The sequence below is a fragment of the Acidaminococcus fermentans genome (genome assembly GCF_009696675.1).
Classification (GTDB): domain Bacteria; phylum Bacillota; class Negativicutes; order Acidaminococcales; family Acidaminococcaceae; genus Acidaminococcus.
Map to the genome: position 1 here is coordinate 172,480 of NZ_VULN01000001.1, position 57,671 is coordinate 230,150.

Consider the following 57,671-nt stretch of genomic DNA (forward strand, 5'->3'; position numbering starts at 1 on the left):
GTGAAATCCCCGCCGCAGTCCGGCACCAGGTACAGGGGGCAGTAGCAGAACAGGCAGTTGAACCGGTCCGGGTCCGCCCCTTTGTGGCAGGGAAAGAATTCGCACTGCCGGTGGGCAAAGAACTTGTACCGGCAGCTCATGGTTCCAGCAGCTTCCCGTAGGCCTGGGCCAGGCTGCCGAATTCGTCCATGGAAAGGGATTCCCCTCTCCGCTTCCCGTCGATGCCGGCCCCATCCAGCAGTTCCTTCACCTGGTCCGGGGTGATGCCCAGGGTCTTCAGGCAGTTGCTGAGCATTTTCCGCCGCTGGGAAAAGGCCGCCTTCACCACCCGGAAGAACAGCTTCGCCGGAACATCCACCGCCGGGTGCTCCCGTTTGTCGCAGACCACCACCATGGAATCCACCTTGGGGGCGGGCATAAAGTCCCGGGCGGGCACCGGGATGGCCAGCCGGGGCTGGGAATAATACTGGAGAGCCAGGGACAGAGGGCCGTAATCCTTCCCTCCCGGAGCAGCGATCATCCGCTCCGCCACTTCCTTCTGGACCATCACCACCAGCCTCTGGAGGGGCAGATCCTCTTCCAAAAGGGCGAAGATGATGGGGGTGGTGATGTAATAGGGCAGGTTGGCGGCCACCGTAAAGGGCCGGTGCTCCGTCACTTCCCCCAGGTCCACCTTCAGCACGTCCCCGGGGACGATTTCCACATTGTCATACCCTTCCAGGGTTTTGGCCAGGACGGGCAGCAGGGTCCGGTCGATCTCCACGCTTTTCACCTGGGCCCCGGTCTCCGCCAGGGCCTGGGTCAGGGTACCGATTCCCGGGCCGATTTCCAGCACCAGGTCTCCGGGGCCCACCTGGGCTTCCCGGGCGATCCCCCAGACCACCTGTTCATTGATCAAAAAGTTCTGTCCGAACTTCTTCTTGGCCCGGAGGCCAAAAGTATCGAGGATGTACCGGGTCACGTCCCGGCTGGCGATCACTGGATGCAGCATGTCATTTCCCTTCCCCGTCGATTTCCGCCAGAGCGGCCTGGAATTCCTCCCGGGTCACTCCGTAATTGTTCAGCCGATGGACCATCTGCTTGGCATTCCCGTAGCCGATGCCCAGGATGGCTCCCAGTCTGTCCCGCCGGGCCACCGCCTCCGGAGACCCTGACAGCCCGGAAACAAACAAGTCCCGAGAGGAAAATTCCTTTCGGGGCTCCATTTCCTGGAAACGGACCTTGGACAGGGCTTTCCGGATGGCCTCCGGCTGGGCCTGTTCAATGCCCACATCATGATGGGCCAGGGCCTCCGCCTTGGGCACAAAAGCCTGTCCGGCTTTGGGGAAGCGCTCCGTCAAGAATTTCCGGATCCGCTCTCCCGCGCCGTCGGGATCGGTCATGATGATGATCCCCCGTTTCCTGTAGGCTGCTTCGATCAGGGCCAGGGTATGGGGCGCCAGGGTGAATCCCCCGGTCTCGATGGTCTCAGCATCCACTGCCTTCTTCACCGCCACGGTGTCCATCTTGCCTTCTACTACCAGCACTTCTTTCAGCACGATTTTCTCCTGTCTTTTACTCCAAGAAATACACAGTCACATCCCGCCGGCCCCAGGAAATGGCATCGCCATAATCTTCCATGAACAGGTCGATGGTATTGCCGTTGATGGCGCCGCCGCAGTCCGCTGCCACAGCAAAGCCGTAGCCGGGGATGTACATTCGAGTGCCGTAGGGGATCACGTCCGGATCCACGGCCACCACCCCATGATAGGGGACTACGCCGGTGGAGGTGAGCCCTGTGCCGCTGCCTTCTGCCATGGTGTAGGCGGATGCTTCCACCGTCCGGGCAGAGCGGTAACGGACGAAACCACGGGAGGTTTCGATCATATTCAGGTTGTTCCCCGTACCCACTTCCACGATTTCAGGGACCGGTTCCGAGAGCACTTCCCGGTTCAGCTCCTGTCTTACGGTTTCGCTGCCCACCTTGATTTCCCGGTAGGTGACCTTTTCCTGCCCGTTTTGGCCGGGGGAGATCACATTCTGCCGGCCCCGGGGCAGGTTGTCATTGTTCCGCATCTCCACTTCATAGGGGATGTCCCGGGTTTCGGTGGTCAGTTTATTGGTGGGAGAAATAATGTGGATGGTCATGTCCGGGGTCACTTCCGTGTCCAGTCCCGGATAGACCTGGAATCCTTTGTAATCCACTCCCACGGCATTCAATACGTCTCGCACGGTTTTGCGTCCGATGGTGTATTCGGTGGTTCTTCCTGCTTTCCAAACTTTCACGGGCATGGCCCGGGTCACTTCGATGGTAGCTCCATCATTGAGTTTTTCCTCTTCGCCGACCAGTTCATATCCGTCGGCTTTCTGAAGAACAACACCGGCTTCTTCCAGGGCTCCCTGAACGGTCAGGGCTCTGGTCTGCAGGGTTATGGTCTGTCCGTCCACTTTGATGCTCACGGTTTTGGGCTGGGCCGCAAAGCCCACCAGGTTCACGCTGGCAGCCAGCAGCAGGCAGACAACAATCCACTTGTAGGGACGCTTAAAAGGTTGTGATTTTCGCAAAGTTTCGCCTCCTTAAAGTGCTTGCATCATACCATAAGGAGGCGATTCCTGTCAAAATTAAATTAGTACCAGGTACTAAAATTATACACTCTGACAGGTGTAATTTGTGACGTTTTTGTAGACTGTACAGCTGTTTTACTGGTTTGTGAGACGGAAAAACAGCTTTTTCGCATTATTTGTTGAACTTTCCATGATTTTTTCCGGTGTGGTCCCCCGGAGTTCCGCCGCCCGCTCTGCCACAATGGCGGTGTACAGAGGGTTGTTCCGCTTTCCCCGGTAGGGCACAGGGGCCATGTAGGGGGAATCGGTCTCGAACAGGATCCGGTCTTCCGGCACCCGGGCCAGGATGGATCTTACCCCCCGGTCGTTCTTGAAGGTGCTGGTGCCCCCGAACCCCAGGTACCAGCCCAGGGCCAGGGCCTCTTCCGCCATGGCCCAGTCCCCGGAAAAGCAGTGGAGCACCCCCCGGACGCCTTTGCCTTCTTCCCGGATGATCCGGAGCACGTCCTCATGGGAATCCCGGTCGTGGATGATCACCGGCAGGCCGGTTTTCCGGGCCAGGTCCAGCTGGCGGATCAGAAATTCCTGCTGCAGGCCGTGGGGGGAATGTTCATCGTTGTAGTAATCCAGACCGATCTCCCCGATGGCCACCACCCGGGGATCGGCGCACCAGGCTTCGATCTGTTTCAGGTCCTCCAGGCTGCTGTGGCTGATCTCTTCCGGATGGATCCCCACTGCCGCCCACACAAAGGGGTACTGGTGGGCCAGGGCAAGGGCCGTTTGGGAGCTGGGAATGTCACAGCCGGGATCAATGATCCCGGCCATGGTCTCTCCGATGGAACGGAGCAGCTCTTCCCTGTCTTCGTCAAAATCCTCCACGTCCACATGGGCGTGGGTATCGAACAAAGGAAGCTTATGCATGTTATTTCACCTTGCTGCCGGAGGCGATCCCCGGCACTTCCGCCAGTTTCAGGTTCCCCTGGCCGTCAGACGCGGCCAGCAGCATCCCCCGGGATTCCACGCCACGGAGTTTGGCCGGCTTCAGGTTGGCGATGACGATCACGTTCTTGCCCGTCAGTTCTTCTTCCTTGTAATAGGGAGCGATGCCGGAAACGATGGTCCGGACTTCGTCCCCCACCTTCACTGCGATCTTCAGCAGCTTGTCCGCGTTGGGCATTTTTTCCGCTTTCTGGATGGTGCCCACCCGCAGGTCCAGTTTGCCGAAGTCTTCGATGGTGCACTGGTCCGGGGTCACGACCCCTTCAGCCTTTTTCTCCGCCTTCTTGTCCTTTTTGGCCGGTTTGGCTTCCTTTTTGGGTTCCGGAGCCTTGTCTTCTTCCTCTTCTTCGATCCGGGGGAAGATGGGCTGGCCCTTGGCCACCTTGGTGCCGTCAGGGAAGTTGCCCCAGGCCACGTCGTTCAGGTCGAACTGTTCTGGAGTCTCCAGGCCCAGCTGGGCGAAGATCTTGGGTGCGGTGAAGGGCATCATGGAGGAGATCAGGATGGCGATGTTCCGGACCGCGTCTGCCAGGTTGTACATCACCGCTTCCAGCCGTTTGGCCTGGGCGGGATCCTTGGCCAGGATCCAGGGGGTGGTTTCGTCGATGTACTTGTTGGCGGCCCCCACATAGGCCCAGATGGCCTTGATCCCGTCGTTGAGGGCGTATCTGTCCATGGCGGCCCGGTAGTTCTTCAGGGTTTCGGCGGCCAGGCTGCGGAACTTCTCATCGGTTTCGCTGTCCACCACGGTCTTGTGGACGATGCCCCCGTGGTATTTGTCAATCATGGAAACGGTCCGGTACTGGAGGTTCCCCAGGTCGTTGGCCAGGTCGGAGTTGAACCGTTTGATCAGGCCCTTCCGGGAATAGTTCCCGTCGCTGCCCAAGTTGATTTCCCGGAGCAGGAAATACCGGACGGCGTCAGCGCCGAATTCTTTGATGGGCTGCACCGGATCCACCACATTGCCCTTGGACTTGGACATTTTGTCCCCGTCTACCACCAGCCAGCCGTGGCCGTACACTTCCTTGGGCAGGTCGAAGCCCATGGCCATCAGCATGGCCGGCCAGATAATGGTATGGAACCGGACGATTTCCTTCCCCACCAGGTGGAGGTCCGCCGGCCAGAACCGGTTGAATTTGTCCATGTCCTGACCGAAACCGATGCCGGTGAAGTAGGCCAGCAGGGCGTCGAACCACACGTACACCACATGTTTGGGGTCAAAGGGCACCTGGATGCCCCAGTCGAAGCTGCTCCGGCTGATGCACAGGTCTTCCAGTCCCTGTTTGATGAAGTTGATCATTTCGTTCCGGCGGGAAACAGGCTGGATGAAATCCGGATGGGTCTCGATGTATTCCAGGATCCGGTCCGCATATTTGGACATCCGGAAGAAATAGCTGGATTCCTTCATCTTTTCCACAGGACGGCCGCAGTCCGGGCACACGCCCCCGGCTTCCTCCACCTGGTGTTCGGTCCAGAAAGATTCGCAGGGCACGCAGTACAGGCCTTCGTAGTCTTTTTTGTAGATGTCCCCCTGTTCCCACACCTTCTGGAGCAGGGTCTGGACGGTCTTTTCGTGTTCCGGGCTGGAAGTGCGGACGAAGGAGGTGTAGCTGACCCCCAGCATCTCCCACAGCTTCTTGAAGTCCGCCACGATCTTGTCGGTGTATTCAATGGGCTTTACCCCGAAGGATTCCGCCTTCCGCTGGATCTTCAGCCCGTGTTCGTCACTGCCGGTGATGAACTGGACATCAAAGCCGTTGGCCCGTTTGTACCGGGCGATGGTGTCGGCAATGGTGGTGCAGTAGGCATGTCCAATGTGCAGGTCGGCGCTGGGATAGTAAATGGGCGTCGTAATATAAAAAGCAGGTTTCGTCATGGTCATTCCCCTTTGTCAAATAAAAATAATGCTCTAGTATATTATCATATCACAAATGGGCGGGAGATGCACGGAAAAGGGGCTGTTGCAAGAGCAACAGCCCCTTTTTGTCAGCGGTCAATGGTCAGCGGCCGGTGGAAGCCAAACGCGGCCGGGACGGGCTCGCCTCCGGCAAGCCCCTACGCCGTTGGGGTCAAGGGATCTCCACAGAGACAAGGAAACGGGGTTGTCGGGGAATTCCGTTTCCCTGACCGTTGTTGTCGACTCCCGATTCCAACGCTGTAGGGGCGTGCCGAAGGCCCGCCCTTCCGTGGCCTCCAGTTTTATACGTTCAAAACCATTTGCCCCCGGCAAATGGTCTCCTTCGGCTGCTGACCGTTGACCGGCCCTTATCCCCTCACTTCCCGGAGCAGCTCCCGGATGTTCTCCTGCTGGTTTTCTTCGGTCACTTCTTCGGAGAAGGGAATCACGTTGGCGGCGGGGCGGATCTCTTTGACCGGCAGCTGGCAGTTGTAGAAGCTTTCCAGCTGCTGTTCTCCGTGGGTAAGGCCGTAGAGGATCTCCAGGCCCCGTACCGCCACTTCCACCGGCTGTCCCTTTTCTTCATAGGGCACCGGGCTGAGAGACAGCAGGTATTTGTAGCTCATTTCCGGCATCAGTTCCTGGAGGACTTTTTTCCGGTAGCTGTACTTGGCGTCCAGGATCAGGTAGTTCTCCCGGTTCCCCTGCTTCCACCGGAGCAGGTAATCCGGGGTGTAATAATGGCCCTCTTCCAGGGGCTTGAAGGCGTAGGTGGTGTTCCGGTACAGGTGGATGGCCCCCGGGCCCTGTTCCGGCTGGTCCGTGAGCACCGGCTGGAAGAACAGGGTCAGTTCCTCGTCCCCCCGCTCCAGCCGGTACACGTTCTGGTACCCGGAATGGTCGTACAGGTTCCGGCTGCCCAGGGTGTACACCTTCCGGCGGCATTCCTCCAGTACAAACCCTTCCTGCCGGAGCCCCTGGAGCAGCCGGGCCAGGCAGTAGATCTCGAACACGAAGGTGTTTTCGTACAAATTGAGGAGCATCCGCTCCCGGGGAAAGTGGCGGCAGGTGTTCTGGTACCACTGGTGGATGCACAGATAGATCCGGTAATACTGGGGCACCCGGAAAAAGGGCTCCGTAGGTTCCGGCATCTGGCTGGCGTCCAGCAGGGTCACCGGCAAAATCTGCCGGTAGGACACGAACATTTCCTGGAGCCGCTCCTCCACCTCATCGCACCGTTCCAGGAAGCCCTTCAGCATGTGGGCGGCGTTGGCGTAGAGCACCTGGGAGGACAGCTGGTACCCCTCCCGGTCGGCTTCCGGCAGGTCCAGCCCCTGGACCAGGGCCCGGATTTCCTTTCCCTCCTCCCCGATGTCGTAGAGCATCCGCTGGAGGAAGCTGAGGACCACCTGGTTCTCGTACACGTCCCGGCTCATTTTGTCCTGGGTCATCAGGAGTTTTTCCGGCAGGTAGTGCTTGTCCCCCACCTGGATCCCGAAAGGGGCCTCCCGGAGGTATTCCGGGTGCCGGACCAGGTACTGGAGGGTGTGGGGGCTGACAGTCTGGACCTTTTCCGTCCAGTCCACCACTTCGGCGGTTTCCAGGGTATGCCGGCAGTTGGCCTTGAAATACCCGTAGCTTTCCTCATACACCTGGAGGATCTCCTCTGCCAGGGTCAGCTGGGACAGGAAATCCTGGAACCCGTTCCGGCTGTCCGGGCCGGTGCCCTCCGGGGCTTTATCCCGCAAAAGCGGCGCCTGGTGGGCGTAGATGTATTCCACCATGGCCTTCAGGTTTTCCTGCTGCTGGGAAGGCTGGATCAGTACCGGCAGCAGATCCGTGTACCAGATCTCTCCCGGCTCCTCCCCTTTCTGGAGGGTGATTTCCAGTTCCACCAGCCCCATATGGTAGGCAAAGATATTGTAGGGAAACAGGATCATGTGCCGGCGGCTGTCCCAGAGACTGTTGAGAGGCTTCCCGTTAAGGGAGACCCCGGCCCCTGTGCAGTCCCAGTCTCCCGGCAGTTCCAGGTCGTAGTGGAGGTTTTCCCGCACCCCCTGGTGACCGGCGGCGGCCAGCACCCGTTCCGCCGAATGGGGACGGGGCTCCCGGGTCACCGGCAGGGTCAGGACTTCTCCGTTCTGTTCCCGGAGACGGATGAATTGTTCCATGGCCATCTTAGTGGAAGAACTGGAAGAACTTCATCCGCCGGTTCCCCCACTGGAGGATCTGGTCCAGCAGGGCCGCACTCTGGACCATCCGGTTGCCTTCACAGTCGTCCCGGAACTGGATCAGCCATTTTTCGTATTCCGCCCCGTTGCCGCTGAGTTTGGGCAGGATCTTCTGGGCCACCGCATAGTCCAGGGCGATGATCCCGGGCCGGATGTGGTCTTCCGGTTCCATGAGCCGGGCGGCCACCTTCCAGTACCGGCGGAGGGCCAGCTCGATCCGCATGCTCAGGTAGATGTTCTGTTCTGCCAGCCGGGCTTTGATCCGGTCGTACACGTTCTGTTCCACGCTGGTCAGTTGGCAGCTTTCCCGGGGCGCCACGTCGAACAGGCTCTTCAGCTGGCTCCAGGACAGCAGCTGGATATCCCCCTGGCTGATCCCCTGGGTCATTTCCGGCACCGCGTCAGTCCGGGGCAGGGTGATGATCCAGGCCCGGTCGATGAGCCGGGGAGACAGGGTCTCGGTGGTGTGGTCGTTGTTGATGGTGGCCAGGAAATGGAGGGTTTCCGGCAGCTGGAGCCGGTGGTTGTACCCCAGGCTCAGGGTGTGTTCCCCGTCCCAGTCATCGCACACGTTCATAAAGTCCGCCCAGTAGTATTCCATGGGGGACAGATTGGCCTCATCCAGCAGGATGTAATAGGGGAACTGGCGGATCCCCCGGGTCTTTTCCCAGTCCAGCAGCTTCAGCCCGTCGTACACGTCCCGGTTGCTTTCCTCAAAGGTCCGGGTCAGCGGGTTGTAGTACCCGATCAGGTCCCGTTTGGAGGTCCAGCCCCGTTCCACGGACACCGGGATGTACCGGTTGGCGGTGCTCATGAATTCCTGTTCCCCGATCTTCCGGTCGAACTGGGTGAGCCCCAGCACCTTCCCCAACAGGTTGCAGAAGGAGGTCTTGCCGCTGCCGGGAGCCCCGGAGAATACGGTAAGGAACCCCTGGTGGGTGCAGATCAGCAGGTTCAGGATCAGGTTCCGGCTGTACTGGGGCCGTTCCTTCTGGATGGCAGTGATCAGGTAGTCCAGGGCCTTCCGGTTGTTGGTGCCGGAGGCAGGCAGGCTGTTGATGGCTTCCGCCAGTGCTTCCGGGCTCTGGGGCCGGGGCTTCTGGTTCTTCCGCTGTTCCGCCTGGGCCAGGGCCTTCCGGGTGCGGGCGGGCAGCCCTTTGGCACTGCCCAGGTCCTGCCAGATGTCCGGATACCGTTCCAAAAGGGCGGTGATGAAGTCCTGGCTCCACCGCTTGTTCAGGTTTTCCAGCAGATGCCGGTAGAGAAAGTCCCCCACCTGTTCATACCCTTCCCGGGCAGCGTCGTCCCCTTCCAGGATGGCTTCCAGCCGGGCGATCCGTCCCTGGCGGATGTGGGCCGGGAGACCGCTGAACAGCTGGGTCTTTTCCCGTTCCAGGAAGCTTTTCAGCACCCCGGGCTTCACCAGGTCCCCTTCGTCCACCTGGACGGATTTCACCAGGCTCCGGAGGAGCACTTCGTCCGGCACCCGGTCCACCAGCTGGGAGGGAGACCCGGGCACCCGGTGCCAGAACACCCATTCCGTCTTTTCCTGCCGGCTGGCCCAGGTGCCTTCTGCCGGGTAGAAGGTGACGGGCTGCCAGGCTTCCGGCGGGCAGGCGGTCAACAGGTACTGGTTTTCCGGCACATCGCTCTGGAGGAAGAAGCCGAACCGGATGTTCTTCTGGACCTCATAGGGCCCGGCGATCCACCCGTCCCGGAGCTGGAGCAGGATCTGCTTGCCGGCGAAAAGGCCCGGTTCCTGGAGCCGGAGCACCGTATCCATGGAAAGGGGATCCAGGAGATGGGTCTCCGGCACCTGTTCATAGAGCCCTTCCCCAAAGGGGAACCGGAGACGGCCGTCCTTCAGGGCGTCGATGCAGAACACCCGGTAGGCGGTGGACCGGAGATTCCCCTGGCTGTCCTTGTTTTCCACCAGGGAATGGGGTCCCAGGTCCAGGAAGACGATATCGTTTTCGTGGAAGTGTTCTTCCATGTATTTCTGGTCGCTGTGGAGGCTGTACCACAGGTTGATGTTCTTGTACTGTTCCGCCCGGGGGATCAGGGCATCGATTTCTTCCGGGGTCAGGGCCCGGTAGGTTCCCTGTTCCCATACCCCCATGGGGGTGAAGTTGTAGAAGCTGTCCACAATGTTGATCCGGCCCACATAGGTGGTGAAGGGTTCTTCTTCCGGGGCTTCCGGTTCCGCCGGAGCGGCCGGTTCGTCAGGCGCCGGGGCCGGTTCTGCCGGTGCCGGGGCGGCTTCCGGCTGGGGAGCCGGGGCGTTCCGGGGCTCCGGAGCAGGGGTTTCCGGGGCTTCCGGCCGGGCCGGGGCGGCTGTTTCTTCCGGTGCTGCCTCTTCTGCCGGAGCCGGGGTTTCTTCCGGGGCCGGTTCCGGAGCGGCGTTCTTCTTCCCCCGGCGGTTCCGGGCGGCCTTGTCCCATTTCCGGCTGTTCCGGGTCTTCCGGGAGGCCGGTTCTTCCGTGGCTTCTTCCGGGGAAGCTTCCGGTTCCCGGTTATCTTTGTTATCTTTGTTATCTTTGTTATCTTTGTTATCTTTGTTATCTTTATTTTCTTTGCTGTTCCTGGCTTCCTTGTTCTCTTTGGCCCCTTTCTTCTCTTTGGAGTCCTGGGTTTCCCGGGCCTCCTTTTCCTTCTTCTTCAGCAGGGATTCCGCCTGGTGCTGTTTCCCTTCCGGATAGGGCATTCCGGCCATTTCCAGCACCATCCACAGGGCATTGGGACGGAAGGGCTGCTTTTTATTCTGGCAGATCCGTCCATATTTCAGCAGCAGTTCCGCCATGGCATCCGGGCTGTATTTGCAGATTTTCCTGATATTCTCCGGATCCTTCCCTACAATCTGCTGCAGGTTCCGGCATACCTGGCCCAGGAAGGCCTGGAAGGTATAGGCGGCAATATCCCGGTAGATCCGGTCCCCTTCCTTGTACAGTTCCACCGCAAAGGGGACGATTTTTTCCCGGACCCGGGGGGACCGTTTGTCCAGTTTCCCCAGCTGGATAATGTATTTCCGGTATTTCCGGCTGTTCCCCTTCATGGGCTTCAGCAGCACTTCCACCGGGGTGGTTTCATAGATCAGCTGCAGATACCGGTCGTTGATATTCTCCAGTTCCTCTTCAGAAACGGTCAGGGAGGAGGGTATAACAGGAGATTTTGGCTTTTTCGGCGATTTCATGGTGTGACCTCCAAAAATAAAATATAAGAGTAATTTGACAAATAAAAAGAAAGCCCACGCCTCAAAAAGCGCGGCTTTCTTTATTATACCCGTGGATGTGGGGCCGGGTCAAGGAAGAGGTCTACCCCTTCCGCTCTTCCAAGCCTTTGTGCCTTCTTTCGTGAAGAGCATAATAGGCGGCCTTGTCCTGGTACATTTCCCGGTCAGCCTGGCGGATGGCCTGCCTGATCCGGGCGGAATCCTCCAGCCACAGGGCCCCTACAGCCAGGATGGGTTCCGGGTCTTCAGCCAGTTCCCGGCGGATCTGTTCCACCCGGCGGGAAAATTCCCGTTTCCCCAGGTTCCGGGCCAGCACCAGGAACTCGTCTCCCCCTTCCCGGAACACCTGCTCCCGGGAAAAGTTCCGGACCAAAACCCCGACGGCCCGGCGGATCAGCTCATCCCCGGCCTGGTGGCCCTGTTGGTCGTTGGTGGCTTTCAGACCGTTCACATCGGCGTAGATCACCCCCAGGGGACGATCCTGCCGGGCCAGGCTGTGGAGAGTCTCCCGGAGGGCGTTCCGGTTGTGGACCCCAGTCAGGGCGTCATACCGGCTCATATGCTCCAGCTGTTTCACCAGCTTGTGGTTCCGGATCTTGAAACTGAGGAAATAGGAAATGGTTTCCAGCACTTCCCGAGTGTTGATCAGGTCATTTACCTCGTAATTGTCCGCTCCCAAAAAGCCCACGATCTGTCCCTGCAGGTAAAAGGGTGCGGCGATCAGCCGCTGGATGTTCTGCCGCTTCAGGTTCTCGTAGTCCACCGGATCATCTTCCCGCAGCAGTTCGATGTCTTCAATCAGCACACAGGTGGAACTTTCCAGGAACTGGCTCCAGCCTCCCATGTACAGCTGATAATCCTTGTTCTGCAGGGTCTGGATTTCCGGTTCAATTCCCGGGGCGCACCATTCAAAGGTGTTGGAGACGGTTTTCCCGTCGGTTTCCAGCACATACAGCCGATCCGGGTGGATCATTTCTCCCAGGGCTTCCAGGGCATGGTCCATGGAAGCCTCATACCCTTCCTCTCCATTGAGGATCCGGAAGATCCGGAGGATCACGTCATCGGTCATCATCCCCCGGCGCATGGCGTGGCTCTCTTCCCGTTCCCGGTCCGCGATCATGAATACAAAAGCCACCCACCCTGGATGGTTCTCCAGGGGCTTTACGGCAAAGTCCAGCCAGTGGCCGATGCTCTCCTCATACAGTCTGCTGCGGATTTCCGTCTGTTCCATCACCGCCCGGTGGCAGCAGTCCATCCACAAAGGGTTCCCCTGGGGATACACCTCAAAGAACCGGTGTCCCAAAAGATCCTTGGGGGCGCGGCCAGCAATGGTGCAGTACAGCTGGTTCACATAGACATACCGGGCATCCATGGCTCCAGATCCCCCCTCATTGGGGATCACCTGGAACACCGCATAGGCCGCCGGCACATCCCGGAACAGGTCCAACCCCATCCTGTCTTCGTCCATAGCATACACTCCCTTACAGGCATTGTCATCATCCGCTGCTGGGTAGAATGGTGAGCCAAATTGTCAGTTTACAGTTTTATTATACCATGAAAAGATACGGGTGACTATACAGGAAAGGGGCTGCCGAATGGACAGCCCCTTTGGTCGCGGTCAGCGGCAGGTGGAGGCCAGATGCCCTGGTGCCCCAATAGCTATGGGCGGCCGGGACGGGCTCGCCTGCGGCAAGCCCCTACGTCGTTGGGGTCAAAAGTTCATCACGATGATCCTGGGAACGGGATTGTCGGGGAATCCGTTTCCCTGACCGTTGTGATCAATTCCCCGGTCCCCGCCAGACAACCCTTCGATGAACCCCGTTGTTTCCCTACCCTCCGACCCTGACGCCGTAGGGGCGCGCCGCAGGCACGCCCTTCCGTGGCCTGCGGTTTTCCTGTATTTCCAGGAACCCGCCCTGGGGGTTCCTTCCATAAAAAAGAACCCGCCCCCAAAAGGCGGGTTCTTTCCTTTGGCCGTTGACCGAGTTGCTGCTCTTACTTCTTCACCCACACCCGTTCCTTCACATCCAGTTTCTCGATGGGTTTGGGATCAGCGGTGGGTTCCCCGAAGGGCATCTGGGCCACCAGGGTCCAGCTGTCCGGCACTTCGAAGGCCGCCTTGATGGCATCGTCGATGATCGGGTTGTAGTGCTGGATATTCACCCCCAGCCCCAGGTCCGTGAGAGCCGTCCACAGGGCGAACTGGAGCATCCCGTTCCCCTGGCTGGCCCATACCGGGAAGTTGGCCGCGTACCCCGGGAACTGTTCCTGGAGCTTTTTCACCGTGTCCGTTTCCTCAAAATACAGCAGGGTGCCATAGGCAGCGGCAAACCCCTTCACCTTGGCTTCCGTAGGAGCGAATTTCTCCGCCGGCACGATTTTCCGCAGGGTTTCCATCACAATGTCCCACACCTTGTCATGGTACTTCCCCAGGGCCACGATCACCCGACCGCTCTGCATGTTGAAGGCCGAAGGCACCTCCCGGGTCACCTTTTCCACCGTGTCGATGATGGTGTCCTCGCTCACCGGGATGTTCCGCCCCAGGGCATAATTGGTCCGCCGATGAGCCACCGCCTGATAAAAATTCCGTTCCGTCATGATATTCATCCCCTTAACTGTTATTTTACAAAGTACATTTGATGGGTATAGTATACCATATGGGTGGGGAAAAGGGAAGGGGCGCGCCAAAGGCACGCCCTTCCGTGGCCTGCGGTTTTCCTATGACAGCCCTATTCCATTTTCTCCGCCAGTTCCTTCAGATAGGCCTTGAACGCCGGGCCCAGGTCCTGTCTCCGCAGGGCGAATTCCACGGTGGCTTTCAGGTAGCCCAGCTTGTCACCGGTGTCGTACCGTTTCCCTTCGAAATTGTAGGCATAGACGCTTTCGTTGTGAGCCATCACCCGGAGGGCGTCGGTGAGCTGGATTTCCCCGCCCTTCCCGGGCCGGGTCTGTTCCAGTACATCGAACACATCCGGGGTGATCACGTACCGTCCCAGGGCGGCAAACCGGCTGGGAGCCTCTTCCACGCTGGGTTTTTCCACCATGTCCTTCACCTTCAGCAGGTTGTGGTCGTCGGTTTCCTCCCCGTCGATGATCCCGTAGGCGGACACCTGTTCCGGCTTTACCACCTGGCAGCCGATCACCGTGCCCCCGGTCTTGTCATACTGGTCCATGAGCTGCTTCAGGGCCGGTTCACCGCTGCCGTTGTACACCACATCATCCCCCAGGATCACACCGAAGGGTTCCCCGTCGATGAAATCCTTGGCGCAGAGGATGGCGTCCCCCAGGCCCCGCTGGTATTTCTGCCGCACATAGTGGATCTTGATGCTGGAAATGGCCCGGACCTGCTTCAACAGTTCCATCTTTCCGCTTTCGTACAGGTGCTCTTCCAGTTCCGGAGAGCTGTCGAAATGGTCCTCGATGGCCCGTTTGGCGTGGCCGGAGATGATCAGGATCTGTTCGATGCCGCTGTGGAGGATTTCTTCCACAATATACTGGATGGTGGGTTTGTCCACAATGGGCAGCATTTCCTTGGGCATGGCTTTGGTTTCCGGCAGGAACCGGGTACCGAACCCGGCAGCCGGGATCACGGCTTTACGGACTTTCATCATTGGGCATTCTCCTTTGTTTCTTCATGGGCGGCCTTTTTGGGTGCTTTTTTGTTGAACCGCTGCATCAGTTCTCCCACGTCGGCCCCCTGCATCCAGGCTTCCACCGCATCGGCGGCCTGTTCCAGGGCTTCCTGGATCTTTTCCTTGTCCTCTCCCTGGAAGGGATGGAGCACGTGGCTGATCACCGCCTGTTCCTGGTGGACCGGGTGGCCGATGCCCACCTTGATCCGGGGATAGGCCTGGCTCCCCAGGGCCCGTTCAATGGATTTCAGGCCGTTGTGGCCTCCGGAAGACCCTTTCCGGCGGATCCGCAGGGTCCCCACCGGCAGGTCCATGTCGTCCTGGATCACCAGCACGTCTTCCGGGGGGATGTGGTAAAAGTTGGCAAAATCCACCACTGCCGCCCCGCTGTTGTTCATGTAGGTGGTGGGTTTGATCACCCAGCATTTTTCCGGCATCCGTTTTTCCAGGTAAACGGCATTGTCCGCCTTCCGCCAGGCGTCCGTGTCCCCCCACCTGCTGGCCAGGATGTCCGCGGTCATGAACCCGATATTGTGCCGGGTCCCGGCATATTCCCGCCCGATGTTCCCCAGGGCAACAACTAGTTTCATAAGATTCTCCTATAAACGCAAAAAGGGTGCTGCACCGCAGCACCCTTTTACCCTTTAAATTTCAAACAGCTGGCTGATGGACAGCTGGTTGTAAATCCGCAGGATGGTCTCTGCCAGGATCGGAGCCACAGAAAGCTGGGTAATCTTCGGATGCTTTTTGTTGGGCGGCAGAGGAATCGTGTTGGTCACGATCAGTTCCTTGATTTCGGACTGGGCAATACGGCTCAGTGCCGGATCCGTCAGGATGGGATGGGTTACGCAGGCGTAGATGTCCTTGGCGCCGAATTTCTTCAGAGCCTTGGCCCCTTCGCACAGGGAGCCGGCGGTATCCACAATGTCATCCACCATGATGCAGATCTTGCCTTCCACATTGCCGATCAGGTTCATGACTTCCGCCACACCAGGTTCCGGCCGTCTCTTGTCGATGATGGCCAGGCCGCATTCCAGACGGTTGGCAATGTTCCGGGCACGGCTTACCCCGCCCAGGTCCGGAGAAATCACCACCATGTCTTCCGGTGCAAAGCCTTTTTCCTTCACATAGTCTGCCAGGATCGGGCCCCCGGGCATATGGTCCACAGGAATGTCAAAGAAGCCCTGGATCTGGGCTGCATGGAGATCCACCGTCACCAGACGGGTGATCCCGGAAACGGTCATCAGGTCCGCCATCAGTTTGGCAGTGATGGGTTCCCGGCCCCGGGCCTTTCTGTCCTGACGGGCATAGCCGTAGAAGGGAACCACTGCGGTAATGTGCCGTGCGCTGGCTCTCTTGAAGGCGTCGCACATGATCAGCAGTTCCATCACGTTGTCGTTGACAGCCGGTCCGCAGGTGGGCTGGATCACAAATACATCCTTGCCCCGGACACTTTCATTGATCATGACCTGGACTTCTCCGTTGTTGAACCGGTTGATCACCGCGTCCCCAACCGTAGTTCCCAGATAGGCAGCGATTTCACGTGCCAGATCAGGGTTGGCGTTCCCGGAGAAAATCGCCATGTCTTCGCCTGTTTTATCACCCAACATACAATCAATACCCCCACTGCTTTATAATGTAATTCTATTAAAAAGTATACAACTCATTGAGGTTTGTGGCAAGGGAAAAAAATGAGAGGCAACAGCCTCTCATTTTTGGCCGCGGCCAAAAAAGGGGCCCAAGGCCCCTTTTTTATTTCCTGTTCCGGTACTTTTCCGCCCAGCCGGGGATGTTCACCTGTTTCCCCCGGGCTACCCCCAGGGCGTTTTCCGGCACATCCTTGGTAATGGTGGAGCCGGCGGCGATGTAGCTGCCTTTGCCGATGGTCACCGGGGCCACCAGGTTGCTGTTGCAGCCTACGAAGGCGTCGTCCTCGATCACCGTCCGGTGCTTCACCTTCCCGTCGTAGTTCACGGTAATGGTGCCGCAGCCCATGTTCACCCCGCTGCCGATGTCGCTGTCCCCGATATACTGGAGATGGGGCAGCTTGGTGCCCACTCCCACATTGGAGTTCTTCACTTCCACGAAGTTCCCCATCTTCACCTTGTCCCCGATCACCGTGTTGGGCCGCAGATGGTCGTAGGGTCCCATGTGGACCCCGTTGCCCACCTGGCAGTCATGGGCGTAGGCGAACTGGATATGGGTGTCATTCCCCACTTTCACATTGGTGAACCGGACCTGGGGTCCCACTTCGCAGTCTTCCCCGATCTCCGTTTCCCCTTCCAGCCAGGTGAAGGGATAGAGCACCGTATCCCGGCCCACCTTCACGGATTTTTCCACAAAGGTGCTGGCAGGATCCATCACCGTGACCCCGCTGTCCATCAGTTTCCCCAGGATCCGTTCATTCATCACCTTCTGGGCCACCGCCAGCTGCCGCCGGGAGTTGATCCCCATGACCATGTCGAAATCCCCGGTTTTGATCCCGGCCACCGAACGGCCCCGTTTCAGGCATTCCGCCAGGATGTCCGTCAGGTAGTATTCCCCCTGGGCATTGTCGTTCTTCAGGTTCACCAGAAGGTCGAACAGCAGGGGCAGTTCCACACAGTAGATCCCGGTGTTGATTTCCCGGATCTTCCGCTGTTCCGGGGTGGCGTCCTTTTCTTCCACGATGCCGGTAACCTGGCCGGCATCGTCCCGGAGGATCCGTCCGTAGCCGAAAGGATCCGGAGCTTCCGCCGTAAGCACGCTGACCCCGGCGCCGTTTTTCAGGTGGGTTTCATAGAACTTCTTCAGTTCTTCCCCTTCCAGGAGTGGCGTATCCCCGCAGAGGATCAGCGCCGTCCCTTTTGCATCTCCCAGCAGGTCCCGGGCCTGGAGCACCGCATGGCCGGTGCCCAGCTGTTCTTCCTGGACTGCCACCCGGGCCCGGGTCCCCAAAAATTCCGTCACCTGTTCGGAACCGAAGCCCACGATCACGATCTTGTCGTCCGCCCCTGCTTCGTCCGCTGCGTCCAGCACATGTTCCAGCATGGGCTTGCCGCTCAGTTTATGCAGGACCTTGGGGAGCTTGGATTTCATCCGGGTCCCCTTCCCTGCCGCCAGGATAATTGCCGCCAAATCTGCCATTCTTCCTTGCCTCCTAAAAATTACCGCAGTTCAATTTTGTAGCCCGCCTTGCGCAGGGTATCCGCCACTTCTTTGGAATGCTGCGCGTTCCGGGTCTCCACATCCAGTTCCACCCGGGTCACCCCCAGGGGCACGGACCGGTCTGCCCGGTCGTGGTTGATGTAGAGGATGTTGATTTTCATTTCTTCCAGATAGCTGACGAACTTCAGCAGTTCCCCCGGCCGGTCCACCATCCAGGTGACCATCCGGACCCGCCGGCCGGTGCGCACCAGCCCCCGTTCGATGATCTGGGAAATGGTGTTCACGTCGATGTTCCCGCCGCTGATCACCGCTGCCGCCCGGTCGCTGCCCGGGACGATGTGGTGCAGCAGGGCTGCCAGAGGCGCTGCCCCGGCTCCTTCCACCACCATCTTGCCCCTCTCCAGCATCAGCAGCATGGCGGCACAGATGTCCTCTTCGTTCACCAGCAGCATGTCGTCCACATATTTGTTGATCAGGTCCCAGGTGAGCTTCCCGGGGATCCCTACGGCGATCCCGTCGGCGATGGTCTTGCCCACCCCGTGGGTCACCCATTTGTTTTCCTTTTTGCACAGGTACATGGCCGGAGCCTGTTCCGTCTGGACCCCATACACCTTCACCTTGGGGTTCACCTGCTTCACTGCCGCGGCGATCCCGGCCAGAAGGCCCCCGCCCCCTACCGGCACCACGATGCTTTCGATGTAGGGATTCTGTTCCAGGATCTCCAGGCCGATGGTCCCCTGGCCGGCGATCACCGCCGGGTCGTCATAGGGATGGACAAAATAGGCGCCGGTTTCCTTCTGGATCTCCTGGGCCTTGGCCAGGGATTCGTCGAAGGTCTTCCCGTAAAGCACCACGTCCGCCCCGTAGCCTTTGGTGGCTTCCGCCTTGGCCAGAGGCGCCCCTTCCGGCATCACCACCGTGGATTTGCAGTGGGCCATCCGGCTCCCCAGGGCCACCCCCTGGGCATGGTTCCCGGCAGAAGCAGCGATGATCCCCTTGGCCTTCTGTTCCTCGCTGAGGGTCATGATGCAGTTGGATGCCCCCCGGACCTTGAAGGACCCGGTGCGCTGGAGGTTTTCCAGCTTCAGGAACACGTCCCGCTCACTGATGGTGCTGAAGGTATGGTTGTGTTCCAGCGGGGTTTTGTGGACCAGCTTTTCCAGCCGCTCCTGGGCAGCCCGGATGGTTTCCAGGGTGATGGTTGTGTCTGTCATGGGAATCTCTCCTTTTTTGGGTATTGGGTACGGCAAAATATGATGGATCTGTTACAGCATTTCCGGGACGATGTCGATGGCTTTCGTCTCGTCATCCACCCCTTTCAGGGTCATCAGGGACGCATATTCGCTGACGATCTTCTTTTCCGGCTCCCGGCTGGCAATGAACAGGTAGGTGCCCACCACTTCGGCCCCCACTTCTTCCGCCAGTTCCTGCATGCCCCGGGCGGTGCCCCCCGCCCGCATGAAGTCGTCCACCACCAGTACCCGGCTCTTGGGGGCCAGGGCCTTCCGGGGCAGGCTCATGGTCTGGATCTTCTTGCTGGAGCCGCTCACATAGCTGATGGAAACCGCCGGGCCTTCAGTGATCCGGGCTTCCTTCCGGGCCATCACCATAGGGATGTTGAAGGCACGGGCAGTGGCCAGGGCCAGGGAGATCCCCTTGGCTTCCACAGTCATAATGTAGTCCGGCTGGAGTTCCAGGGTCCGCTGCATGATGATTTCCCCCAGCCGGAAGGAAATCTGGGGATCGAACAGCAGGTCGTTCATGTAGATCATTCCCCCTGGAAGCAGCCGGGCAGGGTCGTTGAGCCGTTTGGCCAGGGTCCAGAGGAATTCGTTGTCTGCTTCAGGAGAATGATAGGGAATGAACCGGACCCCCCCGCTGGCTCCCGCCACGGTTTCGATGATTCCCAGATCGTAGGTGGACAGCCCGTTCCGGACAGTCTGGACATCTTCGCTGAGGGTGCTTTTGGCCACGGCGAATTTTTCACAGAAATAGCTGAAAGGAAACAGCTGAAAAGGATGATCGTTCAGTTCTTTGGTCAGTGCCACAATACGTTCCAGTCGTTTGATCCGTGCCATTATGCATTCCCCTCCTTCTTGTTCCCTGCCTTCTGGTCAGCGTGTTCCTTTTCCTTGGCTTCGATGACCTTCAGCAGGGTCCGTTCCGCGTTTTCCATATGGGTCCGCACCGCCTTCTGGGCCTTGTCCACACTGCGCTGGGCAATGGCGTCATAAATGGCCTGGTGTTCCTTGATCATATCGTCCAGACGGCCGGGGTAAGGCATGGACCGGCCCCGGATGGCGGTGATCTGTTCCCGCAGGTTGCTGATGATGTTCATGCACCGGCGGTTCCGGCTGGCCTTGTAGATCACATCATGGAACGCCGTATCGTTTTCGATGATCCGGGGATAATCTTTGGCCGCCACCAGAGGCTTGTCCGCATCCAGCAGGGTCTTCATCTCCTTGATCTCGTCATCCCCGATCCGTTCCGCCGCCAGTCCCGCTGCCAGAACGTCCAGGGCCGTACGGATCTCGTACACTTCGTTGATGTCCTTGATGGAAATGTCCGCCACATAGGCGCCCCGCCGGGGGATCATCACCACCAGGCCCTCCAGTTCCATTTTCCGGATGGCTTCCCGTACCGGGGTCCGGCTGACCCCCATCTCTTCCGCCAGCTGAAGTTCCATCAGCCGCATCCCTGCCGGGAACTGTCCGCTGATGATGGCCTGGCGGATGTTGTCCACCACCACATCCCGCAGGGGTCTGTAATTGTCCAAAGGAATCTGTTTCAATTGCCGCACCATAATAAACTATGCCTCCTCAACCGTATGTGCCACTTCAAGTTGTATATCCTGCTGTCTCCCTGCCAGGTATTCTGCCGCCCGGGCCGCCGCCTGCCGGTCCGGGAAGATCCCGAACACCGTAGGGCCGCTGCCGCTCATCAGGGCCTTTTCCGCCCCCAGGGCCGTCAGTTCCTGTTTCAGCTCCTGGAGCACCGGATACCGGTTCACCGTCACCCGTTCCAGGTCGTTGCCCATCCTATCCAGGATCCCCTGCCGGTTCCCCTGGCGGATGGCATTTTCCAGTCCCCGGATATCCAGGGGCACCCGGCCGGGGGTCCGGTCCATTTCCCCGTAGACCCAGGCGGTGGATACCCCCAGGTTCCGGGGTTTGGCCAGGACCAGATCCAGCCGGGGCACCGGGGGCAGGACGGTCATTTTTTCCCCCCGTCCCCGGGCCCTCTGGGTGCCTCCGTACAGACAGAAAGGAACGTCGCTGCCGATGCTGGCCGCCAGTTCCTCCAGGGCCTGCCGGTCCAGAGGCTGCCCGCAAAGGTCATTGAGCCCCCGGAGCACCGCCGCTGCGTCCGTACTGCCCCCGGCCAGCCCTGCCGCCAGGAAGATCCTTTTGGTGCAGGCCAGGTGCCAGTTGACGGCCAGACCGGTTTTTGCGCCGAACGCCCGGGCCGCCTTCACCATCAGGTTGCTGCCGTCACAGGGCAGGTCCGGGTTGTCGCAGACAAGAGACAGTCCCTCCCCCGGGGCAAAGGAAACAGTGTCCGCCAGGGAAATGGACTGCATGATCATGTCCACCTGATGATAGCCGTCAGGACGGCGGCCCAGCACGCTGAGCCCCAGATTGATTTTACCGTATGCCTTCCGCTCCATGGTTTGCTCCTTTGTCCATCAGGGGAAGTCCCCCCGCAAAAAATGATTGTGTATTCTGTATTCATTTATTGTACCGTGAAAACCCATTTGCCGCAAGAGTTGACAGGGGTTTTTATGAACATTTTTTCAAAAATTTTTCACGAACGTTCTTTAATTATAATTTTCAGTCACCGGCTGTCGGAAATGTGGGGAAAATGGTACAATGGGGAAGGCGGCCTGGGGGGGCGCCTCTGTCAGCGGTCAGCGGCCGGTGGTGGCCGGATGCCCCCGGCATCCGGCTTTGAATGGATTGGCCCTCTGGGCGGCCGGGAAGGGCTCCCCTGCGGGGAGCCCCTACAACGTTGGGGTCAGAGGATCATCACGGCGATCCGGGGATCCCAGCCAGGCAACCCTTCGATGAACCCCGTTGTCCCCCACCCTCCGACCCTGACGCCGTAGGGGCGCGCCAAAGGCACGCCCTTCCATGGCCGCCGGTTTTCCTATATTTCCAGGAACCCGCCTTGTGGGTTCCTTCCAACTGCAAAACGGCCCTGCCGCTTTTCCCCATACACCGGGGCTGCCCTGCCAGCCCCCAAAGGAGGTCCTGCCATTGAAAAAGAATATCATCCGCTACTGCATCACCGCCCTGGGATGCCTGCTGATGGCCCTTTCCATCAACGCCTTCTTCGTCCAGCACCATTTCCTGTCCGGCGGCATCTCCGGGGTATCCATCATCCTGTACTACCTGACCGGCTGGCCCCCGGGGATCACCAGCCTGATCTTCAACATCCCCCTGTTCTACATAGCCTGGAAATTCATGAGCCGCCAGTTCTTCATCGACAGTGTCATCGGCACCGTGCTGTTCTCCCTGGCCCTGGACGGCACCGCCTTTGTCCAGGCCTACGTGAACATCCCGGACAAGCTCCTGTGCTGCATGGCCGGGGGCGCCCTGGGCGGCCTGGGCGGAGCCCTGGTGTACCGGTCCGAAGCCTCCACCGGCGGGGTGGACATCCTGGGCTTCCTTACCAAAAAATACTACAACATTTCCGTAAGCACCACCAACTTTCTCTTCGACTGCTGCGTCATGCTGGCCGCCGTGGTGTTCCTGGGGCTCACCCCGGTGCTCTACAGCCTGGTGCTGTTCTTCATCACCTTCAAGGCCACCAACCTGTTCATGGTGGGCTTCGACTACAAGAAACAGGTGATCATCGTGTCCACCCACGCGGAAGAGATCAGCCGGCGGATCATGGACGAAGTGAACCGGGGGGTCACCATCCTCCACGGAGAAGGGGGCTACACCCGCCGGCCCCTCCAGGTGATCCTGGTGGTGGTGAAGCTCACCCAGCTGGCCCACCTGGAAACCATCATCAAAGAAGTGGACCCTATGGCCTTCGTAACCATCCAGGACGCCAACAACGTGTTCGGCAGAGGCTTCACCCAGCCCAACCTGGATCTGGAAGAGGAGCGGAGGCTGAGGAAGTAGGGGCTGCTGCGCTGCAGCAGCCCTGTCAGCGGTCAGCGGCCGATGGTGGCCGGATGCCGGGCATCCGGCTTTGAACCTATGGCCCTCTGGGCGGCCGGGATGGGCTCGCCTTCGGCAAGCCCCTACAGCGTTGGGGTCAGGGGATCACTGCGGCGATCCTGGGAACGGGGTTGTCAAAGGATCCGTTTCCCTGACCGTTGAGATCCACCCCGATCCCAGCCAGGCGACCCTTCGATGAAACCCGTTGTTTTCCCCCCTCCGACCCTGACGCCGTAGGGGCGCGCACCAGGCACGCCCTTCCCTGGCCTGCTATTTTCCTATATTCCCAGGAACCCGCCTTGCGGGTTCCTTCCATCGGCTAGAGACTAGAGCCTGGAGACTGGCTCCCGGACTTTTTCCGCACATTCCATGAACTTTTCCACCATGCTCCAGGTGCGGCCCTCTTCTTTCCATCCGAAACAGATGGGATAACTCATTTCCTTCCCCAGGGGCACCTCCACCAGATCCTTCCGCTGGTCCGGCTTCAGGAACCCTTCCACCAGGTAATCCGGAGAAAAACACACCCCTGCCCCGGCCACGCACATTTCCAGCAGCAGCTCCAGGTTGTGGGACTTCACCTTCTGCCGGGGCTGGAACTTCAGGCCCTTCAGGTACCGGGCCACCAGATACCCTGCCAGGTCCGCCTCGTCAGTCCGGAGGAAAGGACAGGCCTGGAGCACCCGGGCATCCCGGGTTTCCTGCAGCTTCCGGATCACCTGGTCCGTCCCTGCCCCATACTGCCGCTCCAGCAGCTTCCGGTCTGCCAGCAGCCGGATTTCCTCCTGCTGGATCACCCGGGTCCGGATCCCGGGGATAGCTTCAGGGAAATAGGCCACCACCAGGTCCGTCCCCCCTTCCTCCAGCTGCCGGAGCAGTTCCGCGTTGCTGTCCTCCCGGATCTCCACTTCCATCAGAGGATACCGGGCCTGGAATTCCCCCAGCACCCTGGGCAGCAGGATATGACCTCGGGTATAGGCGATTCCCACTTTCAGCCGGCCCCGGTCCCGGTGATTGATGTCCTGGAAAGCCTGGCCCAGGGACCGGTATTCCCCCTGGAACCGCCGGGCATACTCCAGGAACACCTCCCCTCCGTAGGTCAGCTGCAGGGGCACCTTCCGGACAAACAGCCGGCACCCCAGCTCCTTTTCCAGCGCCGCGATCTGGCCGCTGAGAGTCTGCTGGGTAATGTACAGCCGGTCCGCCGCCCGGGAAAAACTGGCCTCCTGGGCCGTCATCAGGAAATACCGGATGGTGTTGAAATTCATGGAACTCTCTCCTTTCGTATTATCGTCTTTTACCTGTATTATATACTTTTATTAACAGTTTGTATACGATGATGAAAACTGGTACACTGCAGGTATCCAAGGTTGCGAAAGGAGCCCTTCTTATGGAAAACCGCGTACTGCTGCTGTTCTGTCTCATCCTTCTGGCATTCGTCCTGTTCCAGGGTCCCCTGCTGGGTGCCCTGGTCCTGGGCTTCCTGCTGTTTGCCGGCTACGGCCTCCATCAGGGCCACAGCCTCCCTCAGGTGCTCACCATGGCCTGGGAGGGGGTCCTGGGGGTCCGGACCATTTTCCTGGTGTTCCTGCTCATCGGCCTCCTCACCGGGGTGTGGCGGTCCGCCGGCACCATTGCCTACCTGGTCACCGCCGCCGGCCAGCTGATCCATCCGGCGCTTTTCCTGCTCCTGGCCTTCTGGCTCAACTGCAGCATTTCCTTTTTGCTGGGCACCAGCTTCGGCACCGCCGCCACCATGGGGGTGATCACCATGAAAATCGGCATCAGCCTGGGGATCCCGCCCCTGTTTACCGGGGGAGCCATCCTGTCCGGGGTGTATTTCGGGGACCGGATGAGTCCCGTTTCCACCAGTGCCCTGCTGGTGGCCGTCCTTACCGGCACCGACCTGTACCGGAACCTGCGGAACATGGCCCGTTCCACCCTGGTTCCCTTTGTCCTCTCCAGCCTGTTCTACCTGTCCCTGGGGTTCCTGTCCCGGCACCAGGGACAGACTGCGGCCCCTGCCGCCGCCCTGGCCAGCCTGTACACCTTCACCCCCCTGCTGCTGCTCCCTGCCCTGAGCATCCTGGTGCTGAGCCTGCTGCAGGTGCCGGTCAAGACCAACCTGGCCGTAAGTATCCTGCTGGCTTCCCTGCTCAGCCTGCTGGTCCAGCACATGTCTCCGGCCGCCCTGCTCCAGGTGCTGGTCTGGGGCTACCATGCTCCCGATCCCTCCCTGGCCTCCCTGACCGATGGAGGCGGCATCCTGTCCATGGTCCGGGTGGGGGCCATTGTGTGCCTTTCCTCCTCCTATGCCGGGATCTTCAAAGGCACCGGCCTCCTGGACGGGCTCCAGGAACGCTGCCTGGGCTGGGCCCGGAAATGGGGCTGCCAGACCGCCGCCACCCTCACCGCCCTGTTCACCTCCCTGATTGCCTGCAACCAGTCCTTCACCATCCTCCTGACCCACCAGCTGTGCCGGAAACTGCCCTGGACCCCGGAAAAGGCCGCCCTGACCCTGGAAGACACCGCCGTCCTCCTGGCCCCCCTGGTGCCCTGGTCCATTGCCTGCGCGGTGGTGCTGGAATCCGCCGGAGCTCCCGCCGCCTCCATTCCCCTGGCCTGCTACCTGTATCTGATGCCCCTGTGGAATCTGTGGACGGAAAGACCCGGCTGACAGGAGAAGTCCCTGTCAGGGGCCGGTGGTGGCCGGATGCCCGGCATCCGGCTTTGAACCTATGGCCCTCTGGGCGGCCGGGATGGGCTCGCCTTCGGCAAGCCCCTACAGCGTTGGGGTCAGGGGATTCTATCCGGTCGACAGGACCAGATCCCCGAAGGACCGATGCAGGCGGGCCGCCCGTATGGCCGGCCCACGTTCGCCGATCTGACGGAAGACCTCGTTGTCCATCCCACCCTCCGACCCTGACGCCGTAGGGGCGCGCCGCAGGCACGCCCTTCCCTGGCCTCCGGTTTTATACAATCAAAAGGACCTGGCTCATCCGGCCAGGTCCTATCCTGAAGCTTCCGACTTCCGACTAAAAAAGGGACTGTTGCACATGCAACAGTCCCTTTTTTTCCGTATCTTATTTAAACATATTGATGAACACCATCAGGATACCGGAGTTGCAGAAGTCCACGAACATGGCCCCTACCAGCGGTACCGCAAAGAATGCCCGGGGAGCCGGACCATAGTTGGCGGTGATGGCGCTCATGTTGGCCATGGCGTTGGGGGTTGCGCCCATACCAAAGCCGCACACGGCGGAAACTTCAACAGCCGCATCGTAGTCCTTGCCCATGGCGTTGAATACCACGAAGGTGGTGTAGAGAGCCATGAACACAACCTGTACAGCAGCGATGATGGCCAGAGGGCCGGCGATGTCGAACAGTTCCCAAATCCGCAGGCTCATCATGGCCAGGGACAGGAAAATGTTCAGACCCACATCCCCGACGGTGCCGATTTCCTGCATGGGAACAGGCAGCCCCTTGCAGTTATCGGAGATGTTCCGGATGATGGCAGCCACGATCATGGATCCGATGTATCCAGGGAACGTCAGGCCAACGCTGGTGAAGAACTTGCTGACGATGGTCCCGATACCCATGGCAACCAGGATTTCGCCGGTAGCCAGCATGAAGTTTTCCGGAGTCATGGCCAGGGTGGCATTTTCTTCCATGCTCTGGGCCTTTTCATTGGCCCCTTCCTGGTCTTCCTTGGTGCTGTGCAGATGGAATTTTTCCAGCAGACGGTGAGCCACAGGGCCGCCCATCAGGGACCCGGAGATCAGACCGAAAGTAGCCATGGCGATGGCCACGGTGGTGGCACGGTCAACGCCAATCCCTTCCAGCATGGGACCGAAAGCCCCGGAAGTACCATGGCCGCCTACCAGAGGAATGGAGCCGGCGCACAGGCCCAGCAGGGGATGCAGGCCGGTAGCCTTGGCCAGGGATACCCCGATGATATCCTGGAAGGTGATCAGTACGGCGCAGATGATGGTCAGGATCAGTACATCACGGCCGCCTTTTTTCAGCAGGGCATAGCTGGCGCTGAACCCTACGCTGGTGAAGAACATGTTCATGAAGAAGCTCTGCTGCACCGTATCCAGTTTGATGGCACCGGTGCCCGCTTCGAACAGAGCCAGGTTGATCAGAGCGAACAGCACACCGCCGATAACCGGGTTGGGGATACAATAGGTTTGGAGAAATTTGATTTTCTGTTTGAGAAATTTACCCAAATAATAAAGTAAGATACCTACAGCCAAAGTTTGGTAAGAATTCAAGGCAAACATTTATTACGTTCCTCCTTTAAGTTCTGTTTTTTCCTACAAGGGTAACCAACACTTCCTCAAGCCGCGACCAGCTGCGTCCCCCCTGCCGGGACTCCCCCATCAGCTGTGCCAGTCCGACCATGCAAGTCTGTAAGGATTCATTCGTAAAATAATTGCTGTGCTGCATGGCCAGCTTCACCGCATAAGGGTGTATCTTCAGAGTGGATGCAATCGCGTCCTGTCGAGCACCTTTTGCCATCAGTTCCTTCACCTGGAGAAGCCGCCGCAAAGAAGCAAAGAGCCGGGATACGATCCCCGTGATCCCTTCGCTGCCGCTGGTGGTCCGTTCCTCTTTCAAGAGAGTCAGCACCTTATCCAGCTTCCTTTCTTCCACCGCATTCCCCAGAGCAAAGCCGGAGATTTCCGGCAATTGCGAGAACATCCGGGCCACATCCTCCTTCTGCCAGATCTTCCGGTCCCCTGCGTACAGGGCGATCTTGGCGATTTCCTGCTGCAAAAACAGCAGGGGCACCGTTTCCGCCGCCGATACGTATTCCTGGATCAGATTCATGGCATCCGGAGCGAACCGGGCTCCATAGGCCTCCGCCTGGCTCCGCAGCCAGGGCTGGAGCTGGTAGGCACGGACAGGGGCACATTCCACCACCGCCGCCTCCCGGCTCATGGTCTTGTAAAAAGACTGCCTTTTGTCCAGCTTGGTGCACAGGCAATAGACGTAAGAATACTCCGGCACATCCTTCAGCAGTTCCGTGAACTGCTCCAAAGGCGTGGCCGTTTTCTTCCTGCCCTTCCCTGCCGGCTTCCGTTCCTTCTTTTCCTTTTCGCCCAGCATCCGGGGGTCCTCAATGACCACCCAGTTGCCGCCCCCGAAAAAAGGGACGCTGTTAATGGCTTCCCGCAGTGCTTCCAGTTCAAAGTCCTTTTGGAAATTCCAGACCGCCGGTTCCGCATCCGGGGCAAAAGCCCGCTGGCGGAACGCCTGGCCCACGGCTTTCTTAAAGAACTCCTCCTCTCCCCAGGCGATGACAACATGGGGACACGCTGGATTTTTCCGCAGACTTTCCAGAAATACATCAGCCGTTGTATTCACATCGATCCACTCCTAGAAAAAATCTTGTTGCCAGCGATAACTATACCATACAGGACCCCTGCCGTCAAAAACCACCTTGATGGCGCCTCCCGTGTCCGTCCGGGCCACCGGGATGCCAAGCCCGTCCAGCCGCTCCAGCACCTCCCGGTGCGGGTGGCCGAACCGGTTCCCCCGGCCCGCCGAGATCACCCCCAGCCGGGGCGAAACCCCGGCCAGGAACTCCGGACAGGAAGAAGACCGGGAACCATGGTGAGAGACCTTCAGCACATCACTGCGGACAGCCCGGGCCGCCGCCCTCAGCTCCTCTTCCCCGGCAGCATCGCCGGTAAAAAGGACACTGTAAGGACCGGAAACCAGCCGGACAATCCCAGAGTTCTCATTCTCCCCTCCTTCCTTATATTCTGTGGGTGCTTCTACAATTTGTATTATACTCTTTTTTTTGCATATTTTCTGGTTTGTTTGCATTTTGTATACAATTTTTCTGCTTTGTCTAAATTGTTCCAAAGATATCAGTTTTGCTACTGTTTTGGTGGGAAATCCATCAGTTCCTGTCAGATCGGGGGCAGGGAGGGCCAATGCGGAGATGGGGAACCAGTGAGAAAGGCCTGCTGCTCCCCCGGCATGATCCAGATGCCCGTGACTAAGAATCAGAAGATCCACTTTATCAGCTCCCAACCACCGGAGAAAAGGAACCAGGATCCGTTCTCCCGTATCATACTGTCCAGGCAATCCCCCTGTATCCACCACGATGATTTCCCGTTCCGGCGTAACAGCCACAGCACAGTCCCCCTGCCCTACATCCAGAAAATATACCGTAAATGGCTGGGATTGGAACCTGGGCAGAGCCAGTACAGTCACCAGTCCCAAAGAAGCAGCGGCTATGGTTCCTGTTCTCAGACGGGACCGGAATGGCTGGAACCACCCTATTTCCAATACAGACAGAACCAGCAAAATATACAGTGGCCACAGCCACCAGGATACTTGACCCGTAACCAGCTGGGTACCCGGCAGTCTGGCCAGGCTGTTCCCCATCCAAAGAGCCGTTCCCAGCAACTGAGAAACGCCGGCCAGGATAGGCCTTGCGGGAACAATCAGTCCCATACATCCCAAGACCGCGCCAACAGCACTTCCTGTAAGACACAGAGACAGCAAGGGGACCAGAAGTAAATTGGCCCACAGAGAAACCGGAGACAACGAATGGAAATGTTCCACCAGAAATGGCAGACTCAGCAATTGAGCACTGATGGGTACAGCCAGTCCCTGTGCCAAGGGGCAGGGCAGAAAAACACCCAATTTTTCAGCAACAGACCTGCGAAGAGTCATTAAGCCAAGGGCTGCCGTAAAAGACAGCTGGAATCCTGGATCCCGGCACCACCAGGGCTTCCAGGTAAGAAGCAGGATGGCAGCCAGTCCCAGGAAGGCCGTGCCTCTGGCCCGACGGCGGCCTGCTCTGCCCAAGAGGACTCCCATTCCCAGAAGCACCGCCCGACACACCGATGCCCGCAGCCCGCAAAGTACTCCATAGCCCAATAGCAGCACCATAATCAAGGGAATGGCGGCCTTCCGGGGAATATGGAACAAACGGGCGCCTCCTGCAAGAATCCCCATCAGCAATGCCACGTGACTGCCGGATACGGACAGCAGATGGCTCAGCCCACAGCGTTGGAACATCCGGAGTGTCTCAGACGAAATCTGCTGGCTGCCTCCCAGCATCATTCCTTCCAGCAGGGCACTGTCTTCCGGAGCCATGGAATGGCGCAGCTGCTGCCTCAAGGCTTTGCCCAATTTGTAGATCCGGTCCGTCCATGTCAGATTCTGGGACAGGATCCGGCAGTCCCTTCCGTTCACCTGGAGTCTGCCCCCTTCTCCCCGTATGGCTGCCCCTACTTCCGGCATCTGAACTCCCGGATTATAGAATCCATCAATCGGTTGGAGAGGACCTGTTGCCTGGACAACCCCATACTCTGGTTGGAAGGAACCAGCCTTTCGGACAAAGACCCGGATACGGCCCCGTTTTTCTTCCATTAAAAAAGTCATGCTTCCCTGTCGGCTTTTTTTGACTGTCCCTGGGACGATTCTGCCTGTAAATGTATCTCTCTTGGACAGGGCAGATGTCATCCGGGCTGCTGCGGTCTCTTCCATACCACTTCGCCACGCTCCTGCGCAGAACATACAGCCCATGCACACCCCTATCCAGACTTCCCCAGGGAGTTCTTTTTTGCGGATAAATACAATGAAAACTCCCAAAAAGGCCAGTCCTGTAACCCACACCAAAACGGGAAGCCATTTGTCCAGACCTACCCGGACTCCGGCAACGTAGGCCATGCTGCCTGCCAGTACCGGATCCATCTTACACCTCCACCAGGGCCCGCAGCCGCTGGAATTTGGATGGCCCAATGCCGGAAACATTCTGAAGATCTTCCGGGCTGCGGAAAGGCTGCTGCCGCCGATATTCCACAATCCTTCTGGCCAGCGCCGGCCCTATCCCCGGCAGTCCGGTCAGTTCTTCCACACCTGCCTGGTTCAAGTTCACTCTGCCTGCAGCAGCCGGTGGCGGAAGCCCTGAATCGGCTTCTGCTGCAGGATTGACAGTCCCTGTACCTGGGGTTTCACCCCCAGTTGGGTCAACGGTTCTGGTCTGTACCGGTTTCCTGGCACTTTTTTTCAGGAGCGGGACGTTCACATGACTTCCATCTTTGCACTTTTTGGCCAGATTTACTCTCGTCAGGTCAGCTTCTTCCGTAGCTCCGCCTGCCTCAGCCAACGCTTCCTGATACCGGATGCCAGGTTTTACCTGATACAGTCCCGGTTCCCTAACCGCCCCGCTGATGTAGATGGTAATGGTTTTTGGTTTATCAGCAGGAACTGTAACGCTTGGCCTTTCAGACGGTATTTCCGCTGCTTCCGGAACCGTTTCCCGGGTGGCCCAAAAGCTGCCGCCCACACAAAGGGCCACCAGCACCACCACCACCGCCCATTTCTTTTTCTCCCATGGATCCATCATTTGCTTCTCCTCCTCAAAAAGATTCTGTAGGGACCCTTCTCCGCGAAAAGGAAAATTCCTTCCTGAGTGGAAAAATCGGGTGGTGAATGGACATTTCTCGTCTTGCATTCCTCCCCCATCTTCGTTACACTGGTACCATAAACAATCGAGGTGACAATTTTGGAACGGGATTATCTGGTTACGGACCGGCCCATGAAGGCCCTTTTTGTTTTTTCCCTCCCCATGATTCTGGGGAACTTCTTCCAACAGCTGTACAACACCGTGGATTCCGCCATTGTGGGGCGGTATGTGGGCGAACAGGCCCTGGCGGCAGTGGGGGCATCCTATGCCCTGACCACCGTGTTCATCAGCATCGCCATCGGCGGGGGCCTGGGAGCCTCAGTGCTGGTGAGCCGGTTTTTCGGAGCCCATGCCTATGACCGGATGAAAGAATCCATTTATACGGCATTTGTGGCCTTTCTGGTGCTCAGCACCGTGCTGGGGGCTTTCGGGTATGTTTCCAGCCGGCAGATCATGGCCTGGCTGAAGACCCCGGCAGAATCCCTTGCCATGGCGGATGTGTACCTGCAGATCTATTTTCTGGGGCTGCCCTTCCTCTTTATGTACAATATCATCTCCGCCACCTTCAACGCCCTGGGGAAATCCCGGTACCCCCTGGTGTTCCTGATCTTTTCCTCCCTGCTCAACGTGGGCCTGGACATCTACATGGTCCGGAACCTGGGCTGGGGGGTGGCGGGGGCTGCCTGGGCCACCCTGATTTCCCAGGGGATCTCGGCGGTGCTGTCCTATGGCGTGTTCCTCCGGCTGATCCGGCCCCTGGGACAGGCCCCCCGGTATTTCAGCCTGGACCTGTTCCGGAAAATGGGCTCCATTGCCCTCCCCTCCATCCTCCAGCAGTCCATCGTATCCATCGGCATGATGCTGGTCCAGAGCGTGGTGAACAGTTTCGGGGCGGCGGCCCTGGCGGGATTCTCCGCGGCCATGCGGATCCAGTACTGCTGCACCGTGCCCATGAGCGCCATCGGCAACGCCATGAGTCCCTACACCGGCCAGAACCTGGGAGCAGGACGGAAAGAACGGGTGATCGAAGGGTACCACAGCGCCAACAAGCTGGTGGTCCTCTATGCCCTGGTGATCCTGGTGGTGCTGGAAGGGTGGAACGAACCCATTATCCGGTTCTTCCTGGGGGACAAAGCCTCCCCCACCGCCCTGGCCACCGGCACCTCCTTTTTGCAGTTCGTTGGGTTCTTCATCAGCCTCATCGGGTTCAAAATGGCAGTGGACGGAGTGCTCCGGGGAGCCGGGGACATGAAGCTGTTCACCCTGGCCAACCTGACCAACCTGGCCCTTCGGGTGGTGATTTCCGTAACCCTGGCCCCCCTGTTCGGCATCCAGATGGTATGGATGGCAGAACCGGCAGGCTGGGCCGCCAACTGGGCCATTTCCTATTACGAGTACCGGACGGGAAAGTGGGAAGGGAAGGTGAAGGTGTGAAAAAAGCCGCCCCTGAGGGTGGCTTTTTTGTCAACGGTCAGCGGCCGGTGGAAGCCGGATGCCTGGCATCCGGCTTTGAACGTTTTTGCCCTCTGGGCGGCCGGGACGGGCGTGCCTGCGGCAAGCCCCTACGCCGTTGGGGTCAGCGGATCACCACGGAAAATCCGGGAAACGGGATTGTCGGGGAATCCGTTTCCGGGACCGTTGTTATCCACTCCGATCCCAGCCAGGCGACCCTTCGATGAAAACCGTTGTTCCCCCATCCTCCGACCCTGACGCCGTAGGGGCGCGCCGCAGGCACGCCCATCCCGGCCGCCGGTTTTCTCCATTCAAAAAGGACCTGGACAAAAATCCAGGTCCTTTCCTTTGGCCATTGACCCTTGGCCCGCGACCAGCCTGCCTCCGGCAGGTCTTTATTTCTTCGGTGCGGCTTCGGGATGGTTCTTTAAATAGGTGTCGTTCTGGGCGATTACGTCCAGGAACACCAGGGGTTCTTTCTTTTCGTTCCGCAGGCCGTGGGACTGACCGGGACGGGCGATGGTCACATCCCCTGCCTTCACCACCGTTTCCTTGCCGGTGCCGTCGGTGAAGATCCCTTCGCCGGATACGATGATATAGGCGTCTTCATTGAAACCGTGTTTGTGGCAGCCGATGGAGGAACCTTTTTTCAGGGTCAGGTAGCAGATTTCCTTGATGGCAGAATCCGGGGCGGCCTTGTCCCGGGCAAAGGCGAATTTCCCGTAGGCAGTGCCCTTCCCTTTGGCTACATCCTGTTTGTCAAAGGTGAACAGATCGCCTTTGTGGTACACCTGTTCATCGGGTTTGAAAGGAGAATCCGGGGATCCGGCGGCAAACACCGTACCGCCCATAAGGGTGGCACCCAGAGTCAGCAGCAAAGCCAGTTTTTTCAGTTTCATGAAAACCCCTCCTCATAAAATTCAAAATAATTGCATATTTATTGTAGCACTTTGTCCGGTCAGCGGCAATGGGTAACGGTAAAGGGGCAGCGGCCGGTGGAAGCCGGATGCCCGGCATCCGGCTTTGAACGTTTTTGCCCTCTGGGCGGCCGGGACGGGCTCGCCTGCGGCAAGCCCCTACAGCGTTTGGGGTCAGGGGATCATCACGGCGATCCGGGGATCCCAGCCAGGTGACCCTTCGATGAAAACCGTTGTTCCCCCACCCTCCGACCCTGACGCCGTAGGGGCGGGCCCCAGGCACGCCCATCCCGGCCGCCGGTTTTCTCCATGCAAAAAGGACCTGGACAAAAATCCAGGTCCTTTCCTTCGTCTGCTGACCGCTGACGGTGCTGCTGCCAGAGCAGCCGCACCTCACTTGCTCTCAAAAAACGCCTTGTACGCTCGGTAGGTTTCGTAGGTATCGGCTTTGCTCAGCAGGTCGTAGGGGGAATGCATGCTGAGCATGGCGGTGCCGCAGTCCACCACTTCGCAGCCCCAGTCCGCCAGCATGTAGGCGATGGTGCCGCCCCCGCCCTGGTCCACTTTCCCCAGTTCCCCAATCTGCCAGGCCACCCCGGCGTCGTTGAAAATGGTCCGGATTTTCTGGATGAACTCGCTGTTGGCGTCGTTGCTGCCGCCCTTGCCCCGGGCCCCTGTGTATTTGGTAAGGGCCACCCCGTAGCCCAACAGGGCCGAGTTGTCCTTTTCCGTCACTTCCGGGAACATGGGATCCAGGCAACTGTTCACGTCCCCGGAGAGCATTTCGCTGTTTTCCATGGTTTCGTAGAAGTCCAGCAGGGTGCCCCGGTTCTGCAGGGCCAGCAGCTTCATGACAAACTTGGCGAAATAGGAGGACTGCATGCCGGTGTTCCCGTAGGACCCGATTTCTTCCTTGTCCGCAAACAGGGCCGCCTGGGTCTTTTCCCCGGCCCGGGCGTCCAGGATGGCTTCCAGGTTGGCGTAGGAGCACACCCGGTCGTCCTGGCCGTACCCGGCGATGAGGGACCGGTCAAAGCCCACATCCCGGCTTTTCAGGGCGGGCACCAGTTCCAGTTCCGCTGTGGTGAAGTCCTCTTCCTCCACCCCGTAGGTTTCCTTCAACAGGTCCATCAGGGCGTCCTTCACTTTTTTATCCTTGTCCGTATGAGTGCCGATCACCGCCTGGAGCTGTTCCCCGGTGACCCCTTCCGCCAGGGTCTTCTTCATCTGGTCCTGGGCCATGTGGATCAAAAGGTCCGTAATGTAGAACACCGGATCCTTTTCGTCCATGCCGATGTTCACTTCGATTTTCTTCCCTTCTTTGGTGTGGATCACCCCCACCAGGGCCAGAGGGATACAGGGCCACTGATACTTTTTGATGCCCCCGTAGTAATGGGTCCGGAAGTACACCACCCCATCCTGTTCGTGGACCGGGTTCCCTTTCAGGTCCAGCCGGGGAGAATCGATGTGGGAGCCTACGATCTTCAGCCCCTCATGGACCGGTTCCTTCCCGATCACCGCCAGGATGCAGGCCTTGCCCTTCTGGTTCCAGTACACCTTGTCCCCGGGTTTCAGGGTTTCCGCTTCATACAGGGGCTTGAACCCGGCGGCTTCCGCCTGTGCCAGGATCTCCTTTACAGCCAGCCGTTCGGACCGGGCCTTGTCCAGGAAGGCTTTGTACCGTTCCCCGTAGGCCAGAGTCTCTTTCCGTTCTTTTTCATCCATCCGCGCCCAGGCGGATTCTTTTCTGCTGTAGGGTTCCTTCATATTGAAAAACCTCCATTCATTCACTGTACTGTGCCCAGTATACCATATTTTCCCCGGTTACAGGCTTTCCTTTGTTTTCAGGATCCGGTACAAAGACCGGTCCACCTGGTCCTTTGGCAGCTTTCCTTCCCGGATGGCCGCAGCAATGGCCTTATGGACCTTCCGGATGGATTCCGGGTCGTGGCACACCATCACCTGGTCCGCCCCGGCCCCCAGGGCACGCACCGCCGCTTCTTCCAGGGGCCAGGACCCTGCTATGGCCCCCATGGTCAAATCATCGGTCATAATGATCCCGTCGAAATGGAGCCGGTTCCGGAGCAGATCCCCCATGACCTTCTGGGACAGGGAGGCGGGCCAGTCCGGATCCAGGGCCGGATAGTCCACATGGGTCACCATCATGGCGAACCGGGGTTCCGGGAACTTTTCCAGGGCCTCCCGGAAAGGCAGCAGGTCTTCCCGCTCCAGGGTTTCCCGGCTGGCGGAGACGGTGACCCGGCCTTTGTGGGTGTCTTCCTGTCCTTTCCCCAATCCGGGGAAGTGCTTCACACAGGCCATGAGATGGACCTGTTGGTATCCGGCCAGGGCCCTTTCCACAAATTTGGCGGCGGTGGCAGGATGCTTGCTGTAGCTGCGGCCGGCCCCGCTGCCCACGTCCGCCACCGGGGCCAGGTTCAGGTTGATCCCCAGCTGCTTCAGCTGACGGCCGGTTTCCGCTGCCCATTTCTGTGCCATATCCGGGTTCCCGGTGGCCCCGATGGCAGCCTGGGAAGGAGGTGCCGGCAGGGTATCCTTCATCCGGGCCACCTGTCCCCCCTCTTCGTCCAGGCCGATGAACAGGGGTATATCCCCGGACAGGTCCTGGAGCCGGCCGGTCAGGGCCTTTACCTGGGCCGGATTTTCCATGTTCCGGTCAAACAGGATCACCCCACCGTAGGGATGGTCCTTCATTTCCTGCTGGAAGGCTTCCGAAGGGGTCCGGCCCTCCAGACCCACCAGCATCAATTGCCCGGCCTTTTCTTCCGGAGTCATGGCGGCGATTTTTTCGGTGATGGGGTCCGGCTTCGCCAGTTGGCCGCTCCCCGGCCCTTCAGGAAGACGGGGCCGCCGCATCATCCCCCCAAAAGCCACCAGGAAAATACAGAGTATACAAAACCAGAGTTTTTTCATTTTCTTCCCTCACAACAAAAAGAACCCGTCTGCAAAGGCGGGTTCTTTCCTTCGGCCGCTGACTGTGGACAGCTGACCGTTGACAGGCTGCGCAGCAGCCTTATTTGTTCATAAACACCGGTTTCCGTTTTTCCAGGAACGCCTTCATGCCTTCCTTCTGGTCCAAGGTGGCGAAGCAGGTCCCGAAGACCTGGGCTTCGTAGCTGAGACCGGAATCCAGGTCCATGGAAAGGCCCCGGTTGATGGCATCCTTGGCACTGGCAATGGCAATGGGAGCCTTTTTCATGATCTTCCGGCACACTTCTTCGCAGGTGGGGATCAACTGATCCGGTTCCACCACCCGGTTCACCAGGCCGATCCGATGGGCTTCTTCCGCATCCACCATAGCCCCGGTGTAGATCATTTCCTTGGCATAGCCTTTGCCGATGAGCCGGGCCAGGCGCTGGGAACCCCCGAACCCGGGGATGATCCCGTAGTTCACTTCCGGCTGGCCGAACTTGGCGGTAGTGGAAGCGAAACGGAAATCGCAGGCCAGGGCCAGTTCGCAGCCCCCGCCCAGGGCATAGCCGTTGACGGCGGCCACAGCCACCACCGGCAGTTTTTCAATGGCATCGAACACATCATGGCCCAGGTTGGAGAAATCTCTCCCTTCCACGGCAGTCATGATGCTCATGGCCTTCAGGTCAGCCCCGGCCACAAAGGCCTTTTCTCCGGCGCCCCGGATGATGACAGCCTTCACCGCCGGATCCGTGGCCAGTTTCCCGAAGCAGTCCTTCATTTCCACCAGGGTGGGGGTATCCAGGGCGTTCAGGTATTTGGGACGGTTCACGGTAACCGTAGTCACCCCGTCGTCCGCAATTTCCACCAGCAGATTTTTGTAGTCATACATGGTTTGACACCACCATTCAGCTTATTTGTTGTAGTCGTAGAAGCCCTTGCCGGTCTTCCGGCCCAGATAGCCGGCTTCCACCATCTTTCTCAGGAGAGGAGCCGGACGGTATTTGGGATCCCCAAAGCCCTTGTACAGCACTTCCATAATGGCCAGGACCGTATCGTTGCCGATCAGGTCGGACAGAGCCAGAGGCCCCATGGGATGGTTGAAGCCCAGTTTGGCCACAGCATCGATATCTTCAGCGCTGGCAACCCCTTCGCTGAGGGTGAAGATGGCTTCGTTGATCATGGGGATCATGATCCGGTTGCCCACGAACCCGGGAGCATCGTTGACCTTTACAGGGGTCTTGTCCAGGGCTTTGGCCAGTTCGTACACCTTCTGGAAGGTTTCTTCAGAGGTGCCCAGGCCCTTGGTCACTTCCACCAGCTTCATCACAGGAGCCGGGTTGAAGAAGTGCATGCCGATGAATTTGTCCGGACGGGAAGTGCCGGCAGCCAGCATGGTAATGGAAACGGAAGAGGTGTTGCTGGCGATGATGGCGTCTTTGGGCATCTTTTCGTCCAGTTCCTTGAAGATGCTTTGTTTGATCTTGATGTTTTCCGTAGCGGCTTCGATGGCCAGATGCACATCGCAGGCTTCGGGAGTCAGATCCACAACCCCGTGGATCCGGGCCATGGTGGCTTTTTTGTCATCTTCGGTGATCCGGCCTTTGGCCACGCTGTGGTCCAGGCTCTTTTCGATCTTGGCAATGCCCCGGTCAACGAATTCCTGTTTGATGTCCCGGAGGGTCACTTCCACACCATGTGCAGCCATGACCTGTGCAATGCCGCTGCCCATCTGGCCAGCGCCGATAACCATAACTTTCTGCAGTTCCATAACAAAAAATCTCCTTTACGTTGGTATAGTGAGAAATCCTGCATCCACAGAAGGACTTCTCGGAAATTCCTTCTGTGCAAAGGAAGGGCTGGCAAAAAACCAGCCCTCCTCATGGTCCTTCTTTTCAGAAGGGATTATTTTTTCTTGTCTTTCAGCAGGGCACGGGAGGTTACGATCCGCATAACCTGGTTGGTGCCTTCGTAGATCTGGGTGATCTTGGCGTTCCGCATGTACCGTTCTGCAGGGTAGTCCACGGTGTAGCCGTAGCCGCCGAAGATCTGTACAGCGTCGGTGGTCACTTCCATGGCCACGTCGGAGGCGAAGCACTTGGCCATGGCGGCAGCTTCGGAATAAGGTTTGCCTTCGTTCTTCAGCATGGCGGCATGGTATACCAGATACCGGGCAGCTTCGATCTTGGTGGCCATGTCAGCCATCATGAACTGGAGAGCCTGGAATTTGGAAATGGGCCGGCCGAACTGTTCCCGTTCCTTGGAATATTTCACGGCAGCAGCCAGGGCGCCTTCAGCAATACCCAGGGCCTGAGCAGCTACGCCGATACGGCCGCCGTCCAGGGTTTCCATGGCGATCTTGAAGCCTTCCCCTTCTTTGCCCAGCAGGTTTTCTTTGGGGACTTCGCAGTCTTCAAAGATCAGTTCTGCAGTGATGGAGGTGTGGCCGCCCATTTTGTCTTCGATCTTGCCGAAGCGGAAGCCGGGCATGCCCTTTTCCAGGATGAAGGCGGAAATGCCGTGTACACCCTGGCTCTTGTCGGTCATGGCGAATACCACATAGGTATCAGCTTCTTTGCCGTTGGTGATGAAGATCTTGGAGCCGTTCAGGATGTATTTGTCGCCTTTCAGCACAGCCGTGGTCTGCTGAGCGGAAGCATCGGTCCCGGCGGAAGGTTCGGTCAGGCCGAAAGCCCCTACATGGGTGCCTTCTGCAATGGGAGCCAGGTATTTTTGTTTCTGTTCTTCGGTACCGAACATGTAGATCGGGGTAGCGCACAGGGAAACGTTGGCACTCAGGGTGATGCCGGTGCCGTCATCCACCTTGGACAGTTCTTCCACAGCCAGGATGTAGCTCAGTACGTCCAGGCCCATGCCGCCGTATTCTTCCGGGAAGCAGATGCCGCAGAAACCGGCTTCGCCCATCTTGTCGATAAGCTTCCGATCCCAGATATGGTTCTTGTCTCTTTCTTCAACGGTAGGAGCCAGGAATTTTTGAGCAAATTCCGCAGCCATGTCCTTAATCATCTGTTGGTCTTCAGTCAGGTTGAAATCCATAGTATTTGTACCTCTTTCCTTTTGAATGATAGATGATGAAAGGGAACCCTGCTCAGGAAGCAGCGCTCCCTGAACTTCTTAGAGCATTTCCACAACCGTGGCAGTGCCCATGCCGCCGCCGATGCACAGGGTGGCCAGGCCCAGTTTCTTGTTTCTGTGTTTCAGGGCATACAGCAGGGTGACCAGGATACGGGCCCCGGATGCACCGATGGGGTGACCCAGGGCGATGGCGCCGCCGTTTACGTTGGTCTTGTCCCAATCCAGCTGGAGTTCACGGCCTACTTCCACCGTCTGGGCTGCGAAAGCTTCGTTGGCTTCCACCAGATCCATGTCTTTCACTTCCAGACCGGCTTTGGCCAGGGCCTTCCGGCTGGCAGGAATGGGCCCGATGCCCATGATGGCAGGATCCACACCGGCAGAAGCGTAGGAAACGATCTTGGCCATGGGCTTCAGACCCAGTTCCTTGGCTTTGTCAGCGGTCATCAGTACCAGAGCGGCAGCCCCGTCGTTCAGGCCGGAAGCGTTGCCGGCGGTAACAGTGCCGCCCTTCTTGAAGGCCGGGCGCAGTTTGGCCAGGACTTCCATGGTGGTTCCTTCTCTGGGGAATTCATCGGTATCGAAGACTTTTTCGCCTTTTTTGGTTTTAATGGTCACAGGGACGATTTCTTCCTTGAAAGCGCCGCTCTTGATGGCTTCGATGGCTCTTGCCTGGCTGCGGGCGGCCACTTCATCCTGGTCTTCCCGGGTAACGCCGAATTTTTCAGCCACGTTTTCAGAGGTGATGCCCATGTGGTAGTCGTTGAACGCATCCCACAGGCCGTCCCGGATCATCACGTCGATCATTTTCTGGTCGCCCATTTTCAGGCCCCAGCGGGATTTCCCGGGAATGGTAAAGGGAGCGTTGGACATGCTTTCCATACCGCCGGCCACTACAATGTCGTTGTCCCCGGCCAGGATGGACTGGGCACCCAGTTCCACGCATTTCAGACCGGAACCGCAGACTTTGTTCACGGTGAAGGCAGGGACTTCCACCGGCATGCCAGCGAAGATGGCGGCCTGACGGGCAGGGTTCTGGCCCAGGCCGGCCTGGAGCACGTTCCCCATAATCACTTCATCCACCATTTCCGGTTTCACGCCGGCTCTCTGCAGGGCTTCCTTGATGACAATGGCGCCCATCTGAGGAGCGGACAGCGGGGTCAGGCTTCCGCCGAACTTACCGATAGCCGTTCTTACAGCACTTACAATGACAACTTCACGCATTTTCAAACCATCCCTTCTAGTTTTGAAATTGAAGCAAACAGTGTCAATCAGCCCGGCAGGACCATGAGGTAAGGGTTCCAGGACCCTGCCGGACTGGTTGGATCAGGAAAAATGCATTCAGGGTTTACTTATGGACTTGATTATACACTAATTATAGCGCAAAGGGAAGCCCCCGGTTTTCTGAAAATTGGCTTTTTACCATCGGATGAAAAAATTTCGAAAAAATGTCCATACCAGCAAAGCCCCCAGCCCCACCAGCAGGAAGCCCACCAGGGTGGGCAGAAGCAGCACCACGGCCAGGATCACCGCCGCTGCCGCCAGTACCAGCCGGCCGTTCAGCTTCACCAGTTCCCAGAGGGACCGCCATTTTTCCTTTTTGGCGGCTTTTTCCTGCTGCCGCCGGATATCCTCCTGGTCGTACACCTTCCAGTCCCCCCGGGGTTCTTCTTCGGTGCCCGTTTCAATGGTCATCCCGTCGAAGGCATCCCGTTCTTCCGCACTCATCACCTGGGCTTCCACATCCTCGTTGGGGGTGCCGCAGCCTGGACAGGCTTCCAGGTCATCAGGATATTCCAATCCGCAGTGTTTACAGATCATGGTCTACTCCTACGCATATCTTGAAAACATCATCAGGAACCCCATCTCGTTGAGATACCGGGGATCCGAAGGCTCCAGCTGCAGCCGGTCCCGGATTTCCGTATAGGCACGGGTCAGATCCCGGTGGGGCACTCCCCCGATTTCCGCCAGGAAAGGCAGTTTCCGGGCCGCCCGCTTCTCGTTGATCTCCAGGAAATTCTCCACCAGGGCCGCCGCCCACACCTGGGGCTCGTACTGGTACAGGGCAGGATACCCTTCCCGGAAATCCTCCCACATGTGCCGGACCAGCCTTACGTCGTTCTGGCCCCGGTCTCCCACCAGGAGGATCTCCTGGGCCAGGCACTCCACCATGTCCATGTCTTCCGCCAGAGGGCCGGGGATATAGCCCTGCTGCCTGGTTTCATAGGGGAACCGGCAGGCTGCCGGGTTCCGGGCCATTTTCAGCAGCAGGCTCCGGCACACCAGTCCGTGGCGGGCCATGAACTGGGGCCAGTCCGCCCCCGGGCACTGGACATCGTACCACCGGAGACATTCCTCCAGGAGTTCCCGGAGCCGTTTCCGGGCCAGGGGACGCAGGGTGCGGCTCTGGAGGCAATTCATGCCCATGCTCCGGTTGTAGAACACATGGCCCAGGATCACCCGGTCCCCCACCGGATCATCCCCGGTGAGATGGAAATTCAGGTTGTACATATCCCCGGTAAGGAAATCCCGGCACAGGAACCGGCTGTTGTCCATCATGTCCTCCACGGTGAACAGGGCCAAAAAGCCGGTGCTCAGTTCGTTGACCATCTGGGGATGGTCCGTGTCTCCCCACTGGCGGAACATTTCCAGGGGAGTCAGGTCGTTGCCTGTCAGGTGGTAATCCATCAGGAAATAATCCCAGAACCCCTGCCAGAAGTCCTCGCCCGGGTCGTTTTCCAGGTCCAGCATGCCCAGGGCCTGTTCATACAGGGTCAGGGCCCGCTGGAAATCCCCGTCGAATTCCTCCTTCTGGTAGAACCGGCGGAGCTCTTCCATGATCCCCCGGACCGCTTCCCAGGCGTTCAGGAACACCTGGCCTTCCGGAGGCGGGGCGCTTCTGGCCTCCCGGTCCTCTTCTCCCGGCAGGTAGTCCCCGTACTGGTCGATGATCCCCAGGGTGCCGTCGTCCCGGAGCAGCAGCTGGGCCGCCAGACGGGGGGCCAGGGCGCTGGCGATCCGTCCCTCCTGTTTCAGGAACAGGTAGAAGGACCCCAGGGTATCCAGAAAGTCCCGGACGGATTCACAGGACACCTGGAAATCCACCACGTTCCGGCCGCACCAGGCCACCAGATCCACAATGTCATCTTCTGTCATTTCATACAGATTGATTTCTCCGTTCTCTGCGTAGATGCACAGCATCAGCAGCTGGTTCCACTGATGCTGCATGGCGGCATCGGTGCTGCCCTGCCAGGCCAGATGGCGGAAATAGGCTTCCGCATCGGTCCGGGCCAGCACCTGGTCCCAGCCAGGGTCGTTGTTGTAAAAGGCTGCTATTGCGTCGTAGACATTTGCCATTGCTTCTCACCTTACTCCATCAAGATTTCCGTCGCTTTTCCGTCCGCGTTCCCCCGGTCAGAGGACACGGGAAGGACACAGGTCCACTACAGGGCACTGGGTGCACTGGGGCTTCCGGGCTTTGCACACCTTCCGGCCGTGCCAGATGAACCAGTGGTGGGCTTCCCCCCATTGGGCCCGGGGGATCAGTTCCATCAGGTCCTGTTCCACTGCCAGGGGTTCCTTGCCCTCTGACAGTCCCAGCCGGTGGGCCACCCGGAACACATGGGTATCCACGGCGATGGCCGGCTGGCCGAAAGCCACGCTGAGCATCACGTCGGCGGTCTTCCGGCCCACACCCGGCAGGCTCAGGAGACTTTTCATATCCTGGGGCACTTCCGAATGGAAGTCTTCCACCAGCTTCCGGCACAGACCCAGGATATTCCGGGCCTTGGACCGGAACAGGCCGCAGTCCCGGATCCTGTCTTCCAGCTGTTCCTGGGTCAGGTCCCCCAGTTTTTCCGGGGTGTCCAGTTCCGGGAACAGCCGGGCGGTGACCTTGTTCACCCGTTCATCGGTGCACTGGGCGGAGAGTACCACCGCCACCAGCAGTTCAAAGGGGGTCCGGTAATGGAGGGCCGTGCCCTGGCCCCGGTAGGTCTCCTCCAGTTTCTGGAGGATGGCCCGGACCCGTTCTTTCTTTCTCATCAGTTGGTCAGGCTCCGTACCGGTGCCGGGATCCGGCCGCCCCGATGGATAAACACATCAGGCTTGAAGGAATTCACGGCAATGATGGGAGCATAGCCCAGGAGACCGCCGAATTCCACCTTGTCCCCTACCTTCTTGCCGGGCACAGGGATCAGCCGGACGGCGGTGGTCTTGTTGTTGATCATGCCCACAGCTGCTTCGTCGGCAATGACGGCGGAGATGGTTTCCGCGGTGGTGTCACCGGGGACGGCGATCATATCCAGGCCCACGGAGCACACGCAGGTCATGGCTTCCAGTTTTTCGATGGTGAGAGACCCTTTTTCCACTGCCGCGATCATGCCCGCATCTTCAGACACAGGGATGAAGGCGCCGCTGAGGCCGCCCACGTAGCTGGAGGCCATCAGGCCGCCTTTTTTCACCGCGTCGTTGAGCATGGCCAGGGCCGCCGTAGTGCCCGGGCAGCCGCAGGATTCCAGGCCGATCTCTTCCAGGATGTGGGCTACGGAATCCCCTACCGCCGGGGTGGGGGCCAGGGACAGGTCGATGATCCCGAACTGGGTGTTCAGCCGTTTGGCCGCTTCCTGGGCCACCAGCTGGCCCACCCGAGTGATCTTGAAGGCAGTCTTCTTGATGGTTTCCGCCACCACCCCGATGTCTTCTCCCCGGACCGCTTCCAGGGCGTGCTTCACTACCCCGGGGCCGGATACCCCTACGTTAATGACGGTTTCCGGTTCGGTGACCCCGTGGAAGGCCCCGGCCATAAAGGGGTTGTCCTGGACCGGGTTGCAGAAGATCACCAGTTTGGCGCAGCCCAGGGCATCCTGGTCCGCGGTGAGACGGGCAGTTTCCTTCACCACCTGACCCATTTCCCGGACCGCGTCCATGTTGATGCCGGCCTTGGTGGAGCCGATGGCCACGGAAGAGCACACGATGTCCGTGGTGGACAGGGCTTCCGGGATGGATTTGATCAGAGTCCGGTCCCCGTGGGTATAGCCTTTTTCCACCAGGGCGCTGAAGCCGCCGATGAAGTTGACCCCTACGGCTTTGGCCGCGTCATCCAGGGCCTTGGCCAGAGGCACGTAGCTGTCGGTTTGGCAGGCTTCCCCCACCAGGGAAATGGGAGTGACGGAGATCCGCTTGTGGATAATGGGCACCCCCAGTTCCCCTTCCAGCTGTTCCCCCACCTTCACCAAGTCTTTAGCCTTGGTGGTGATCTTGTCATAGATCTTTTGGGCGCAGACCTTCACATCCGGATCCGCGCAGTCCCGGAGGCTGATCCCCATGGTGATGGTCCGCACGTCCAGGTTGTTCTGGGTGATCATCCGGGTGGTTTCCAGTACGTCTTTGATTTCGTAGAACATGGATGGGCCTCCTTAGATCCGGTGCATGGCCGTAAAGATCTGTTCGCTCTGGACCCGGATTTCCAGACCCAGTTCTTTGCCCAGGGCGGTGGCCTTTTCCTTCAGGTCTTCCACAGAAACCTGCGCGTTGTCCAGGTCACCGATCAGAACCATATTGAAGAATCCGTCATCAATGTTCTGGTTGATGTTCAGGATGTTCACATTGTTGTCAGCCAGCAGGGTGCTTGCCTTCGCGATGATCCCCACTTTGTCCACACCGACGATAGTCATAACAATACGCATAAATAACAACCTTCCTCTCTTAGAGACTCCGGAATTGCTTGATCAGCTGGAGTTTACAATTTATTATACGATAAATTTTCACTGGCTTCAATGTTACTGAAGGAATCCACAAGGATTTCACGATTTTCCGCGGAGGGTGGAGTAAAGAGGGGAAGAGGGGGGACGGTCGGCTTCCGTCCCACGGCAAATGGTCTTGAACAGAAACGCAGCCCTCGCTGCTAACCCACCACCATTGCGCAGGCGCAACGGTCCCCCGCCCTTGTAAAGGGCGGATAAAAACCTCGGGACATAAAGTCCCTCGTTTTGAGGTACGCGCAATCCTTCGTTTAAGGGTATGCAGACTTACTGCCCTGGTGCCCTAAGCAATGGGCCGCTGGCCCGAGCATATATCCGCCCTTTTCAAGGGCGGGGGACCAGCCGTCAGGCTGGTGGTGGGTTAGCAGCGCCAGCTGCGTTTCTCCATTCCATTCCACTTACCCACCTCCCCATTCCGTACCATATGAAACAAACATTCCCACCCATAATGAGAAAATTATTCGACGAAATCCCCTGGCTGTGATATGATAGGGATACAGGATTTTACTGTCTATATTCAAGGAGGATGGATCATGCAGGAATACAAACCCGTTAAATCTGGGAAAGTTCGTGAAATCTACGATCTGGGCGACAGCCTGATCATGGTGGCTTCTGACCGGATCTCCGCGTTCGACCACATTCTGAAAAACACCATTACCGACAAAGGGGCCGTCCTGACCCAGATGTCCAAATTCTGGTTCGACTATACCAAAGACATCATCCCCAACCACATGATCAGTGTGGACCCGGCGGATATGCCTGAATTCTTCCGGACTCCGGAATTTGCCGGCAAGAGCATGAAATGCCGGAAACTGAACATGATCCCTGTGGAATGCATCGTCCGGGGCTACATCACCGGCAGCGGCTGGGAATCCTACAAGGAAAACGGCACCGTCTGCGGCATCAAAATGCCCGAAGGGCTGAAGGAATGCCAGAAGCTCCCTGAACCTCTCTTCACCCCCAGCACCAAAGCAGAACTGGGCGACCATGACGAAAACATCACCGAAGAACAGTGCGTCACCTACCTGGAAAAGATCTTCCCGGGGAAAGGGGCCGAATACACCAAGGCCATCAAGGACGCCACCATCGCCCTGTACAAGAAATGCGCCGACTATGCCTATGAAAGAGGCATCATCATCGCCGACACCAAATTCGAATTCGGCCTGAACGAAAAAGGCGAAGTGGTCCTGGGTGACGAAATGCTCACTCCCGACAGCTCCCGGTTCTGGCCCCTGGCAGGCTACGAAGCCGGCAAGAGCCAGCCTTCCTACGACAAACAGTTCGTCCGTGACTGGCTGAAGGCCCATCCCAACAGCGACTACCTGCTGCCCCAGGATGTAATCGACAAGACCATCGCCAAATACAAAGAAGCCTACGAAATGCTCACCGGAAAGAAGTTCGGGGAGTAATTGGAAAAAAGGCGCTGCGGAAGCAGCGTCTTTTTTTGTCAGCATTCAATGGCCGAAGGAAACCATCTGCCAAGGGCAGATGCTGCTGAATGGAAACGCAGCCTTCGGCTGCTAACCCACCACCATTGCGCAGGCGCAACGGTCCCCCGCCCTTGTAAAGGGCGGATAAAAACCCGGGACATAAAGTCCCTCGTTTTGGAGTACACCAAGTTCTTCGTTTTAGAGTACACGGATTTATTGGGCTTGGTGCCCTGAGCAATGGGCGTCAGCCAGAGCGTATATCCGCAAGAAGGCCGGAATACTGGTCGAAAGCTGTAGGCTGCAATGGGCCCCAGGCCCGAGCATATATCCGCCCTTTTCAAGGGCGGGGGACCAGCCATCAGGCTGGTGGTGGGTTAGCAGCGCCAGCTGCGTTTCCATTCAAAAAATTTGCCTGCAAATTTTTCCTTCGGCCCGCGGCCCCTGCTCTTCCCTCTTCACTCTGCACTCTTCACTACCCTTACCACCCACTCCTGCACCGCCCGGGCGGTTTCCGGGTCGAAGGGGCGCCTGGTGCGGTTGTTGTTGGAGATCACCCGCAGGGCGGCAAAGGGAATTCCCATCCTTCCGGCGGTATCCCCGGCTCCGGCAGTTTCCATCTCTTCGCACAGAGCCCCGGTGTTCGCCTCCTGGTCCCGGATAGTGTCCGGGCAGTCGTTCCACCGGTCTGCAGAGGCAATGGTCCCCAGCACCACCCGGCCCCGGGTGTAGGCCGTGCCCCAGCTGTCCAGCCACCGGACCGCCTCCCGGTCACAGGGATGGAAAAAGGGCCGGTCCCCGGTGAACTCACTTTCCTTGCTTTCCCCTTCCAGGGCCGCCAGGTCCAGGTAATAATCCTTCCCGTACCGGGACTGGAACAGGGCGTTCCCGTTGAACCACCGTTCCCCCACCACCAGGTCAAAAGGCTCCAGGTCCACCGGATATCCCCCGGCAGTCCCCTGGTTCAGCACCAGGGCAGGCTGGAACAGGGTGCAGCCAAGGGCCGTGGCAGCAGCTGCGGCGGCGGTGCCGATCCCGGTCCGGCTCACCACTGCCTGTTGCTTCCCCAGTTTCCCGGTCCAAAAAAGGAAATCCCCCTGACGGACTTCCTGGACGTTTTCCAGGGCCTCCCGGAGCACTGCCACTTCCAGCTCCATGGCCCCCTGCAATAAAACCGGCTTTTCCTGTTGGAGAAAAGCCGGTTTTTTGTTGCTCCCTGCCATCCTGTTACTCCAGGGTCAGGGCGAACAGGGTGTCCACCTGCACGGTCACCGTCAGCGCTTTGGGCGCCAGCTGGGTGGAAGCGGCGGCACTGTCCGCCATTTCCATTTTGTTCATCCGGGCCAGGAGCACCGGCTGGGCTACCGCTATGGAACTGGAGGGAATGCTGGCCTGCCGGAGCACGCCGAGACCTCTGCCCCCGGCATTGGCCACAGCCTGGGCGGTATACCGGGCGTTTTCCACGGCCTGGCCCAGCAGCTGCCGTTTGATCAGGTCCTCATTCTGGAGGCCGAACCGGACTCCGTTCAGCCGGTTGGCGCTTTCCAGCCCCTTGTCGATCAGGTTCCCCAGCTGGTCCAGGTTCTTTTCCTTCACTTCCCAGGCCCCGTACACCTGGTAGCCGGCCAGTTTCTGGCCGCCGTTTTTCGGATATTCATACCGGGGAGACACATTGTAGCTGATGGTGGCAATATCGTCCCGGGCCACCCCCTGGGCCAGCATGCTGTTGATGAATTTCCGGCTGGCTTCTGCCCCTGCCTGCCGGACTTCTTCCAGGGTGGCGCCCTGTTTTTCAAAGGCGAAGTTCACCGTGGCCATGTCCGGATCCACGGTTTTGCTGGCGGTGCCAGTGATCTGGATGGTGTCCAGAGGCTGGTCCGCAAAGGCCGGTGCTGCATGGAGACTGAAAGCCAGGACAGCTGCTGCCAGGAATGCTCCGATTTTTTTCATAGGATCACCTCATAAGAAAATTGTGAACATCGATATTATACCACACTTTTGCAGAAAAATGACCGGTCAGTCACAAGTTTCCTGTTGTTTTTGTTTTTCTCCGGCGGACTCCTCCTCCAGAGCCTTCTGCCAGGCCGGGCAGTCCCCGCTGATGGCCCCGTGGCATTCCTTCTGGCTGTGGCGCTGGGTTTCCACGATTTCTTCCGTTACATCCCCCAGGGTGATCCCCTTCAGATGATCCATGCACAGCCGGTCCAGTTCCCGGTACAGGGAATCGAACACGGAAGACATGCCGCTGGAGATGAAGCAGTTGTTCTCCTCGTTGCCGCTGCGCCATTTGGTATCCACGAACACCGTGCCCATGCCCTGGGCGATTTCATACAGGGAGACCTTTTCCAGTCCTTCGCAGGGGCAGTAGCCCCCCACATGGCCTTCCCGGGTGGTGATGATCCCCATTTTCTTCAGTTTGCCCATGATCTTCCGGACCCGGGCCGGATTGGTGCAGATGTTTTCGGCCAGTTCCTCGCTGGACGCCAGGCACCCCCGGTGGGACAGGTAGACCAGCGCATGGACGGCCACAATAAAATCACTTTTCATAATTGCTCGCAAAGCAGGCCGGACTGTGCCAGCCTGCTTCCCTCCTCTTGTATTCCTTTATTTTTCGTTGAGATATTCCTCGGCGAAATGGACGGCCACGGCCCCATCCGCTGCTGCGGTGATGATCTGGCGCACGGCCTTGGTCCGCACATCCCCTACGGCGAACACCCCGGGGACGGAGGTTTTGGTGTCTTCCCCCGCCACAATGTAGCCGTTTCTGTCCGTTTCCACCTGGCCCTTCACCAGGTCGTTTTCCGGCAGCTGGCCGATGGCCACAAAGAGCCCGTCCACCGGCAAGACGGATGTTTCTCCGGTCTTCACGTTCTTCAGTTTCAGCCCGGTAAGCTTCTTGTCCGCCTGGAGCCCGGCAACCACACTGTTCCAGATAATCTCCACCCCGGCATCCTTCAGCCGCTGGAGATAGACGGGAGTGGCCCGGAGGGTATCCCGGCGGTGGATCAGGTATACCTTGCTGGCCAGTTTGGCCAGGTACAGGGCGTCCCCTACGGCCGTATTGCCCCCGCCGTTCACCGCCACCACCTTGTCCTTGTAGAAGCTGCCGTCACAGGTGGCGCAGTAGGCCACACCCCGGTTCACCAGGCCGTCCTCCTGGGGGATCCCCAGTTTCCGGGGATGGGCCCCGGTAGCCAGGATCACCGTCCGGCCCAGGAAAGTGCCTTCGGAAGTTTCTGCCACTTTGGGGTTGGCGGAAAGGTCCAGCTTGGTCACTTCCGCATACACCGTTTCCGCACCGGCCTTTTCCGCCCCTTCCTGCATCCGTTCTCCCAGTTCGAAGCCGTCCACCACTCCCGGGAATCCGGGATAGTTTTCCACATCACTAGTGGTGGCCATCTGGCCTCCGGGAGAGAGTTTTTCCAGCACGGCGGTGGAAAAGCCGCTCCGGGCCCCGTAAAGAGCCGCCGTATAGCCTGCAGGGCCCCCGCCGATGATCAGGATGTCATAGATTTTGCTCATAATACCCCTTTCTCCTGGAGCCAGGTCTTCACCGCCGCCTTGGAAGGCGGGTTCACCAGCAGTTCGCTGCACTGGCCTTCCTTCACCAGCATCAGGCTGGGGATGGTTTCGATCTTGAACTGTTCCGCCAGTTCCCGTTCTTCGTCGATGTTCACGGCCCCGAAAGAAACCTTGTCGGCGATTTCCATGGCCAGCTGGCCCAGAGCCGGTTTCAGCCGTTTGCAGTAGCCGCACCAGGGGGCGGAAAAGCCCACCACCATGGGTTTGCTGCTGTGGAGCACCTCTTTGTCAAAATTGTCTTTGGTAATATGTAAGAAATCCATAAGAATAACCTCCTTGAAGGACCCGTTGGGATCTGTGATACTGTAATTTTAGCAAATACAGTTAAGAAAGTCAAGAGGGGGATGTTGCACATAACGTGCAACACCCCCCTGGTCGGAAGTCAACAGTCATCGGACGAAGGAAGGAATCTGCAACTGCAGGTTCCTGTGAATGGAAACGCCGCCTCCGGCGGCTAACCCACCACCATTGCGCAAGCGCAACGGTCCCCCGCCCTTGTAAAGGGCGGATAATCGCTCGGGCCTTTGGCCCATTGCCTTTTTTATCAGGAAAGTACAAGGGCGCAAGCCCGCGTACTTTCTATCCGCCCTTTTCAAGGGCGGGGGACCAGCCGTCAGGCTGGTGGTGGGTTAGCAGCGTTAGGCTGCGTTTCCCTTCCAGGAACCCGTTCCCGGGTTCCTTCCTTCGTCCGCTGACCGCTGACAGGCTGCAGCCCCCGGCAGCCTTTTATTTCCCCTCATGGGTCCCCAGCTGGATGGTCACGCAGGCGGCGATCAGCAGGGCGTACACGTAGTAGCAGTACTTCATTACGTCCAGGGGCGAAGTGCCTGCCAGCTGGGTGACGATGAGCATGCCTCCGTCGTGGGGCATGACGCACAGGAAGCTGCAGGCGAAAATGTCTACCAGGCTGGCCAGCCGTTTGGGCGCGATGTCATACTTCTTCCCGATCACCTTGGCAATGGGACAGGTGACGATAATGGCAATGGTGTTGTTCACCATGGCAGCGGACAGGAGCCCGCTCAAAAGCCCGATGCCGTATTCCGCCCCTTTCCGGCCGTGGATCCAGCCGGTGATCTTCCCCACCAGCCATTCCACGCCCCCGTAGTACCGGACCAGGCCGATGATCCCGGACACCAGGATGGCCACCATGCTGATGGAGAACATGTCCGCCATGCCATCTCCCAGCCCCTTGGCCCAGCCGAAAATGTCCACGGTGCCCTGAAGGAGCCCGATGCACCCGGTAAGGAGGATCCCCCCGAAGAGCACCAAAGCCACGTTGATCCCCATCAGGGCCAGCACCAGCACCACCACATAGGGCAGCACCTGGAGCAGGTTGTAATCCCCCACCTGGATGCCTCCCTGGACCTGGCCGCTGACCAGGTAGAACAGCACCAGGCTCACCAGGGCTGCCGGCAGGGCAATGGCAAAGTTCATCCGGAACTTGTCCTTCATTTTGGATCCGCACCCTTCCGCCGCCGCAATGGTGGTGTCAGAGATCATGGACAGGTTGTCCCCGAAATAAGAGCCGCAGATCACCGCAGCGCACACGGCGGCCGCGTTGAGTCCCGCCCCCTGGGCCACCCCGATGGCCACCGGAGCCATGGCGGCAATGGTGCCCATGCTGGTGCCGATGGCAGTGGAAATGAAGCAGCACATCAGGAACACCCCGGGAATCAGGAAGGACGGCGGCACGAACTGGAGACAGAAATTCACCACGGAAGTCTTCCCCCCGATGGCAGCCGCTGCCCCCTGGAACCCCCCGGCCAGGAGATAGATCAGTACGATCATCATCACCCCGGAATCTCCCATGCCGGTGCAGAAGACTTTCAGTTTTTCATCGATGGGGCCCTTTTTCCACAGCATAAAGGCCACCAGGGTCCCGGCCAGAAGGGCCACGTGCCGGGGCAGGAAGCTGAAGGGCTTGGGGATCCCCAGCAGGGTAAAGGCCAGCCCGCAGCCGATGTACAAAGCCAGGAAGACAATGAGGGGCAGGAAGGCCACACCCCCCAGGTTGCGGCTGTCGTCATTTTGGTTCATTGTTTTTTCCTTTCCAAATGCAAAAAAGGTGCTGCCAGGCAGCACCTTTCCGTGTCCGATTTATTTTGCTCCTACGGCCTTCATCACATCGTTGGTGATGTCCACGCCGCCGTCAACTACGGCACCGGCGCTGAGAACCGTGTTGATGCCCTTTTCCTTGGCCACTTTGTGGACTGCGGTCAGGATCTTCTTCCGGATAGGATCGAACAGATCCTGTTCTCTCTTGGCAATCCGTTCGGTCAGGGTGTTGTCCAGGGCCCGTTTGCCGTTATCGTCCAGGCTGGGGGCCTTTTCCTGGAATTCCTTCTGGGCGTTCTGCTGTTCCAGGCTCATGGCAGCCCGGGCAGAGGCGAAATCAGGATGGTGGGAGAATACGGTATTTAAATCCACATAACCGATGGTTTCGGCAGCATAGGCCGTAGCCGGAACCAGGGCGCCAGAGCAGCCAACGCACACCAGCAGGGCCATAACCAGGGCCATCAATTGCTTTTTCACTGAAAATCATCCTTTCTTCTGTAAGAATCCTTCTAAAGCAACAGCGAATCTAACAGGAGTCATTATATCATGAGTGGTTTTCGGACGCAAGCGAAAAAGGGGGTGTGGATTTTCCACACCCCCGGCCCCGGCTCTCACGCCAATTCATACCCTGCTTCTTCGATGACCTTCTTGAATTCATCCTGGGGGATGTCCCGGTCAGCGGTCACTTTGGCAGTGCCTTTTTCCAGGTTGACGTCCACACTGGATACGCCGGCCATGGCGGCCAGGGCATCATGGACGTGTTTCTGGCAGTTGACGCACATCATTCCATTGACTTTCAGTTCTTTTTCCATTACAGTTCCTCCTTCAATTTCCACAGGCAGTACGCCGTTTTTTCATTTCATCAGTTTCTGCAGGGTTTCGCACAGTTCGTCCACTACAGAATCGTCCCCGGCCCGGATGTCGTTGACCACACAGCTTTTGATGTGGTTGGCCAGGAGCTTTTTGTTGAAGGCATTGAGGCCGCAGGTGATGGCACTGACCTGGGTCAGGATGTCCACACAGTACCGGTCTTCTTCCAGCATTTTTTTCACTCCCCGCACCTGGCCTTCAATCCGGTTCAAACGGGTGATCAGGTCCTGATAATCCTTCCCATTCTTGTCCCGCATTGTCTTCAGATGTTCCATGGTACTATACCTCCGTTACGTATATTGTAGCCATGGAAAAAGGGATTGTCAAGTGACAATCCCTTTTTGGTCAGCAACCGATGGAAGCCAAACGCAAATGCGTTTGGCCACGATGGGAAACGCCGCCAAGGCGGCTAACCCACCACCATTGCGCCAGCGCAACGGTCCCCCGCCCTTGTAAAGGGCGGATAAAAACTCGGGACATAAAGTCCCTCGTTTTGAGGTACGCGCAATCCTTCATTTCAGGGTATGCAGACTTGCTGCCCTGGTGCCCCAAGCAATGGGCCGGAGGCCCGAGCGTATATCCGCCCTTTTCAAGGGCGGGGGACCAGCCGCAAGGCTGGTGGTGGGTTAGCAGCCCCCGGCTGCGTTTCCCTTCAACGCCAAACGCCTGCCGCGTTTGGCCTCATCCGGCCATTGACCATTGACTATTGACTATTGACAACCAGTGTCACTCCACCGCCTCACAGCACTTGGCACACAGGGTGGGATGCTTGGGATCCTGGCCTACGGTCTTGCTGTAGCACCAGCACCGTTCACATTTCTCCCCTTCGGCAGCTTCCACCAGCACCTTCAGGTCGTCCCGGCCGGTGGCTTCCCCGGCATCGGTGAGCCCTTCGTGGACTTCCGCCTGGGACACGATCAGGAGCGCCGGCAGATCCTTTTCCACGGCCTTCAGTTCCGCCAGGGCATCCCCGGTGGCGAACAGTTCCACCTTGGCATCCAGGGAATGGCCGATGGTCTTGGCCCGGCGGGCCCCTTCCAGCACCTTGGTGATTTCACCCCGGATGGCGATGAAGGCATCCCATTTGGCCTTCAGGTCTTCCTTCACATATTCCGGATGAGCCTGGGGCCAGGGCAGCATCTGCACGCTCTTGGGCGCGTCAGCCGGCTTGTTCATATATTGGTACACTTCTTCCATGGTGAAGCTCAGCACAGGCATCAGCATCACCATCAGTTCCCGGAGGATCTGGGTCATGGCAGTCTGGGCGGACCGGCGGGCCTTGCTGTCCTTCCGGCTGGTGTACAGACGGTCTTTGATGATGTCCAGATAGAAGGAGCTCATGTCCACGGTGCAGAAATCGTGGATGGCATGGAACAGCACGTGGAAATCGTAGGTTTCATAGGCTTCGGTCACGTCCTTCTTCAGGGCTTCGAAGCGCATGAGGGCCCACTGGTCCAGTTCTTCCATGTTGGCAAAGGCCACCTTCTGGGTTTCGTAATCGAAATCATGGGTGTTCCCCAGGATGTACCGGATGGTGTTCCGGACTTTCCGGTAGGCTTCCGCCAGCTGCTTCAGGATTACCGGGGAGATCCGCACATCCTGCTTGTAGTCGGAAGAAGCCGCCCACAGCCGGACGATATCCGCCCCGTACTGGTCGATGACTTCCTGGGGCACCACCACGTTCCCCAGGGATTTGGACATTTTCCGGCCTTCCCCGTCCAGCACATAGCCGTGGGTCAGCACGCTCCGGTAGGGAGCCTTGCCGGTGACGGCCACACTGGTCAGAAGAGAGCTCTGGAACCAGCCTCTGTGCTGGTCACTGCCTTCCAGGTACATGTCTGCCGGCCAGCTCAGTTCCGGACGGCGCTTGCATACCCCCATGTGGGAGGAGCCGCTGTCGAACCACACGTCCATGATGTCCTTTTCCTTCCGGAAGTGGGTGCCCCCGCATTTGGGGCATTTGGTCCCTTCCGGCAGCAGTTCTTCAGCGGTGTGGTTCCACCAGGCGTCGCTGCCTTCTTTATCGAAAATGGTGGCGATTTTTTCCACCGTGTCTTCGTCGATCAGAGGTTCCCCGCAGTCTTCGCAGTAGAAGATGGGGATGGGCACGCCCCAGACTCTCTGCCGGGAAATGCACCAGTCATGCCGGTCGGCCACCATGTTGTGGATCCGGGATTCGCCCCAGCTGGGGATCCACTGGACGTCTTCGGAGATGGCTTTCAGGGCCTTGTCCCGGAACCCGTCCACGGAAGCGAACCACTGCTCGGAAGCCCGGAAGATGATGGGGTTCTTGCAGCGCCAGCAGTGGGCGTACTGGTGATGGATGGTCTTTTTGCCCAGGATGGCGTTCTGTTCCGCCAGATGTTTGATCACCAGGCCGTTGCTGTCAAAGACGAACTTGCCCTGGAACAGTTCCCCGGCTTCTGCGGTGAAGCAGCCCTTCTGGTCCACCGGGCACAGGATGGGCAGCTTGTATTTCAGACCGGTGAGATAGTCCACGTCCCCATGGCCGGGAGCCGTATGGACGCAGCCGGAACCGGCTTCCTTGTCCACATAGTCCGCCAGCACCACCAGGGATTTCCGGTGGTTGTATTCCGGGAAGGGATGTTCGCATTCCGCATATTCAAAGGCACGGCCTTTGGTGGTCCCCAGCACAGGGCCGAATTCCACCCCGCATTCCTGGGCCACTTTGTCCACCATGTCGGCGGCCATGATCAGCACTTCCCCGTTGTATTCCACCCAGGCATAGTCAAAGTCCGGGTTCAGGGCCACAGCCACGTTGGCAGGAATGGTCCAGGGGGTGGTGGTCCAGATCACCATATAAGCTTTTTTGCCCTTGGCGGCTTCCGGAGTCAGCCCGTTGTCTTTTACCAGGGGCATCTTCACGAAAATGGTGGGCGTCTTCTGGTCGGCGTATTCGATTTCCGCCTCGGCCAGGGCAGTTTCGCAGTGAGGGCACCAGTATACGGTCTTCTTCCCTTTATAGATGTAGCCCTTGTTGGCCATGGTGCCGAACACCCGGATCTGTTCCGCTTCGAAATGAGGATCCAGGGTTACATAGGGATGGTCCCAGTCACCCAGCACGCCCAGCCGTTTGAAGTCCTTCCGCTGGGTGTCGATCCACTGAAGGGCATATTCCCGGCACATTTTTCGCAGTTCCACCGGGGACAGCTTGTGACGGTCCACCCCGGTGGCCTTCAGGCAGGCATGTTCGATGGGCATGCCGTGGGTATCCCAGCCGGGGACGTAGGGGGTGTCATAGCCCTGGGCGTATTTGTATTTGATGATGATGTCCTTCAGGACCTTGTTCAGAGCATGGCCCATGTGGATCTTGCCGTTGGCGTAGGGAGGTCCGTCGTGGAGGACGAACTTCTTGTGGCCTGCATGGAGTTTCTGTTTCTCTCCATAGATATCATTTTTGTACCAGAAATCCAGGAAATCCGGTTCCCGTTTGGGCAGCCCTGCCCGCATGGGGAATTCCGTTTCCGGAAGATTCAGGGTTGCTGCGTACTTGTCGTCTTTCTTGCTCACTCTTGCACACCTCCAAAAAAATAAATCCCGTCCCCCGAAAGGGACGGGACAAAAGGGCCCGTGGTACCACCCTCATGACAGCTTTGCTGCCACTCTTGTATGGGATAACGGTCATAACCCGGGTCCCCTACTGCTGGTTCAAAGACCGGCTCCAGAGTGATCTTCCGCAAAAGGCCTCCTGTCCGGGCTCCCACCCTCCCCGGATCGCTGTACCAGCCAGAAGCGTACTGTCTCTGTCATCGCCTGTTGGTTTGAAATTCGTGTTTATTATACACTTCTTAGACCCGGTGGTCAACTGGAAAAGGAGCGGGCCGCCTGGAACATTACGATGCCCCCGGCTACAGCCACGTTCAGGCTTTCCGCCTGGCCGGCCATGGGGATCTTCACCTTCTGGTCCGCGGCTTTGAGGAGCTCCGGGGACACCCCTTCCGCCTCGCTGCCCAGCACCAGGGCGGTCTTGGCCGGCCACTGGAGCTTCGTCATGTCTTCCGCCCCTTCCAGGGCCGTGGCCCACAGGGCGTATCCGTTTTTCCGGCACCAGGTTTCCAGGTCCGCCGGCTCCACCCCGGTAAGCACCGGCAGGTGGAACAGGGACCCCATGGTGGACCGGACCACCTTGGGATTGTACAGGTCCGCCGTATCCTTCAGCAGCACCACCCCGGCGGCCCCCAGGGCATCGGCAGTGCGGATCAACGTCCCCAGGTTCCCCGGGTCCCGGATCTGGTCCAGCACCAGCACGAATCCCCGGTCCGGGGCAAAATCCCCCAGGTCCC

At 58.7% G+C, this 57,671-nt stretch carries 50 protein-coding genes (2 of these 50 only partly in view); 4 read left to right on the forward strand and 46 right to left on the reverse strand.

All coding sequences use genetic code 11. The features are described 5' to 3' along the window. The 18 genes from FX155_RS00740 to ispE form a co-directional block, all read right to left on the reverse strand. Positions 1-140, reverse strand: partial view of a cysteine-rich small domain-containing protein gene (locus FX155_RS00740; RefSeq protein WP_154487342.1) — the 5' portion only. It extends 121 nt beyond the left edge of the window; 140 of the gene's 261 nt are visible here — the first part of the coding sequence; the start codon lies at positions 138-140; its stop codon lies off the left edge, out of view. Further along, positions 137-991 (reverse strand): 16S rRNA (adenine(1518)-N(6)/adenine(1519)-N(6))-dimethyltransferase RsmA, encoded by an 855-nt coding sequence (rsmA, locus tag FX155_RS00745; RefSeq protein WP_154487344.1) that lies wholly within the window; start codon positions 989-991, stop codon positions 137-139. The genes FX155_RS00740 and rsmA overlap by 4 nt, the downstream gene beginning before the upstream one ends. Position 992: 1 nt before the next feature. Next, positions 993-1,538: a ribonuclease M5 gene (rnmV, locus tag FX155_RS00750; protein WP_022487047.1), complete on the reverse strand. Its 546-nt coding sequence runs from the start codon at positions 1,536-1,538 to the stop codon at positions 993-995. Between the two features lie 16 nt (positions 1,539-1,554). Next, the gene (locus FX155_RS00755; protein ID WP_022487048.1) at positions 1,555-2,544 is read right to left on the reverse strand and encodes a G5 domain-containing protein; all 990 of its coding nucleotides are present in this window, start codon (positions 2,542-2,544) and stop codon (positions 1,555-1,557) included. Between the two features lie 135 nt (positions 2,545-2,679). After that, a complete protein-coding gene (locus FX155_RS00760; protein WP_022487049.1) occupies positions 2,680-3,465 on the reverse strand; it encodes a TatD family hydrolase in 786 nt (261 codons plus the stop codon). A 1-nt stretch (position 3,466) separates the two neighbouring features. Beyond that, the gene (gene metG / locus FX155_RS00765; RefSeq protein WP_154487346.1) at positions 3,467-5,419 is read right to left on the reverse strand and encodes a methionine--tRNA ligase; all 1,953 of its coding nucleotides are present in this window, start codon (positions 5,417-5,419) and stop codon (positions 3,467-3,469) included. A 389-nt stretch (positions 5,420-5,808) separates the two neighbouring features. Further along, positions 5,809-7,611 carry a DUF2357 domain-containing protein gene (locus FX155_RS00770; RefSeq protein ID WP_154487348.1) on the reverse strand — a complete coding sequence of 601 codons (1,803 nt, stop codon included), beginning with the start codon at positions 7,609-7,611 and terminating at the stop codon, positions 5,809-5,811. 7 nt (positions 7,612-7,618) lie between these two features. Further along, a complete protein-coding gene (locus FX155_RS00775; protein ID WP_154487350.1) occupies positions 7,619-10,861 on the reverse strand; it encodes a hypothetical protein in 3,243 nt (1,080 codons plus the stop codon). Positions 10,862-10,982: 121 nt separating this feature from the next. Further along, positions 10,983-12,368 carry a sensor domain-containing diguanylate cyclase gene (locus tag FX155_RS00780; RefSeq protein ID WP_154487352.1) on the reverse strand — a complete coding sequence of 462 codons (1,386 nt, stop codon included), beginning with the start codon at positions 12,366-12,368 and terminating at the stop codon, positions 10,983-10,985. A gap of 527 nt (positions 12,369-12,895) precedes the next feature. Further along, positions 12,896-13,498 carry a nitroreductase family protein gene (locus FX155_RS00785; protein ID WP_022487224.1) on the reverse strand — a complete coding sequence of 201 codons (603 nt, stop codon included), beginning with the start codon at positions 13,496-13,498 and terminating at the stop codon, positions 12,896-12,898. 131 nt (positions 13,499-13,629) lie between these two features. Continuing rightward, positions 13,630-14,511 (reverse strand): UTP--glucose-1-phosphate uridylyltransferase GalU, encoded by an 882-nt coding sequence (galU, locus tag FX155_RS00790; RefSeq protein ID WP_154487354.1) that lies wholly within the window; start codon positions 14,509-14,511, stop codon positions 13,630-13,632. Beyond that, positions 14,508-15,122, reverse strand: coding sequence for an aminoacyl-tRNA hydrolase (gene pth, locus FX155_RS00795; protein ID WP_154487356.1), 615 nt, complete (start codon positions 15,120-15,122; stop codon positions 14,508-14,510). The genes galU and pth overlap by 4 nt, the downstream gene beginning before the upstream one ends. Before the next feature lie 54 nt (positions 15,123-15,176). Next, the gene (locus FX155_RS00800; protein ID WP_022486598.1) at positions 15,177-16,142 is read right to left on the reverse strand and encodes a ribose-phosphate diphosphokinase; all 966 of its coding nucleotides are present in this window, start codon (positions 16,140-16,142) and stop codon (positions 15,177-15,179) included. Between the two features lie 142 nt (positions 16,143-16,284). Then, entirely contained in the window at positions 16,285-17,658 is a 1,374-nt protein-coding gene (glmU, locus tag FX155_RS00805) for a bifunctional UDP-N-acetylglucosamine diphosphorylase/glucosamine-1-phosphate N-acetyltransferase GlmU (RefSeq protein ID WP_154487358.1), read from the reverse strand. 20 nt (positions 17,659-17,678) lie between these two features. After that, a complete protein-coding gene (ilvA, locus tag FX155_RS00810; protein WP_154487360.1) occupies positions 17,679-18,893 on the reverse strand; it encodes a threonine ammonia-lyase in 1,215 nt (404 codons plus the stop codon). 51 nt (positions 18,894-18,944) lie between these two features. After that, positions 18,945-19,757, reverse strand: coding sequence for a pur operon repressor (purR, locus tag FX155_RS00815; protein ID WP_022486601.1), 813 nt, complete (start codon positions 19,755-19,757; stop codon positions 18,945-18,947). Further along, the gene (locus FX155_RS00820) at positions 19,757-20,482 is read right to left on the reverse strand and encodes a GntR family transcriptional regulator (protein WP_022486602.1); all 726 of its coding nucleotides are present in this window, start codon (positions 20,480-20,482) and stop codon (positions 19,757-19,759) included. The genes purR and FX155_RS00820 overlap by 1 nt, the downstream gene beginning before the upstream one ends. Positions 20,483-20,488: 6 nt before the next feature. Continuing rightward, a complete protein-coding gene (ispE, locus tag FX155_RS00825; RefSeq protein WP_154487362.1) occupies positions 20,489-21,346 on the reverse strand; it encodes a 4-(cytidine 5'-diphospho)-2-C-methyl-D-erythritol kinase in 858 nt (285 codons plus the stop codon). A gap of 589 nt (positions 21,347-21,935) precedes the next feature. On the opposite strand from ispE, the gene FX155_RS00830 reads away from it, so the two are divergent. Then, positions 21,936-22,808, forward strand: a complete 873-nt coding sequence (locus tag FX155_RS00830; protein ID WP_154487364.1) for a YitT family protein — start codon at positions 21,936-21,938, stop codon at positions 22,806-22,808. A 365-nt stretch (positions 22,809-23,173) separates the two neighbouring features. Here FX155_RS00830 and FX155_RS00835 read toward each other — a convergent pair whose 3' ends face one another. Then, the gene (locus tag FX155_RS00835) at positions 23,174-24,112 is read right to left on the reverse strand and encodes a LysR family transcriptional regulator (RefSeq protein ID WP_022487232.1); all 939 of its coding nucleotides are present in this window, start codon (positions 24,110-24,112) and stop codon (positions 23,174-23,176) included. Between the two features lie 122 nt (positions 24,113-24,234). Between FX155_RS00835 and FX155_RS00840 the strand changes: the two genes are divergently transcribed. Next, positions 24,235-25,521: a Na+/H+ antiporter NhaC family protein gene (locus FX155_RS00840; RefSeq protein WP_195839587.1), complete on the forward strand. Its 1,287-nt coding sequence runs from the start codon at positions 24,235-24,237 to the stop codon at positions 25,519-25,521. A gap of 406 nt (positions 25,522-25,927) precedes the next feature. Here the strand turns inward: FX155_RS00840 and gltS are convergent, their stop codons facing one another. The 4 genes from gltS to FX155_RS00860 form a co-directional block, all read right to left on the reverse strand. After that, the gene (gene gltS, locus FX155_RS00845; protein ID WP_154487368.1) at positions 25,928-27,127 is read right to left on the reverse strand and encodes a sodium/glutamate symporter; all 1,200 of its coding nucleotides are present in this window, start codon (positions 27,125-27,127) and stop codon (positions 25,928-25,930) included. A gap of 16 nt (positions 27,128-27,143) precedes the next feature. After that, the gene (holA, locus tag FX155_RS00850) at positions 27,144-28,214 is read right to left on the reverse strand and encodes a DNA polymerase III subunit delta (protein WP_022487229.1); all 1,071 of its coding nucleotides are present in this window, start codon (positions 28,212-28,214) and stop codon (positions 27,144-27,146) included. Between the two features lie 12 nt (positions 28,215-28,226). Continuing rightward, a complete protein-coding gene (locus FX155_RS00855) occupies positions 28,227-30,251 on the reverse strand; it encodes a DNA internalization-related competence protein ComEC/Rec2 (protein WP_195839588.1) in 2,025 nt (674 codons plus the stop codon). A gap of 313 nt (positions 30,252-30,564) precedes the next feature. After that, positions 30,565-31,218 (reverse strand): ComEA family DNA-binding protein, encoded by a 654-nt coding sequence (locus tag FX155_RS00860; protein ID WP_195839589.1) that lies wholly within the window; start codon positions 31,216-31,218, stop codon positions 30,565-30,567. 150 nt (positions 31,219-31,368) lie between these two features. Here FX155_RS00860 and FX155_RS00865 point away from each other — a divergent pair, with 150 nt between their 5' ends. Then, positions 31,369-32,712, forward strand: coding sequence for an MATE family efflux transporter (locus FX155_RS00865; protein WP_369678673.1), 1,344 nt, complete (start codon positions 31,369-31,371; stop codon positions 32,710-32,712). Between the two features lie 413 nt (positions 32,713-33,125). Here FX155_RS00865 and FX155_RS00870 read toward each other — a convergent pair whose 3' ends face one another. The 12 genes from FX155_RS00870 to FX155_RS00925 all read right to left on the reverse strand — a co-directional run bounded on the left by FX155_RS00870 (position 33,126) and on the right by FX155_RS00925 (position 45,358). Continuing rightward, on the reverse strand, positions 33,126-33,581 hold the full coding sequence (locus FX155_RS00870; protein ID WP_154487454.1) for a cupin domain-containing protein: 456 nt from the start codon (positions 33,579-33,581) through the stop codon (positions 33,126-33,128). 459 nt (positions 33,582-34,040) lie between these two features. Further along, positions 34,041-35,414: an aminopeptidase gene (locus FX155_RS00875; protein ID WP_154487374.1), complete on the reverse strand. Its 1,374-nt coding sequence runs from the start codon at positions 35,412-35,414 to the stop codon at positions 34,041-34,043. Between the two features lie 57 nt (positions 35,415-35,471). Then, entirely contained in the window at positions 35,472-36,581 is a 1,110-nt protein-coding gene (locus FX155_RS00880; protein WP_154487376.1) for a glycoside hydrolase family 3 protein, read from the reverse strand. Between the two features lie 100 nt (positions 36,582-36,681). After that, on the reverse strand, positions 36,682-37,470 hold the full coding sequence (locus tag FX155_RS00885) for an enoyl-CoA hydratase-related protein (RefSeq protein ID WP_154487378.1): 789 nt from the start codon (positions 37,468-37,470) through the stop codon (positions 36,682-36,684). A gap of 21 nt (positions 37,471-37,491) precedes the next feature. Then, complete coding sequence (locus tag FX155_RS00890; protein ID WP_022487219.1) at positions 37,492-38,349, reverse strand: 3-hydroxybutyryl-CoA dehydrogenase; 858 nt, start codon at positions 38,347-38,349, stop codon at positions 37,492-37,494. 134 nt (positions 38,350-38,483) lie between these two features. Continuing rightward, positions 38,484-39,635, reverse strand: coding sequence for an acyl-CoA dehydrogenase (locus FX155_RS00895; RefSeq protein ID WP_022487218.1), 1,152 nt, complete (start codon positions 39,633-39,635; stop codon positions 38,484-38,486). A 78-nt stretch (positions 39,636-39,713) separates the two neighbouring features. After that, the gene (locus FX155_RS00900) at positions 39,714-40,895 is read right to left on the reverse strand and encodes an acetyl-CoA C-acetyltransferase (RefSeq protein ID WP_022487217.1); all 1,182 of its coding nucleotides are present in this window, start codon (positions 40,893-40,895) and stop codon (positions 39,714-39,716) included. Positions 40,896-41,090: 195 nt separating this feature from the next. Then, positions 41,091-41,492 carry a zinc ribbon domain-containing protein gene (locus FX155_RS00905; RefSeq protein WP_022487216.1) on the reverse strand — a complete coding sequence of 134 codons (402 nt, stop codon included), beginning with the start codon at positions 41,490-41,492 and terminating at the stop codon, positions 41,091-41,093. A gap of 9 nt (positions 41,493-41,501) precedes the next feature. Beyond that, positions 41,502-43,028, reverse strand: a complete 1,527-nt coding sequence (locus FX155_RS00910) for a hypothetical protein (RefSeq protein WP_022487215.1) — start codon at positions 43,026-43,028, stop codon at positions 41,502-41,504. Positions 43,029-43,085: 57 nt separating this feature from the next. Further along, entirely contained in the window at positions 43,086-43,715 is a 630-nt protein-coding gene (gene nth / locus FX155_RS00915; RefSeq protein ID WP_154487380.1) for an endonuclease III, read from the reverse strand. Then, a complete protein-coding gene (locus FX155_RS00920; protein WP_022487213.1) occupies positions 43,715-45,076 on the reverse strand; it encodes a PFL family protein in 1,362 nt (453 codons plus the stop codon). The genes nth and FX155_RS00920 overlap by 1 nt, the downstream gene beginning before the upstream one ends. A 12-nt stretch (positions 45,077-45,088) precedes the next feature. Further along, positions 45,089-45,358: an ACT domain-containing protein gene (locus FX155_RS00925; protein WP_022487212.1), complete on the reverse strand. Its 270-nt coding sequence runs from the start codon at positions 45,356-45,358 to the stop codon at positions 45,089-45,091. Positions 45,359-45,966: 608 nt separating this feature from the next. Here FX155_RS00925 and FX155_RS00930 point away from each other — a divergent pair. After that, positions 45,967-46,842, forward strand: a complete 876-nt coding sequence (locus FX155_RS00930; RefSeq protein ID WP_022488227.1) for a phosphoribosylaminoimidazolesuccinocarboxamide synthase — start codon at positions 45,967-45,969, stop codon at positions 46,840-46,842. Between the two features lie 476 nt (positions 46,843-47,318). Here FX155_RS00930 and FX155_RS00935 read toward each other — a convergent pair whose 3' ends face one another. From FX155_RS00935 to FX155_RS00985, 11 genes are all read right to left on the reverse strand, one after another. Further along, positions 47,319-48,083, reverse strand: coding sequence for a 5'-methylthioadenosine/S-adenosylhomocysteine nucleosidase (locus FX155_RS00935; protein WP_154487382.1), 765 nt, complete (start codon positions 48,081-48,083; stop codon positions 47,319-47,321). Positions 48,084-48,087: 4 nt separating this feature from the next. Next, positions 48,088-48,810, reverse strand: coding sequence for an SIMPL domain-containing protein (locus FX155_RS00940; RefSeq protein WP_022487274.1), 723 nt, complete (start codon positions 48,808-48,810; stop codon positions 48,088-48,090). A gap of 66 nt (positions 48,811-48,876) precedes the next feature. Further along, the gene (locus FX155_RS00945) at positions 48,877-49,407 is read right to left on the reverse strand and encodes an RrF2 family transcriptional regulator (protein WP_022487273.1); all 531 of its coding nucleotides are present in this window, start codon (positions 49,405-49,407) and stop codon (positions 48,877-48,879) included. A gap of 57 nt (positions 49,408-49,464) precedes the next feature. Further along, the gene (gene trxB / locus FX155_RS00950; RefSeq protein WP_022487272.1) at positions 49,465-50,382 is read right to left on the reverse strand and encodes a thioredoxin-disulfide reductase; all 918 of its coding nucleotides are present in this window, start codon (positions 50,380-50,382) and stop codon (positions 49,465-49,467) included. After that, positions 50,379-50,705 (reverse strand): thioredoxin family protein, encoded by a 327-nt coding sequence (locus FX155_RS00955; RefSeq protein ID WP_022487271.1) that lies wholly within the window; start codon positions 50,703-50,705, stop codon positions 50,379-50,381. Before FX155_RS00955 ends, trxB begins: the two co-directional genes overlap by 4 nt. 463 nt (positions 50,706-51,168) lie before the next feature. Next, positions 51,169-52,479, reverse strand: coding sequence for a Na+/H+ antiporter NhaC family protein (locus FX155_RS00960; RefSeq protein ID WP_022487270.1), 1,311 nt, complete (start codon positions 52,477-52,479; stop codon positions 51,169-51,171). A gap of 60 nt (positions 52,480-52,539) precedes the next feature. Beyond that, a complete protein-coding gene (locus tag FX155_RS00965; protein ID WP_022487269.1) occupies positions 52,540-52,974 on the reverse strand; it encodes an OmpH family outer membrane protein in 435 nt (144 codons plus the stop codon). Positions 52,975-53,108: 134 nt separating this feature from the next. Beyond that, the gene (locus FX155_RS00970) at positions 53,109-53,309 is read right to left on the reverse strand and encodes a heavy-metal-associated domain-containing protein (RefSeq protein WP_022487268.1); all 201 of its coding nucleotides are present in this window, start codon (positions 53,307-53,309) and stop codon (positions 53,109-53,111) included. Positions 53,310-53,351: 42 nt separating this feature from the next. Next, positions 53,352-53,642: a metal-sensing transcriptional repressor gene (locus FX155_RS00975; protein WP_022487267.1), complete on the reverse strand. Its 291-nt coding sequence runs from the start codon at positions 53,640-53,642 to the stop codon at positions 53,352-53,354. Between the two features lie 451 nt (positions 53,643-54,093). Beyond that, a complete protein-coding gene (gene ileS, locus FX155_RS00980; protein ID WP_229778394.1) occupies positions 54,094-56,838 on the reverse strand; it encodes an isoleucine--tRNA ligase in 2,745 nt (914 codons plus the stop codon). A gap of 351 nt (positions 56,839-57,189) precedes the next feature. Further along, positions 57,190-57,671, reverse strand: the 3' portion of a protein-coding gene (locus FX155_RS00985; protein WP_154487384.1) for a TrmH family RNA methyltransferase. The gene runs 301 nt beyond the window's last position; only the last 482 of its 783 coding nucleotides appear in the window; its start codon lies off the right edge, out of view; it ends in the stop codon at positions 57,190-57,192.

Bases quoted from the DNA above. Each gene is read 5' to 3' on its own strand.
- FX155_RS00835 (WP_022487232.1), bottom strand. From the start codon at position 24,112: ATGAATTTCAACACCATCCGGTATTTCCTGATGACGGCCCAGGAGGCC.
- FX155_RS00975 (WP_022487267.1), bottom strand. From the start codon at position 53,642: ATGGAACATCTGAAGACAATGCGGGACAAGAATGGGAAGGATTATCAG.
- FX155_RS00785 (WP_022487224.1), bottom strand. From the start codon at position 13,498: ATGACGGAACGGAATTTTTATCAGGCGGTGGCTCATCGGCGGACCAAT.
- FX155_RS00820 (WP_022486602.1), bottom strand. From the start codon at position 20,482: ATGGTGCGGCAATTGAAACAGATTCCTTTGGACAATTACAGACCCCTG.
- FX155_RS00875 (WP_154487374.1), bottom strand. From the start codon at position 35,414: ATGAAGGAACCCTACAGCAGAAAAGAATCCGCCTGGGCGCGGATGGAT.
- glmU (WP_154487358.1), bottom strand. From the start codon at position 17,658: ATGGCAGATTTGGCGGCAATTATCCTGGCGGCAGGGAAGGGGACCCGG.
- FX155_RS00970 (WP_022487268.1), bottom strand. From the start codon at position 53,309: ATGGAAAAAGAACTGAAAGTCAATGGAATGATGTGCGTCAACTGCCAG.
- FX155_RS00910 (WP_022487215.1), bottom strand. From the start codon at position 43,028: ATGGCAAATGTCTACGACGCAATAGCAGCCTTTTACAACAACGACCCT.
- FX155_RS00925 (WP_022487212.1), bottom strand. From the start codon at position 45,358: ATGCGTATTGTTATGACTATCGTCGGTGTGGACAAAGTGGGGATCATC.
- FX155_RS00920 (WP_022487213.1), bottom strand. From the start codon at position 45,076: ATGTTCTACGAAATCAAAGACGTACTGGAAACCACCCGGATGATCACC.
- pth (WP_154487356.1), bottom strand. From the start codon at position 15,122: ATGAAACTAGTTGTTGCCCTGGGGAACATCGGGCGGGAATATGCCGGG.
- ispE (WP_154487362.1), bottom strand. From the start codon at position 21,346: ATGGAGCGGAAGGCATACGGTAAAATCAATCTGGGGCTCAGCGTGCTG.
- FX155_RS00770 (WP_154487348.1), bottom strand. From the start codon at position 7,611: ATGGAACAATTCATCCGTCTCCGGGAACAGAACGGAGAAGTCCTGACC.
- FX155_RS00885 (WP_154487378.1), bottom strand. From the start codon at position 37,470: ATGTATGACTACAAAAATCTGCTGGTGGAAATTGCGGACGACGGGGTG.
- FX155_RS00945 (WP_022487273.1), bottom strand. From the start codon at position 49,407: ATGAAAAGTGATTTTATTGTGGCCGTCCATGCGCTGGTCTACCTGTCC.
- FX155_RS00890 (WP_022487219.1), bottom strand. From the start codon at position 38,349: ATGGAACTGCAGAAAGTTATGGTTATCGGCGCTGGCCAGATGGGCAGC.
- FX155_RS00840 (WP_195839587.1), top strand. From the start codon at position 24,235: ATGGAAAACCGCGTACTGCTGCTGTTCTGTCTCATCCTTCTGGCATTC.
- FX155_RS00930 (WP_022488227.1), top strand. From the start codon at position 45,967: ATGCAGGAATACAAACCCGTTAAATCTGGGAAAGTTCGTGAAATCTAC.
- FX155_RS00880 (WP_154487376.1), bottom strand. From the start codon at position 36,581: ATGAAAAAACTCTGGTTTTGTATACTCTGTATTTTCCTGGTGGCTTTT.
- FX155_RS00960 (WP_022487270.1), bottom strand. From the start codon at position 52,479: ATGAACCAAAATGACGACAGCCGCAACCTGGGGGGTGTGGCCTTCCTG.
- galU (WP_154487354.1), bottom strand. From the start codon at position 14,511: ATGATGAAAGTCCGTAAAGCCGTGATCCCGGCTGCCGGGTTCGGTACC.
- FX155_RS00775 (WP_154487350.1), bottom strand. From the start codon at position 10,861: ATGAAATCGCCGAAAAAGCCAAAATCTCCTGTTATACCCTCCTCCCTG.
- FX155_RS00935 (WP_154487382.1), bottom strand. From the start codon at position 48,083: ATGGCAGGGAGCAACAAAAAACCGGCTTTTCTCCAACAGGAAAAGCCG.
- ileS (WP_229778394.1), bottom strand. From the start codon at position 56,838: ATGCGGGCAGGGCTGCCCAAACGGGAACCGGATTTCCTGGATTTCTGG.
- gltS (WP_154487368.1), bottom strand. From the start codon at position 27,127: ATGTTTGCCTTGAATTCTTACCAAACTTTGGCTGTAGGTATCTTACTT.
- FX155_RS00900 (WP_022487217.1), bottom strand. From the start codon at position 40,895: ATGCGTGAAGTTGTCATTGTAAGTGCTGTAAGAACGGCTATCGGTAAG.
- trxB (WP_022487272.1), bottom strand. From the start codon at position 50,382: ATGAGCAAAATCTATGACATCCTGATCATCGGCGGGGGCCCTGCAGGC.
- FX155_RS00780 (WP_154487352.1), bottom strand. From the start codon at position 12,368: ATGGACGAAGACAGGATGGGGTTGGACCTGTTCCGGGATGTGCCGGCG.
- FX155_RS00905 (WP_022487216.1), bottom strand. From the start codon at position 41,492: ATGATCTGTAAACACTGCGGATTGGAATATCCTGATGACCTGGAAGCC.
- FX155_RS00870 (WP_154487454.1), bottom strand. From the start codon at position 33,581: ATGGGCGGTACGGTGTTTGCCGCCGGATCCCCGGATTCTCCTTTCAAA.
- FX155_RS00895 (WP_022487218.1), bottom strand. From the start codon at position 39,635: ATGGATTTCAACCTGACTGAAGACCAACAGATGATTAAGGACATGGCT.
- FX155_RS00940 (WP_022487274.1), bottom strand. From the start codon at position 48,810: ATGAAAAAAATCGGAGCATTCCTGGCAGCAGCTGTCCTGGCTTTCAGT.
- FX155_RS00855 (WP_195839588.1), bottom strand. From the start codon at position 30,251: ATGACTTTTTTAATGGAAGAAAAACGGGGCCGTATCCGGGTCTTTGTC.
- nth (WP_154487380.1), bottom strand. From the start codon at position 43,715: ATGAGAAAGAAAGAACGGGTCCGGGCCATCCTCCAGAAACTGGAGGAG.
- metG (WP_154487346.1), bottom strand. From the start codon at position 5,419: ATGACGAAACCTGCTTTTTATATTACGACGCCCATTTACTATCCCAGC.
- FX155_RS00955 (WP_022487271.1), bottom strand. From the start codon at position 50,705: ATGGATTTCTTACATATTACCAAAGACAATTTTGACAAAGAGGTGCTC.
- purR (WP_022486601.1), bottom strand. From the start codon at position 19,757: ATGGCACGGATCAAACGACTGGAACGTATTGTGGCACTGACCAAAGAA.
- FX155_RS00860 (WP_195839589.1), bottom strand. From the start codon at position 31,218: ATGATGGATCCATGGGAGAAAAAGAAATGGGCGGTGGTGGTGGTGCTG.
- FX155_RS00800 (WP_022486598.1), bottom strand. From the start codon at position 16,142: ATGTTGGGTGATAAAACAGGCGAAGACATGGCGATTTTCTCCGGGAAC.
- ilvA (WP_154487360.1), bottom strand. From the start codon at position 18,893: ATGACAGACACAACCATCACCCTGGAAACCATCCGGGCTGCCCAGGAG.
- FX155_RS00760 (WP_022487049.1), bottom strand. From the start codon at position 3,465: ATGCATAAGCTTCCTTTGTTCGATACCCACGCCCATGTGGACGTGGAG.
- rsmA (WP_154487344.1), bottom strand. From the start codon at position 991: ATGCTGCATCCAGTGATCGCCAGCCGGGACGTGACCCGGTACATCCTC.